At 61.1% G+C, this 54,135-nt stretch carries 59 protein-coding genes, 1 tRNA gene and 1 pseudogene (1 of these 61 only partly in view); 32 read left to right on the top strand and 29 right to left on the bottom strand.

Annotation, left to right across the window (positions count from 1 at the left end):
- Positions 1-331, bottom strand: the beginning of a protein-coding gene (locus AF71_RS19600) for a DnaJ C-terminal domain-containing protein (RefSeq protein WP_169682689.1). Its footprint begins 839 nt before the window's first position; the window shows 331 of its 1,170 coding nt (coding positions 1-331); its start codon is at positions 329-331; its stop codon lies beyond the left edge, outside the window.
- Between the two features lie 251 nt (positions 332-582).
- Complete coding sequence (locus AF71_RS19595; RefSeq protein WP_018858985.1) at positions 583-1,041, bottom strand: RT0821/Lpp0805 family surface protein; 459 nt, start codon at positions 1,039-1,041, stop codon at positions 583-585.
- 66 nt (positions 1,042-1,107) lie between these two features.
- On the opposite strand from AF71_RS19595, the gene pdxH reads away from it, so the two are divergent.
- The gene (pdxH, locus tag AF71_RS19590) at positions 1,108-1,728 is read left to right on the top strand and encodes a pyridoxamine 5'-phosphate oxidase (protein WP_113471801.1); all 621 of its coding nucleotides are present in this window, start codon (positions 1,108-1,110) and stop codon (positions 1,726-1,728) included.
- A 5-nt stretch (positions 1,729-1,733) separates the two neighbouring features.
- On the opposite strand, the gene AF71_RS19585 is transcribed toward pdxH, so the two are convergent.
- Complete coding sequence (locus tag AF71_RS19585) at positions 1,734-2,786, bottom strand: polysaccharide deacetylase family protein (protein WP_112642984.1); 1,053 nt, start codon at positions 2,784-2,786, stop codon at positions 1,734-1,736.
- A gap of 226 nt (positions 2,787-3,012) precedes the next feature.
- On the opposite strand from AF71_RS19585, the gene AF71_RS19580 reads away from it, so the two are divergent.
- Together AF71_RS19580 and AF71_RS19575 are read left to right on the top strand one after the other, a co-directional pair.
- Positions 3,013-4,290 (top strand): D-alanyl-D-alanine carboxypeptidase family protein, encoded by a 1,278-nt coding sequence (locus AF71_RS19580; RefSeq protein WP_025661095.1) that lies wholly within the window; start codon positions 3,013-3,015, stop codon positions 4,288-4,290.
- Between the two features lie 58 nt (positions 4,291-4,348).
- Complete coding sequence (locus AF71_RS19575) at positions 4,349-4,657, top strand: pyrophosphatase (protein ID WP_169682687.1); 309 nt, start codon at positions 4,349-4,351, stop codon at positions 4,655-4,657.
- On the opposite strand, the gene AF71_RS19570 is transcribed toward AF71_RS19575, so the two are convergent.
- The 3 genes from AF71_RS19570 to AF71_RS19560 form a co-directional block, all read right to left on the bottom strand.
- The gene (locus tag AF71_RS19570) at positions 4,654-5,151 is read right to left on the bottom strand and encodes a GNAT family N-acetyltransferase (protein WP_018858990.1); all 498 of its coding nucleotides are present in this window, start codon (positions 5,149-5,151) and stop codon (positions 4,654-4,656) included. The genes AF71_RS19575 and AF71_RS19570 overlap by 4 nt on opposite strands.
- Positions 5,152-5,170: 19 nt before the next feature.
- Positions 5,171-6,586, bottom strand: coding sequence for a metalloprotease TldD (gene tldD, locus AF71_RS19565; RefSeq protein WP_018858991.1), 1,416 nt, complete (start codon positions 6,584-6,586; stop codon positions 5,171-5,173).
- Positions 6,587-6,670: 84 nt separating this feature from the next.
- Positions 6,671-7,258 carry an invasion associated locus B family protein gene (locus AF71_RS19560; RefSeq protein ID WP_007793136.1) on the bottom strand — a complete coding sequence of 196 codons (588 nt, stop codon included), beginning with the start codon at positions 7,256-7,258 and terminating at the stop codon, positions 6,671-6,673.
- A 337-nt stretch (positions 7,259-7,595) separates the two neighbouring features.
- On the opposite strand from AF71_RS19560, the gene coxB reads away from it, so the two are divergent.
- The 6 genes from coxB (at position 7,596) to AF71_RS19530 (ending at position 12,912) form a co-directional block, all read left to right on the top strand.
- Positions 7,596-8,489, top strand: a complete 894-nt coding sequence (gene coxB / locus AF71_RS19555; RefSeq protein ID WP_025661096.1) for a cytochrome c oxidase subunit II — start codon at positions 7,596-7,598, stop codon at positions 8,487-8,489.
- 18 nt (positions 8,490-8,507) lie between these two features.
- On the top strand, positions 8,508-10,205 hold the full coding sequence (gene ctaD / locus AF71_RS19550) for a cytochrome c oxidase subunit I (RefSeq protein WP_018858993.1): 1,698 nt from the start codon (positions 8,508-8,510) through the stop codon (positions 10,203-10,205).
- A 69-nt stretch (positions 10,206-10,274) separates the two neighbouring features.
- Complete coding sequence (locus AF71_RS19545; protein ID WP_018858994.1) at positions 10,275-11,231, top strand: heme o synthase; 957 nt, start codon at positions 10,275-10,277, stop codon at positions 11,229-11,231.
- On the top strand, positions 11,231-11,368 hold the full coding sequence (locus AF71_RS19540) for a hypothetical protein (RefSeq protein WP_018858995.1): 138 nt from the start codon (positions 11,231-11,233) through the stop codon (positions 11,366-11,368). The genes AF71_RS19545 and AF71_RS19540 overlap by 1 nt, the downstream gene beginning before the upstream one ends.
- A gap of 1 nt (position 11,369) precedes the next feature.
- Positions 11,370-11,975, top strand: coding sequence for a cytochrome c oxidase assembly protein (locus tag AF71_RS19535; protein WP_018858996.1), 606 nt, complete (start codon positions 11,370-11,372; stop codon positions 11,973-11,975).
- 58 nt (positions 11,976-12,033) lie between these two features.
- The gene (locus AF71_RS19530) at positions 12,034-12,912 is read left to right on the top strand and encodes a cytochrome c oxidase subunit 3 (RefSeq protein ID WP_018858997.1); all 879 of its coding nucleotides are present in this window, start codon (positions 12,034-12,036) and stop codon (positions 12,910-12,912) included.
- A 62-nt stretch (positions 12,913-12,974) separates the two neighbouring features.
- Here AF71_RS19530 and AF71_RS19525 read toward each other — a convergent pair whose 3' ends face one another.
- Positions 12,975-13,616, bottom strand: a complete 642-nt coding sequence (locus AF71_RS19525; RefSeq protein WP_018858998.1) for a chloramphenicol phosphotransferase — start codon at positions 13,614-13,616, stop codon at positions 12,975-12,977.
- A 131-nt stretch (positions 13,617-13,747) separates the two neighbouring features.
- Between AF71_RS19525 and AF71_RS19520 the strand changes: the two genes are divergently transcribed.
- The 6 genes from AF71_RS19520 (at position 13,748) to AF71_RS19495 (ending at position 18,342) form a co-directional block, all read left to right on the top strand.
- Positions 13,748-14,131 carry a DUF983 domain-containing protein gene (locus AF71_RS19520; RefSeq protein ID WP_018858999.1) on the top strand — a complete coding sequence of 128 codons (384 nt, stop codon included), beginning with the start codon at positions 13,748-13,750 and terminating at the stop codon, positions 14,129-14,131.
- Positions 14,124-14,873, top strand: a complete 750-nt coding sequence (locus AF71_RS19515) for an SURF1 family protein (RefSeq protein WP_025661099.1) — start codon at positions 14,124-14,126, stop codon at positions 14,871-14,873. The genes AF71_RS19520 and AF71_RS19515 overlap by 8 nt, the downstream gene beginning before the upstream one ends.
- 62 nt (positions 14,874-14,935) lie before the next feature.
- A complete protein-coding gene (gene ispH / locus AF71_RS19510; protein WP_018859001.1) occupies positions 14,936-15,937 on the top strand; it encodes a 4-hydroxy-3-methylbut-2-enyl diphosphate reductase in 1,002 nt (333 codons plus the stop codon).
- Positions 15,938-16,044: 107 nt separating this feature from the next.
- On the top strand, positions 16,045-17,010 hold the full coding sequence (locus AF71_RS19505; protein WP_018859002.1) for a homoserine kinase: 966 nt from the start codon (positions 16,045-16,047) through the stop codon (positions 17,008-17,010).
- The gene (gene rnhA, locus AF71_RS19500; protein ID WP_018859003.1) at positions 17,007-17,447 is read left to right on the top strand and encodes a ribonuclease HI; all 441 of its coding nucleotides are present in this window, start codon (positions 17,007-17,009) and stop codon (positions 17,445-17,447) included. Before AF71_RS19505 ends, rnhA begins: the two co-directional genes overlap by 4 nt.
- 91 nt (positions 17,448-17,538) lie before the next feature.
- Entirely contained in the window at positions 17,539-18,342 is an 804-nt protein-coding gene (locus AF71_RS19495; protein ID WP_169682685.1) for an endonuclease/exonuclease/phosphatase family protein, read from the top strand.
- A 66-nt stretch (positions 18,343-18,408) separates the two neighbouring features.
- Here AF71_RS19495 and fdhA read toward each other — a convergent pair whose 3' ends face one another.
- Entirely contained in the window at positions 18,409-19,599 is a 1,191-nt protein-coding gene (fdhA, locus tag AF71_RS19490; protein WP_018859005.1) for a formaldehyde dehydrogenase, glutathione-independent, read from the bottom strand.
- A gap of 258 nt (positions 19,600-19,857) precedes the next feature.
- On the opposite strand from fdhA, the gene AF71_RS19485 reads away from it, so the two are divergent.
- Positions 19,858-20,166: a Dabb family protein gene (locus AF71_RS19485; RefSeq protein ID WP_018859006.1), complete on the top strand. Its 309-nt coding sequence runs from the start codon at positions 19,858-19,860 to the stop codon at positions 20,164-20,166.
- Between the two features lie 37 nt (positions 20,167-20,203).
- On the opposite strand, the gene AF71_RS19480 is transcribed toward AF71_RS19485, so the two are convergent.
- The 6 genes from AF71_RS19480 to AF71_RS19460 form a co-directional block, all read right to left on the bottom strand.
- The gene (locus AF71_RS19480; protein ID WP_113471795.1) at positions 20,204-21,103 is read right to left on the bottom strand and encodes a metal ABC transporter substrate-binding protein; all 900 of its coding nucleotides are present in this window, start codon (positions 21,101-21,103) and stop codon (positions 20,204-20,206) included.
- 16 nt (positions 21,104-21,119) lie between these two features.
- A complete protein-coding gene (locus tag AF71_RS19475) occupies positions 21,120-21,992 on the bottom strand; it encodes a metal ABC transporter permease (protein ID WP_018859008.1) in 873 nt (290 codons plus the stop codon).
- The gene (locus AF71_RS19470) at positions 21,989-22,729 is read right to left on the bottom strand and encodes an ABC transporter ATP-binding protein (RefSeq protein WP_018859009.1); all 741 of its coding nucleotides are present in this window, start codon (positions 22,727-22,729) and stop codon (positions 21,989-21,991) included. The genes AF71_RS19475 and AF71_RS19470 overlap by 4 nt, the downstream gene beginning before the upstream one ends.
- A complete protein-coding gene (locus AF71_RS32150; protein ID WP_272481253.1) occupies positions 22,726-22,854 on the bottom strand; it encodes a hypothetical protein in 129 nt (42 codons plus the stop codon). The genes AF71_RS19470 and AF71_RS32150 overlap by 4 nt, the downstream gene beginning before the upstream one ends.
- A 135-nt stretch (positions 22,855-22,989) precedes the next feature.
- Entirely contained in the window at positions 22,990-23,475 is a 486-nt protein-coding gene (locus AF71_RS19465; RefSeq protein ID WP_018859011.1) for a peroxiredoxin, read from the bottom strand.
- A 62-nt stretch (positions 23,476-23,537) separates the two neighbouring features.
- The gene (locus AF71_RS19460) at positions 23,538-24,374 is read right to left on the bottom strand and encodes a protein-disulfide reductase DsbD domain-containing protein (RefSeq protein ID WP_018859012.1); all 837 of its coding nucleotides are present in this window, start codon (positions 24,372-24,374) and stop codon (positions 23,538-23,540) included.
- A 140-nt stretch (positions 24,375-24,514) separates the two neighbouring features.
- On the opposite strand from AF71_RS19460, the gene AF71_RS19455 reads away from it, so the two are divergent.
- Both AF71_RS19455 and AF71_RS19450 read left to right on the top strand, forming a co-directional pair.
- Entirely contained in the window at positions 24,515-25,114 is a 600-nt protein-coding gene (locus AF71_RS19455; protein ID WP_018859013.1) for a YqgE/AlgH family protein, read from the top strand.
- Positions 25,115-25,269: 155 nt separating this feature from the next.
- Positions 25,270-26,337: a putative zinc-binding metallopeptidase gene (locus AF71_RS19450; protein ID WP_169682683.1), complete on the top strand. Its 1,068-nt coding sequence runs from the start codon at positions 25,270-25,272 to the stop codon at positions 26,335-26,337.
- Positions 26,338-26,366: 29 nt separating this feature from the next.
- Here the strand turns inward: AF71_RS19450 and AF71_RS19445 are convergent, their stop codons facing one another.
- The 4 genes from AF71_RS19445 to thrC are packed head-to-tail and all read right to left on the bottom strand — an operon-like array spanning position 26,367 to position 32,645.
- Positions 26,367-29,279 carry a sensor domain-containing phosphodiesterase gene (locus tag AF71_RS19445; protein ID WP_169682681.1) on the bottom strand — a complete coding sequence of 971 codons (2,913 nt, stop codon included), beginning with the start codon at positions 29,277-29,279 and terminating at the stop codon, positions 26,367-26,369.
- Positions 29,276-29,890 (bottom strand): GNAT family protein, encoded by a 615-nt coding sequence (locus tag AF71_RS19440; RefSeq protein ID WP_062370482.1) that lies wholly within the window; start codon positions 29,888-29,890, stop codon positions 29,276-29,278. The genes AF71_RS19445 and AF71_RS19440 overlap by 4 nt, the downstream gene beginning before the upstream one ends.
- A gap of 29 nt (positions 29,891-29,919) precedes the next feature.
- Positions 29,920-31,218 carry a pitrilysin family protein gene (locus tag AF71_RS19435; protein ID WP_025661111.1) on the bottom strand — a complete coding sequence of 433 codons (1,299 nt, stop codon included), beginning with the start codon at positions 31,216-31,218 and terminating at the stop codon, positions 29,920-29,922.
- 26 nt (positions 31,219-31,244) lie between these two features.
- Positions 31,245-32,645, bottom strand: a complete 1,401-nt coding sequence (gene thrC, locus AF71_RS19430) for a threonine synthase (RefSeq protein WP_169682680.1) — start codon at positions 32,643-32,645, stop codon at positions 31,245-31,247.
- Positions 32,646-32,873: 228 nt separating this feature from the next.
- On the opposite strand from thrC, the gene AF71_RS19425 reads away from it, so the two are divergent.
- The 3 genes and pseudogenes from AF71_RS19425 (at position 32,874) to AF71_RS19420 (ending at position 34,487) form a co-directional block, all read left to right on the top strand.
- A complete protein-coding gene (locus AF71_RS19425) occupies positions 32,874-33,518 on the top strand; it encodes a hypothetical protein (protein ID WP_025661113.1) in 645 nt (214 codons plus the stop codon).
- Between the two features lie 49 nt (positions 33,519-33,567).
- Positions 33,568-33,882 (top strand): annotated as a pseudogene (locus AF71_RS31805) (acylglycerol kinase family protein); the annotation flags it as partial.
- The gene (locus tag AF71_RS19420) at positions 33,849-34,487 is read left to right on the top strand and encodes a hypothetical protein (protein WP_246733739.1); all 639 of its coding nucleotides are present in this window, start codon (positions 33,849-33,851) and stop codon (positions 34,485-34,487) included. The pseudogene AF71_RS31805 and the gene AF71_RS19420, both read left to right, overlap by 34 nt.
- Before the next feature lie 43 nt (positions 34,488-34,530).
- Here AF71_RS19420 and AF71_RS19415 read toward each other — a convergent pair whose 3' ends face one another.
- From AF71_RS19415 to AF71_RS19405, 3 genes are all read right to left on the bottom strand, one after another.
- Positions 34,531-35,412 carry an MBL fold metallo-hydrolase gene (locus tag AF71_RS19415; protein ID WP_169682678.1) on the bottom strand — a complete coding sequence of 294 codons (882 nt, stop codon included), beginning with the start codon at positions 35,410-35,412 and terminating at the stop codon, positions 34,531-34,533.
- 190 nt (positions 35,413-35,602) lie between these two features.
- On the bottom strand, positions 35,603-36,292 hold the full coding sequence (locus tag AF71_RS19410; RefSeq protein ID WP_018859022.1) for an HAD family hydrolase: 690 nt from the start codon (positions 36,290-36,292) through the stop codon (positions 35,603-35,605).
- Positions 36,293-36,412: 120 nt separating this feature from the next.
- The gene (locus tag AF71_RS19405) at positions 36,413-37,099 is read right to left on the bottom strand and encodes a helix-turn-helix transcriptional regulator (RefSeq protein WP_062370477.1); all 687 of its coding nucleotides are present in this window, start codon (positions 37,097-37,099) and stop codon (positions 36,413-36,415) included.
- 72 nt (positions 37,100-37,171) lie between these two features.
- Here AF71_RS19405 and AF71_RS19400 point away from each other — a divergent pair, with 72 nt between their 5' ends.
- From AF71_RS19400 to AF71_RS19385, 4 genes are all read left to right on the top strand, one after another.
- Entirely contained in the window at positions 37,172-37,501 is a 330-nt protein-coding gene (locus AF71_RS19400; protein ID WP_018859024.1) for an NIPSNAP family protein, read from the top strand.
- Positions 37,498-37,851, top strand: coding sequence for an antibiotic biosynthesis monooxygenase (locus AF71_RS19395; protein WP_018116426.1), 354 nt, complete (start codon positions 37,498-37,500; stop codon positions 37,849-37,851). Before AF71_RS19400 ends, AF71_RS19395 begins: the two co-directional genes overlap by 4 nt.
- 161 nt (positions 37,852-38,012) lie before the next feature.
- Entirely contained in the window at positions 38,013-39,143 is a 1,131-nt protein-coding gene (locus AF71_RS19390; RefSeq protein WP_016553038.1) for a site-specific DNA-methyltransferase, read from the top strand.
- Between the two features lie 177 nt (positions 39,144-39,320).
- Complete coding sequence (locus tag AF71_RS19385) at positions 39,321-39,788, top strand: DUF6790 family protein (RefSeq protein WP_169682675.1); 468 nt, start codon at positions 39,321-39,323, stop codon at positions 39,786-39,788.
- On the opposite strand, the gene AF71_RS19380 is transcribed toward AF71_RS19385, so the two are convergent.
- From AF71_RS19380 to mutY, 3 genes are read right to left on the bottom strand one after another with little or no spacing between them, the layout of a single operon-like run.
- Positions 39,776-40,141: a nuclear transport factor 2 family protein gene (locus AF71_RS19380; protein ID WP_025661121.1), complete on the bottom strand. Its 366-nt coding sequence runs from the start codon at positions 40,139-40,141 to the stop codon at positions 39,776-39,778. The genes AF71_RS19385 and AF71_RS19380 overlap by 13 nt on opposite strands.
- Before the next feature lie 2 nt (positions 40,142-40,143).
- Positions 40,144-40,752 (bottom strand): HAD family phosphatase, encoded by a 609-nt coding sequence (locus AF71_RS19375; RefSeq protein WP_169682673.1) that lies wholly within the window; start codon positions 40,750-40,752, stop codon positions 40,144-40,146.
- Positions 40,753-40,755: 3 nt separating this feature from the next.
- Positions 40,756-41,847 (bottom strand): A/G-specific adenine glycosylase, encoded by a 1,092-nt coding sequence (gene mutY, locus AF71_RS19370; protein WP_026372017.1) that lies wholly within the window; start codon positions 41,845-41,847, stop codon positions 40,756-40,758.
- 97 nt (positions 41,848-41,944) lie between these two features.
- On the opposite strand from mutY, the gene AF71_RS19365 reads away from it, so the two are divergent.
- The 4 genes from AF71_RS19365 to ppdK all read left to right on the top strand — a co-directional run bounded on the left by AF71_RS19365 (position 41,945) and on the right by ppdK (position 49,941).
- The gene (locus AF71_RS19365) at positions 41,945-42,433 is read left to right on the top strand and encodes a DUF721 domain-containing protein (RefSeq protein ID WP_018859029.1); all 489 of its coding nucleotides are present in this window, start codon (positions 41,945-41,947) and stop codon (positions 42,431-42,433) included.
- Between the two features lie 160 nt (positions 42,434-42,593).
- Positions 42,594-43,286, top strand: a complete 693-nt coding sequence (locus AF71_RS19360; RefSeq protein ID WP_169682671.1) for a DsbA family protein — start codon at positions 42,594-42,596, stop codon at positions 43,284-43,286.
- Positions 43,287-43,364: 78 nt separating this feature from the next.
- Complete coding sequence (locus AF71_RS19355; RefSeq protein WP_169682669.1) at positions 43,365-46,826, top strand: chromosome segregation SMC family protein; 3,462 nt, start codon at positions 43,365-43,367, stop codon at positions 46,824-46,826.
- 397 nt (positions 46,827-47,223) lie between these two features.
- Positions 47,224-49,941 (top strand): pyruvate, phosphate dikinase, encoded by a 2,718-nt coding sequence (gene ppdK, locus AF71_RS19350; protein ID WP_018859032.1) that lies wholly within the window; start codon positions 47,224-47,226, stop codon positions 49,939-49,941.
- Here the strand turns inward: ppdK and AF71_RS19345 are convergent.
- Entirely contained in the window at positions 49,874-50,149 is a 276-nt protein-coding gene (locus AF71_RS19345; protein ID WP_083929893.1) for a hypothetical protein, read from the bottom strand. The genes ppdK and AF71_RS19345 overlap by 68 nt on opposite strands.
- A 182-nt stretch (positions 50,150-50,331) precedes the next feature.
- Between AF71_RS19345 and AF71_RS19340 the strand changes: the two genes are divergently transcribed.
- Positions 50,332-50,577, top strand: a complete 246-nt coding sequence (locus AF71_RS19340; RefSeq protein WP_018116436.1) for a hypothetical protein — start codon at positions 50,332-50,334, stop codon at positions 50,575-50,577.
- 17 nt (positions 50,578-50,594) lie between these two features.
- Here the strand turns inward: AF71_RS19340 and AF71_RS19335 are convergent, their stop codons facing one another.
- Positions 50,595-50,981 carry a hypothetical protein gene (locus AF71_RS19335; RefSeq protein ID WP_018860461.1) on the bottom strand — a complete coding sequence of 129 codons (387 nt, stop codon included), beginning with the start codon at positions 50,979-50,981 and terminating at the stop codon, positions 50,595-50,597.
- A gap of 218 nt (positions 50,982-51,199) precedes the next feature.
- Here AF71_RS19335 and AF71_RS19330 point away from each other — a divergent pair, with 218 nt between their 5' ends.
- Positions 51,200-52,108 (top strand): DUF1499 domain-containing protein, encoded by a 909-nt coding sequence (locus AF71_RS19330; RefSeq protein ID WP_169682666.1) that lies wholly within the window; start codon positions 51,200-51,202, stop codon positions 52,106-52,108.
- 74 nt (positions 52,109-52,182) lie between these two features.
- Here AF71_RS19330 and AF71_RS19325 read toward each other — a convergent pair whose 3' ends face one another.
- Together AF71_RS19325 and AF71_RS19320 are read right to left on the bottom strand one after the other, a co-directional pair.
- The gene (locus AF71_RS19325) at positions 52,183-53,100 is read right to left on the bottom strand and encodes an MBL fold metallo-hydrolase (RefSeq protein ID WP_018860463.1); all 918 of its coding nucleotides are present in this window, start codon (positions 53,098-53,100) and stop codon (positions 52,183-52,185) included.
- A complete protein-coding gene (locus AF71_RS19320) occupies positions 53,101-53,397 on the bottom strand; it encodes a cupin domain-containing protein (RefSeq protein WP_018860464.1) in 297 nt (98 codons plus the stop codon).
- Positions 53,398-53,558: 161 nt separating this feature from the next.
- Here AF71_RS19320 and AF71_RS19315 point away from each other — a divergent pair.
- Positions 53,559-53,633: transfer RNA gene (locus tag AF71_RS19315), tRNA-Gln, on the top strand.
- A 38-nt stretch (positions 53,634-53,671) separates the two neighbouring features.
- On the opposite strand, the gene AF71_RS19310 is transcribed toward AF71_RS19315, so the two are convergent.
- Positions 53,672-54,135, bottom strand: a 464-nt coding sequence (locus AF71_RS19310) for an integrase core domain-containing protein (RefSeq protein ID WP_169682664.1), incomplete at its 5' end; no start/stop codon positions are given.

The following is a 54,135-nucleotide window of genomic DNA, read 5'->3' as shown; positions in this document are numbered from 1 at the left end:
CGCGCGCGAGTTCTTCCATCACGCGCTCGGCATTGGCTTGCGCTGCCTTGGCACGCATGGCAGCTTCGCGAGCCGCCTGGCGCTGTTGCATGATCGTGTTCTCATTGGCTTTGGCTTCCGCCATGCGCGCGGCATTGTCGAAGAGGCTCCGCTTCTTCGGATCCTTCAACGTCTCATAGGCGCGGCCAATCTCGGCAAAGCGGGCGCTCGCCATCGGATCACCCTGATTGTGGTCCGGGTGAACCGCCTTGGCCATGTGGCGCCAGGCTGCCTTGATCTCGTCCTGCCCCGCGTCCCGCTTGACGCCCAAAATCTTATAAGGATCGCGCATGTCCCCAAACCGCCGGTGTTCCGATGCGGTGTGCCTGTCCCTTGCCCTAGCACCCCGAAGCCTCTGACTTGGCGCTCGGCCTCATCCCCAGGGAAGCAGCCGTGCGCACGTCAGGCGGATTGTGAGTAGAAGTTGCTAATCAGTTCTTAGCCCGCGTGGCGGACAACTCGCTTTTGCGCCGAATGGTTAGCCTTTTGCTAAACATCATGAGAGGACGGAACCGCGCGCGTTAAGCACGCAACGCGCGGCACTCAGCTTTCCGGCTGGAAACTCATCAGTTGCCAGTTGCCGCCGCCGACCAGGCAGGTCTTGCCGTAAAATTTCGCGATGCCGACATAGGAGTGCCGCGTCGTGCGGAACTGGCGGCAAACCTGGCCGGAATCCGTGTTCTCGACGATCGTGTCGATGACGCCGGCGCTGCCGGTCGAGGCATTCGCCCAGGGGAGGGGGCGTCCCTCCAACCTTTGGATATCGGCCGAGGTCACGGCGTTGCCGACGGTCATTTCGTCGGAAATCGAGTCGCTCGTCGGCGCTGGCTGTGGCACGGTGCCAGTCGCAACCGACCGATCGACCTTCGAGCTGCTGAAGAGGTCCAATCCGCTGGAGACGCAGGCGGAGAGGGAGAGCACCGCCGTACCGACAACGCAGAGGTCCGCGCTGCGACGCAGCAGACCCTTTGTATGGCGATCTGACTTTGCTATGACTTCCACCCTGCGTCCTGTCCAGTAGCTAAAAGCTGGGCAAACTTCGAATAAACCCGGGGCATTTGAGCTAATATGTCGGCAAATGAGTTAACAAGCGGTGACTTCACCGAGCGAAACGAACCCTTCGATCTTTTCTCGGAGTGGCTGAAAGAGGCAGAAGCTTCCGAGATCAATGACCCGAATGCGGTAGCGCTTGCGACGGTCGACGAGGACGGCCTTCCCAACGTCCGCATGGTACTCCTTAAGGGATTCGATCACGACGGCTTTGTCTTCTACACGAATTTCGAGAGCCAGAAAGGCCAGGAAATTCTCGGACAGAAGAAGGCGGCCATGTGTTTCCACTGGAAAACGCTGCGCCGCCAGGTTCGGTTGCGCGGGCCTGTCGAAGCTGTGACGGACGAAGAAGCAGACGCTTACTTCAAGACGCGCGCCCGCGGCAGCCGGATTGGCGCCTGGGCGTCGAAGCAGTCGCGGCCGCTGGAGAGCCGGTTCGCGCTTGAGAAAGCTGTTGCCGAATACACCGCCCGCTACGCGATCGGCGAGATCCCGCGTCCTGCGCATTGGTCGGGCTTTCGGATCCGGCCGGTGTCGATCGAGTTCTGGAAGGACCAGAAGTTCCGCCTGCATGATCGTATCGAGTTTCGCCGGGCTTCGCCGGAAGGCGATTGGACGAAGGTTCGCATGTATCCGTGAAGCGTTCAGCTCCTGTTTGGCGCAAACCGAAACGGAATACCGGAGGCAAGGCCGGACACGTACCGCACCTTTTGATAGAGACCGTTGATCGAAAGCCTCGGCAGATAGGTCATGTTGTTGAGCGAGCGCTTCGTGACGACACCCGCCTGTGTCGTCACCGCGAGGTCGAAACCGACTTCGCGCGCGATCTGTGCCTGTCTCTGGGTTACGGCCTCGCGCGTGCCATAAGGGTAGGCGAAGGAGCCCGGCCGGTGTCCGGTGATCGCTGCAACGTAGTCGCGGGACACCTCCATCTCGTCGCGAACCTCCTGATCGGAGAGGCGTGAGATCGCCCGGTGGCTGATTGTATGGGCGCCGAGTGAGGCGAGGGGGCTCGCCTCAAGCAGATTGAATTCCGCCGGTGTCATGACGAGATCGTCGACGATTTCGTCCGGATCGATCTCGTGCTTTCGCGCCATCAGGTCGATGGCCGCGACGGCGGCGCGTTCGTCATGTCGATGAAGATGGCTGGCGATGCGCGCGAAAGCGCGGCCCTTTGCTTCGGTCGTCGTGATGTCAAGCATCTCGTGGCCACTACCGAAATCGAAGCCGAGCCTCTCCTCTCTCCGCAGAAGCGCTGCCAGCGTCTCCCACCAGATCGTATGCGTGCGTTCGGCGAGGCCCTTGGCGACGAATACCGTGAAAGGCGCATCGTACTTTTCGAAGATGGGCAGGGCGTAGACGAGATTGTTGCGGTAGCCGTCATCGAGCGTGAAGGCGGCAAAGGGCTGGCTGGACCCGGTTTGCGAAAGCAGCGCTGGAATCTCGTGGAGCGCCACGAAACGATAGCCGTCACTCTTCAGGCGATCGAGAACGAGATCGAGGAATACCGGCGTGATTTCCAGGTGCGCGTTCGGCGCGAAAGCGGTTTCCTCGCGTGGACGGACATGATGGAGCGTGCAGATGGCCCCAAGTCCGCGCGCGCCGCGCATCACGCCTGCTGCGCGCAGGAGGTTGGCCGTCTCAAGACCGCCTGCAATCGCAATCTGCTTTGCAAGCCCTTTGATACTCGCCGCCATCTCAACTGCTCGCTGGTTTCTGGAGCCGCGAAACTAGCAAGCCTGCGGTTAAGTGTTGCTGAATGAAGATTTTTGAGTGTCCTCTTTACGGGATTTTCACTATGAAAGGTAAAACTTGACAAAAATGGTACCGGTTGCCGCAAAGTCGCGCCATATCGGCGACTGCTGTAGTGGAACGGGACAAATCCGAATGGCGCCGGCTATTCGTTCATTGAGGGGAAATTTCATGAAGAAGCTGTTGGCCGCGATTATGACAGCGACGCTCGTCGTTGCGGCGCCGTTGACCGCGATGGCAGGCAGCGCCTCCCTGATCCTGGATGCCCGAACCGGCAAGGTGCTCAGTGCCGAGAACGCCGATGTGCTGAATCATCCCGCGTCGCTGACGAAGATGATGACCATTTATATGGCCTTCGAGGCGATCAAGCGCGGCAAGATCAGCTGGAACACTCCGCTTGTCATGTCGAGATACGCCGCCTCGCGGCCGCCGACAAAGCTCGGCGTTCGCGCGGGCGATTCCATCACCGTTCAAGAAGCAATCCTCGGCATGATCACCAAGTCGGCCAACGATGCTGCCGCAGCCATGGCCGAGAAGCTCGGCGGTTCCGAAGCCAACTTTGCAGCCATGATGACGCAGAAGGCGCGGCAGCTCGGCATGCGCCGTACGGCCTTCTACAATGCCTCCGGCCTTCCGGATGGTCGGCAGGTCACTACGGCGCGGGACATGTCCACGCTTGCCGTGGCGCTGATGCGGAATTTCCCGAGCGAATACCGCCTGTTCTCGACGGCGAGCTTCACGTTCCGTGGGCGCACGATCCGCGGCCACAACAATCTGATGTACCGCTACCAGGGCATGGACGGCATCAAGACGGGTTATACCAACGCGTCTGGCTTCAATCTGGTCAGCGCTGTCAAGGATGGCGACCGCCGGGTCGTCGGCGTCGTGCTCGGTGGCCGCACTGCCCGCAGCCGCGACGCCAAAATGGCCGGTCTGCTCGACAAGTATCTTGGCCGCTCGGCGGGCGGCAACCTCGTCGCGAGCACCAACTCGCGCCAGACAGTCGAAGTTGCTTCGGCTGCCGCTGATGCCGATCTGCCGATCCCGGGAACTGCGCCGCGCACCAATGATCTCGCGCCGAAGGCGCTCGGCTTTCTGAGCGATACGACTGTACCGTTGGAGCGCCCGTTCGCCGCCGCCGAACCCGCCAATGCCGGCAAGATCGCCGCCAAGTCCGCAGGCGCGCCGTCGGCATCCGGCGACTGGCAGATCCAGATCTCGGCTGCATCGAGCGACGATGCCGCCCGTGCCCTTCTGGCCCAGGCCAAGGCCGAAGGTGGTGCGGCACTGAAGGCCGCATCGCCTTATACCGAGGCTGTCGGCAATGGCGCGAACAAGGTCTATCGCGCTCGCTTTATCGGCTTTCAGAGCCGCGAGGCCGCTACATCTGCCTGCGACGCGCTGAAGCAGCGTTCCTACGACTGCATGCTGTTGCCCGATCACGGCTGATCCATCTCGACTTTCCGACAGAATCAGGGTTCTCCTTTGTAAACAAAAGGAGAACATGATGCTGAGTGATCTCGCCGAAAAGTTCGAGCGTGCGTCGCGGAACTACGCCGATGCCAACGGCATCGAGCGCGACGCCGACTGGTTTCTGCTGAAGCTTCAGGAGGAAATCGGCGAGCTTACCCAGGCTTGGAACCGTGTCAGCGGGAGAGGGCGCAAAAAGGGCAGGTCGGATGAGGAGCTACGGCTGGACCTTGCCGACGAGGCGGCCGATGTCCTCGGCCACATCTTTCTTTTCGCGCACAGGAACGATCTGGATCTCTCAGCGGCAATCAAGCGCAAATGGCTCTTCCGGCCAGAGCAGCGCTAGGCTGCAGTAATCCTGCGCCGATAGAATTTGCTGTCCACGGCCATCAGTGGGAACGATGGCGGAAGCTCACTTTTCGAAACTTCGGCGAATCCATTCTTCTCGTAGAACCGGTGGGCGGCGAGGAATTTGTCCGTGGTCCCAAGGAAGATGTCTTTGATCCCCTGAGCCTCCGCATGGTCAACCAACCCGGCAAGAAGACGGGCTGCGACTCCATGTTCGCGACCGCGCACATCGGCAGCAACAAACATCTTGCGCAGCGCCGTCTGGCTGTTGCCGATGTCCTTCAGCCCGATCGTGCCGACGATCTGGCCATTGCGCACCGCCACCCAGAACTGACCTTTTCCGGATTGATAGAAATCAGGAATGGCGGCGAGATCAGGCTGGTCGTCGGCTGTGATCGCGATGCCGAATTCCTCGCGCTGGATCGGCAGGATCACCGCGAAAACATCATCGATATCGGAGGCAACGAAAGGTCTGATTTCGATTTCGCTCATCGCCGCTGCTCGTTCTAGACTAGGCTTTCGTGCCGCCGACGGTGATCTGATCCATCCTGAGGTGCGGCTGGCCGACACCAACCGGAACCCATTGCCCAGCCTTGCCGCAATTGCCGATCCCGGTGTCGAGCTTCATGTCATTGCCGACCATTGAAACACGCTTCATGGCGTCCGGCCCGTTGCCGATCAGCATCGCGCCCTTGATCGGGGCGCCAATCTTGCCGTTGTCGATCAGGTAGGCCTCCGTGCAGCCGAACACGAACTTGCCCGATGTGATATCCACCTGGCCGCCGCCGAACGAAACCGCGTAAATGCCCCTCTTGACGGAGGAAATGATTTCCTCCGGCGTCTTGTCGCCACCCAGCATGTAGGTGTTGGTCATGCGGGGCATTGGAACGTGGGCATAGCCCTGCCGACGGCCGTTGCCCGTCGGTGTCATGCCCATCAGGCGGGCGTTCTGTCGGTCCTGCATGTACCCGACCAGCTTGCCGTTTTCGATCAGCACGTTGTAGCCGGACGGCGTGCCCTCGTCATCGATGGTGATCGAGCCGCGGCGGTTGTCGATCGTACCGTCGTCAACGACTGTGACGCCGGGCGCCGCAACCATCTGGCCGAGGAGACCGGCAAAGGCCGACGTCTTTTTCCGGTTGAAATCCCCTTCGAGACCGTGGCCTACCGCTTCGTGCAACATGACACCCGGCCAGCCGGAACCAAGCACGACGTCCATGGTGCCGGCGGGCGCCTCGATCGCCTCCAGGTTCACCAGCGCTTGCCGCAAGGCTTCGTCGGCGCCGTATTGCCAGTTGTCCTCGGCGATGAAATCGCCAAAACCGATGCGGCCGCCGCTGCCGTAGGAACCGCTCTCCTGGCGGTCGCCTTCGCCTGCAATGACCGAGATGTTGATACGCGTCATCGGCCGGATATCGCGAACGCGGTGACCATCGGCGCGCAGAATATCGACAACCTGCCAGCTGGCGGCGATCGATGCGGTCACCTGGCGCACCTTGGCGTCCTTGCCGCGCAGATAGGCGTCGATGTCCTGTAACACCTTGACCTTCTCTTCGAAGGTCGGCGTGCCGATCGGGTTCTCGTCGGAATAGAGCTTCTTGTTGGTCCGCTGGGGAGCCGCCGCATAGCTGCCCGCATGACCGCGGGTGACGGCGCCAACCGCATCGGCGGCGCGCTTCAGGGCCGCGACGGAGAGGTCGCCCGCATGCGCATAGCCGACCGCTTCGCCGGCAACTGCGCGCAGGCCGAAGCCTTGCTCGGTGTTGAAGCTGCCGCCCTTGAGGCGTCCGTTATCGAACATCAGCGATTCCGCCTGGGAATGTTCGATGTAGAGCTCCCCATCATCAGCGCCGGAAAGCGCCTCGGCAACAAGCGAGCGCATCTTCGCTTCGTCGGCATCGAAAAGCGTCAGGAGATCCGTATTCATATCTTTATGCTCCGCTGAAGCAGGAATGCTATCAGCCGATGTAGGTTCGGTGGACGGTTCGAGCAAGCCCCGAAGGCGAGACGATCAGGGGAGGGCGTCGTAGCCTTCAGCGAAACCCTTGAGGTCGACAGGAATGCCGATCCCCTCTTCCGGCGTCTGGAAGACGATGAAGGTGGCGCTCGCGCCGCTGCGGAAGGTCTTCAGCAGCTCGTCCTCGAGAACGACCTCAGCGTAGCAGCCATCGGCGAAGCAACGTACGAAATAGGCGCGGCCGATATCCTTGCCGTCGACGTTAAGGCCGAGGCCGTTCGGCAGCAGGACGCCGAGCGGGGCGAGGACGCGCAGGATTTTTGACTTGCGGTCGGCGGTCTTCAGCACCACGACGGAGAGACCGACCTCAGGCCGATCCTCGGCTATGACGTTCTGCATCAAGGCGCACTGCTCGGTCGAGGCGCCGGCCGGCTTGTCGCAGACGACCGACCATGCGCCGTGGTTCGACTTTACGGTGCCGGGTGCCTGCGGCTGCGTCTGGCCGGGCGTTGCCTGTGTGGCGGGAGCTTGGGGCGCGGGCTGTGCCGGCGCGGGCTGCTGCTGGGCGAAAGCGGGAGCAGTCGCTGCGGCCGCAATGCACGCTGTCAGCACGAACGGCCGTGCGAGGGAACGGAAACCCATGAAAACCTCTGCAATTCGAATCAGTGCCGCTAAATTGGGGCGCGCCACCAAAAATGAAAAGCCCCACCCGCTGAAAAGCCGGGGACTACGGCGGAAATGGGACGTTTATCCGAGAATGTTGGCGTAGTCGGGCGCTGCACAAGCTTTATTTCGTCGGTGATAGCGAAAAGATGGAATGTTTCTTTATGCTTGGATCAAGCTGTTTGAATGCGAAAATGCCGCACGAACAAACGCTTTGGGCGGTTGCGATCAATGACAAACTGTGGTTTGAAGCGCTGAGATGGCAAGGATTCTGTGCGCGATTTTGCACGGACCAGCGCTCGAGGGAGATATTAAGGTGATTAAGAAGGCTTCTGCAGCTCTGACCGCGCTGGTCTGTCTGCTTTTTGCTTCCGGCAGTTATGCCGACCAGCCGCAGCCGTGGCAGGCAACATTGCAGCCGGCAGCCACGCCGATCATGCGAGACATTCATTGGTTTGAGCAATATACCCTGTGGTTTATCGTTCCGATCACGCTTTTCGTGTTGGTCCTTCTTATTGTCGTCTGTCTGAAGTTCCGCTCCGGTGCCAATCCGGTGCCTTCCAAAACGAGCCACAATACGCTGATCGAAGTCGCATGGACCGTGGGACCGGTTCTCGTGCTTCTTTTCCTCGCGGTGCCTTCGTTTAACCTTTTGACCGCCCAGCTGACTTTGCCGGAAAATCCGGATGTCACCATCAAGGCGACGGCCACCCAGTGGCAGTGGAACTATGAATATGAAGGCTCGGGCGAAACCCCGGTCGCTTTCGACTCCTATCTTCTGAAGGATCAGGACCGCGCCGCTGCCGGCAAGGAAGACAAGTCGCGTTATCCGCGCCTCCTGGCCGTGGACAATGAGCTGGTCCTGCCTGTCAACAAGACCGTCCGTGTTCTCGTGACGGCTGCTCCCACCGACGTCATTCACGCTTTTGCAATGCCGTCTTTCGGCGTCAAGATCGACGCCGTACCGGGTCGCCTGAACGAAACCTGGTTCCGTGCCGAGCGGGAAGGCCTGTTCTACGGCCAGTGCTCCGAACTCTGCGGCAAGGACCATGCGTTCATGCCGATCGCTATCCACGTCGTTTCCGAGGACAAGTACAAGCAGTGGCTCGCCGGTGCTGCTACTGATCTGCCTGGGGCGTACAAGACACTCATGGCCGCAACCGATGGTCCCGCAAAGACCGTCGACGTTGCCGAAAACGTCGCACAGTAAGGGAAGAGGGAACGGGACATGGCTGGACCTTCCGCACACGATCATTCGCATGATCACGGTCATGGCGCACACGCCCATGACGACCATCACGATCACTCGCACAAGCCGAGCTTCATCAATCGCTGGTTCTTTTCGACGAACCACAAGGATATCGGCACGCTTTACCTGATCTTCGCGATCATGGCCGGCATCGTCGGCGGCGCGCTCTCCGTTGCCATGCGCATGGAGCTGCAGGAGCCGGGCATCCAGATCTTCCACGGTCTGGCATCGATGGTTTACGGCTATGAAGGCGACGCCGCCATCGACGGCGCCAAGCAGATGTTCAACATGTTCACCACAGCGCACGCGCTGATCATGATCTTCTTCATGGTCATGCCGGCGATGATCGGTGGCTTCGCCAACTGGATGGTGCCGATCATGATCGGTGCGCCTGACATGGCGTTCCCGCGTTTGAACAACATCTCCTTCTGGCTGATCGTTCCGGCCTTCCTTCTGCTGGTCATGTCGATGTTCGTCGAAGGTCCGGCGGGCGCTTACGGCGCAGGCGGCGGCTGGACGATGTATCCGCCGCTGTCGAGCTCCGGCACGCCGGGTCCGGCTGTCGACCTTGCGATCTTCGCGCTCCACATTGCCGGTGCGTCCTCGATCCTCGGTGCGATTAACTTCATCACCACGATCCTGAACATGCGCGCTCCGGGCATGACGCTTCACAAGATGCCGCTCTTTGCCTGGTCGGTTCTGATCACCGCCTTCCTGCTTCTGCTGTCGCTCCCGGTTCTTGCCGGCGCCATCACCATGATGCTGACCGACCGCAATTTCGGTACGTCCTTCTTCGTGCCGGAAGGCGGTGGCGACCCTATCCTCTACCAGCACCTGTTCTGGTTCTTCGGTCACCCCGAAGTATACATCCTGATCCTGCCCGGCTTCGGCATCGTCAGCCACATCATCTCGACCTTCTCGCGCAAGCCGATCTTCGGCTACCTCGGCATGGCCTACGCCATGGTCGCGATCGGTGCCGTCGGCTTCGTCGTCTGGGCGCACCACATGTATACGGTCGGCCTGTCGCTCGACGCGCAGCGCTACTTCGTGTTCGCAACGATGGTCATCGCCGTTCCGACGGGCGTGAAGATCTTCTCCTGGATCGCGACGATGTGGGGTGGCTCGATCAGCTTCCGCACGCCGATGGTCTGGGCGATCGGCTTCATCTTCCTGTTCACCGTCGGTGGCGTGACGGGCGTCCAGCTCGCCAATGCCGGTCTCGACCGCTCCCTGCATGACACCTATTACGTCGTGGCTCACTTCCACTACGTTCTGTCGCTTGGCGCCGTCTTCGCCATCTTCGCTGCTTGGTACTACTGGTTCCCGAAGATGACCGGCTACATGTACAACGAGTTCATTGGCACGCTGCACTTCTGGGTCATGTTCATCGGCGTCAACCTGGTGTTCTTCCCGCAGCACTTCCTTGGCCTCGCGGGCATGCCGCGCCGCTACATCGACTACCCGGATGCGTTTGCCGGCTGGAACTATGTTTCCTCGATCGGTTCCTACATCTCGGCCGTCGGCGTGCTGATCTTCCTCGTCGGTGTCTTCGAAGCCTTCGCCAGGAAGCGCGTTGCCGGTGACAATCCGTGGGGTGAAGGCGCAACGACGCTCGAATGGCAGCTGTCTTCGCCGCCGCCGTATCACCAGTGGGAACAGCTCCCGCGCATCAAGTAAGATGCGAGAAATCGCGACCGCCGCGTGTTACAGTGCGGCGGTCGGCTTACAAGTTTGCAGGACAATAGAATGACAGTTATCGGCAATCGCAAAGCTCTTGCACACGACGGCGAGTTCCGCCTGTCGGAGGCGAGCGCGCGCGATTATTTTGAGCTTCTGAAGCCGCGCGTCATGTCGCTCGTGGTCTTCACGGCATTTGCCGGTCTCGTTCTGGCACCGGGGCACATCAATCCGGTTCTCGGTCTCATTGCCATCCTGTGCATCGCCATTGGCGCAGGCGCTTCAGGCGCGCTCAACATGTGGTACGACGCCGATATCGATGCGATCATGACCCGCACAGCAAAGCGTCCGATACCGGCCGGTCGTGTCGCTCCGCGCGAGGCGCTGGCATTCGGCTTGGTGCTTTCCTGTTTTTCGGTGGTTATCCTGGGGCTCGCCGTCAATTGGCTCGCAGCCTCGATCCTCGCCTTCACGATTTTCTTCTACGCCGTGATTTATACGATGTGGCTGAAGCGCTCGACGCCGCAGAACATCGTTATCGGCGGTGCCGCCGGCGCCTTTCCGCCGATGATCGGCTGGGCCTGCGTGACGGGTACCGTCACGATCGAAAGCTTCGTGCTCTTCATGATCATCTTCCTCTGGACGCCAGCCCATTTCTGGGCGCTGGCTCTGTTCAAGATGAAGGATTATGAGGCCGTCGGTGTTCCGATGCTGCCCAATGTCTCGGGTGAGCGCACCACCAAGCATCAGATTGTTGCCTATGCCGTGCTGACGGCGGTGTGCGGCGTGCTGCCGACTGTCCTAGGCTTTGCGAGCCTCGGCTACGGCCTGGTTGCCGCAGTCCTGGGCGCAATCTTCATCTACTGTTCCATCGCCGTCTGGCGGATGCCGGACGGCGATGAGAAGATGATCCCGGCCAAGAAGCTCTTCGGCTACTCAATCCTGTATCTTTTCGCAATTTTCTCCGCCCTGATGTTCGACCGGCTGGCGGCCGTGCTCGTTTCGCATGCGGGAGGCATTTTCTGATGGACGTCGTCAAGCTTACGGAAGCGCAACGCAAGTCGCGCCGCAATCGCAACGTCGCTCTTGGCCTGGTTCTGGCCGGCCTTGTCGTACTCTTCTACGCGGTCACGATCGTGAAGTTCACATCGGGGCACATGTAAGATGAGCGAGATGCAGAGCACGCCGAGGAAACAGCGCAACAATGGCGCCGTCGTTTTCATGTGCCTTGCCTTCGTCGTCGGCATGGGCGCTGCGAGCTATGCGGCTGTTCCGCTCTATCGGATGTTCTGCCAGCTTACTGGTTACAACGGCACGACACAGCGCGTCGAGCAGGCCTCCAGCGTGATTCTCGACCGCAAGATGCGCGTCACCTTCGACGCCAACATTGCGCCGGGTCTCGACTGGGAGTTCAAGCCGGTCCAGCGCGAGGTCAACCCGCGCATCGGCGAAACCGTTCAGGTGAATTTCACCGCGGTGAACAAGTCGAACGAGCCACAGCGCGGCCAGGCGGTGTTCAACGTCACCCCCGGCGAAGCTGGCGTCTATTTCAACAAGGTGCAGTGCTTCTGCTTCAACGAGACTGTGTTGAGGCCGGGCGAAAAGCTTGAAATGCCGGTCGTATTTTACATTGACCCTGACATTACCAAGGCCGTGGAATCGAAAGATATCCACACTGTTACCTTGTCCTATACGTTCTACCCTAAAGAGGGTCCGAAGCCGGTGGCTTCGAATGAGGGTGGAACGGTAAAGCTTGAAAAGAAACTTTGATTGAGGTTCGTGTCCGGCGATGCCGGAGCGGAGAGGAAGAGATCCGGGGATAGCTTACATGGCTGATGCGCATCAGAAACATCACGACTACCACATCATCGATCCGAGCCCGTGGCCGCTGCTGGCTTCGATCGGCGCGTTGATCATCACCTTCGGCGGCGTTGGCTTCATGCGCTACCTCAACGGTGGCTCGCTGCATCTCTTCGGCGTCGAATGGGCGCATCCGTGGCTGTTCTTCATCGGCCTCGCGCTCATCCTCTACGTCATGTTCGGCTGGTGGTCGGACACGGTGAAGGAAGCGAATGAGGGCGCGCATACGCGCGTCGTCTCGCTGCACCTTCGCTACGGCATGATCATGTTCATCGCTTCCGAAGTGATGTTCTTCGTCGCCTGGTTCTGGGCCTACTTCGACGCCAGCCTGTTCCCGAATGAAGCGATCCAGGCCTCGCGCGTTGCCTTCACCGGTGGCCAGTGGCCGCCGAAGGGCATCGAAGTCCTCGACCCCTGGCACCTGCCGATCTACAACACCGTCATCCTGCTGCTGTCGGGCACGACCGTCACCTGGGCGCATCACGCGCTGCTGCATAACGACCGCAGGGGCCTGATCCAGGGCCTGACGCTGACCGTTCTGCTCGGTGTCCTATTCTCGAGCGTGCAGGCCTACGAATACGCGCACGCTCCGTTCGCATTCAAGAACTCGATCTACGGCGCGACCTTCTTCATGGCGACCGGTTTCCACGGCTTCCACGTTCTGGTCGGTACGATCTTCCTGCTGGTCTGCCTGCTGCGCGCGATCCGCGGCGACTTCACGCCGAAGCAGCATTTCGGCTTCGAAGCGGCGGCCTGGTACTGGCACTTCGTTGACGTCGTCTGGCTCTTCCTGTTCTTCTGCATCTACGTCTGGGGCGGCTGGGGCGCTCCGTTGGCGGCAGGCTGAGCGGGCTGTCTGGAATTTGAATAGGGCGGGTGCCACGGCACCCGCCCTATTCGTTTTGGGGATTAGCGCATGGCGGCGATGCGCTCGAACGCGGAGGGTTCCGGAATGCCGAGGTCCAGGCGTTGCCGGATCGCCTCGGCGCATTCGAAAGGCGTCAATACAGAGGTATCGACCTCCAGGTCGTAGATGCCGGGGATATGCACCTGCTCCTGCCAGAGCTGGACCGGATGGGGGACGGCGTCGTGTTCGTCGGCGCGCACATACAGCGTATGCCGTCCGGGCGCAGGAATGTTTCGCCTTTTCATGATGACCTTGATCGGACATTTGACGCCGACGAAAAGCACCGGCAATCCCTCAAGCCGACGCGCGCAATCGGAAAGAATACCGAGCGGCCGAGAGTAGCTGTCGTGATGACCGAGGTCAGCCACCACATTGAGCCCGAGGCCGGCATGGATTGCAATCGACTCGTAAAGCGCAGCATAGAAGAACGGCACCATCTCCTCGAGGTCGGGACGTTCCCCACCCGGGCGGAGCCCGATGCCCGGCAGATAGCGTTCCGGGGTCATGTCGTTGTAGGTGTCGACGCCGAGGTTCATCCAGGGACCGTCGAAGTGCTCCTGGATCGTGTTGGCGATCGACGATTTTCCACTGCGCGGGGCGCCGTTCAGAATGACGATCTGTCCGGCCGAGCTGTCGTATGTCATCAGTTTTCTTCTTCTGTTTGGCGCGAATCGCTGAGGCGAAAGAGCGCAGGTATTTCCTTTCCCTCTGCGAATACTTTATGGGTGAGTTAAGGCAGACGCACAGGTTGGCCATAGGCAATTGGAAGGATGGCATGAACGAGGACAGCGCGCATTTTCCACCGGTCGATCCGGTGAAGACAGGCATCAGGGGATGCTGCCCGCGCTGCGGCCAGGGGAAGCTCTTTGATGGCCTGCTCGCGCTGAAGCCCCGCTGCTCGGCCTGTGGTCTGGACTACGCCTTTGCCGATGCTGGCGATGGCCCCGCCGTGTTCGTCATTTTGATCGTCGGCTTCATTATCATCGGCTCGGTGTTGTGGCTGGAAGTCAACTACGCGCCGCCGATCTGGCTGCACATTATGCTGTTCGGCCCCCTGACCGTCATTCTCTCCCTGCTTGCCCTTCGCTGGTGCAAGGGGATCCTGATCGCGATGCAGTATCGTCACAACGCCAGCGAGGGGCGCATTTCCCGTGACTGAATTTCATGTTTCGGCGTCACGCCGAAAGCGACCGGTCCTCACCGGCATCGCGGTGGTCATTGCGCTTGCCATCCTCCTCTCGCTCGGCACCTGGCAGGTCGAACGGCTGCACTGGAAGGAAAAGCTGTTGGCCAATATCACCGAGCGCCGGCAGGCGTCGCCGGCATCGCTTGCTGATATCGAAGGAATGGCCGCGACGGGCGAGGATATCGACTATCGCCACATCACGGTCAGCGGCGAATACGTCAACAGCAAGGAGCGGCACTTCTTTGCGACCTGGCATGGCCAGACGGGTTTCTATGTCTACACCCCGCTGCAGTTTGCCGATCGCCGCTATCTCTTCGTCAACAGAGGTTTCGTTCCTTACGACAACAAGGAGCCGGAAATGCGGATGCAGGGCCAGCTCACCGATCAGCAAACGGTGACCGGCCTTGCTCGTGCAAAACTTCCGGGCAAGCCGTCCTGGGTGGTGCCTGATAATGATGTCGCCAAGAATATCTTCTACTGGAAGGACCTCGACGTGATGGCGTCGAGCGTCGGGCTCGACAAGGCCGAGGTGGTTCCGTTCTTCGTGGATGCGGACGATACCCCCAATCCGAAGGGGCTGCCGATCGGCGGGGTCACCGATGTCGATCTGCCCAACAACCATCTGCAATATGCCTTCACATGGTTTGGGCTTGCGGCAACGCTTGTCATCATCGTCGTAGTCGCGCGTTTCCGTAAGCGGGGTCCCGCGCAATAGTATCGCTTCAATTCTTGCCTATATTGGGCTAGAGAGCCCTATCCCTACGAACCGGAACAGACATGAATATTGCGGCGAAACCTCCCTTGACGATCAGGCTCTGCGGACCGCGCGGCTTTTGCGCAGGCGTCGACCGTGCCATCCAGATTGTCGTGCTGGCGCTGAAATCCTACGGTGCGCCTGTTTATGTCCGCCACGAGATCGTCCACAATCGCTATGTGGTCGAAGGCCTGGAAGCCAAGGGCGCCGTCTTCGTCGAGGAGCTCGACGAGATCCCGGAAGAGCACCGCGCTCAGCCGGTCGTCTTCTCCGCGCATGGCGTGCCAAAATCCGTGCCGGAGGATGCAAGCGCCCGCAACCTCTTCTATCTCGACGCCACATGCCCGCTGGTCTCCAAGGTGCACAAGCAGGCGATGCGCCACAACAAGCTCGGTCGCCATGTCGTTCTGATCGGCCACGCGGGCCACCCGGAAGTGATCGGCACGATGGGCCAACTGCCGGAGGGCACGGTCTCTCTCATCGAGACGGTCGAGGACGCCGACGTCTATCAGCCCGCCGATCCCGACAATCTCGGCTACGTGACGCAGACGACCCTGTCTGTGGACGATACGGCCGGCGTGATCGCGCGCCTGCAGGAACGTTTCCCCAATCTGACCGCACCGGCGGCCGACTCGATCTGTTACGCCACGACCAACCGGCAGGAAGTGGTGAAGCAGGCAGCCCCCGGCTGCGATCTCTTCATCATCGTTGGAGCGCCGAATTCTTCGAACTCCAAGCGGCTCGTCGAGGTGGCTTTGCGGGCAGGGGCCAAGAAATCGCTCCTTGTGCAACGCGCCTCGGAACTGGATTGGGACGAGATCGGCCCGATCTCCACGCTTGGTCTGTCAGCCGGTGCATCGGCGCCCGAGGTGATCGTCAACGAGATCATCGAGGCCTTCCGCGCGCGCTTCGACGCCAAGGTCGAGCTTGCCGAGACGGTTCAGGAAAACGAGCATTTCCTCGTCAACCGCGAACTGCGCAGCATAGAGCTGACGCATGAGGATATGGCGTGGGTGAACGGGTGAGCCGCAATCCCGGTTAGGGGAGCAGTCGTCGAGGGGACGATTGCGGTGGCTGCCAACGCTCTGCGGGGCGCTGGCGTTCGATTGATCAAGCTTTCGTGGGACGTAAATTGGCAGTCTATACCGATATTTCCGAAGACGATTTGAAGTGGTTCCTGACGGAGTACGACACCGGAACGCTGCTCTCCTACAAGGGGATCGCGGAAGGCGTCGAGAACTCGAACTTCCTGCTGCACACCACCAAGGATCCGTTGATCCTCACCCTTTACGAGAAGCGCGTCGAGAAGAACGATCTGCCGTTCTTTCTGGGGCTGATGCAGCATCTGGCCGCTCGCGGTCTGTCCTGCCCGCTGCCGTTGCCGCGAAAGGACGGGGCCTTGCTTGGTACGCTGTCCGATCGCCCGGCGGCGCTGATCTCGTTCCTGGAAGGCATGTGGCTGCGCAAGCCGGAAGCCAAGCATTGCCGCGAGGTCGGCAAGGCGCTGGCAATGATGCACGTCGCTGGCGACGGCTTCGAGTTGAAGCGGCCCAATGCGCTGTCGGTCGATGGCTGGAAGGTACTCTGGGAGAAGTCCGAGGCTCGCGCCGACGAGGTGGAGAAGGGGCTGCAGAACGAGATCCGCACGGAGCTCGATTTTCTCGCGGCCCACTGGCCGAAGGACCTGCCTGACGGTGTCATCCATGCGGATCTTTTCCCCGACAACGTCTTCTTCCTCGGCGACGAGCTATCGGGCCTGATCGATTTCTATTTCGCCTGCAACGACCTCTTGGCCTACGACGTCTCGATTATCCTGAACGCCTGGTGCTTCGAGAAGGATGGCGCCTACAACATCACCAAGGGCATGGCGATGCTGGAAGGCTACCAGAGCGTCCGACCGCTCAGCGATGCCGAACTGGCAGCACTACCGATCCTTTCGCGCGGTTCGGCATTGCGCTTCTTCCTGACGCGCCTCTACGACTGGCTGACGACGCCGGAGGGGGCGCTGGTCACCAAGAAGGACCCGCTCGAATATCTGCGCAAGTTGCGCTTCCACCGGCAGATCGCCAACGCCGCGGAATACGGACTCTCGGCATGAAGCACGTCGATATCTACACCGACGGCGCCTGCTCCGGAAATCCCGGCCCCGGCGGCTGGGGCGCGGTGCTGCGCTACGGCGAAGTCGAAAAGGAACTGTCGGGCGGTGAGGCGGAGACGACCAACAACCGCATGGAGCTGCTGGCCGCCATCTCGGCGCTGACGGCGCTGAAGAGCGCGTGTGAGGTCGACCTCCACACCGACAGCAAATACGTAATGGACGGCATCTCCAAGTGGATCTTCGGCTGGAAGAAAAACGGCTGGAAGACCGCCGACAAGAAGCCGGTAAAGAACGGCGAACTTTGGCAGGCGCTAGACGCCGCCAACCAGCGCCACAAGGTCAAGTGGCACTGGGTCAAGGGCCACGCCGGCCATCCGGAAAACGAGCGCGCCGACGAGCTCGCCCGCAAGGGCATGGAGCCGTTCAAGAAGCGCTAGACTTGGTGCTCGGAATGGTGCGGAAACAAGGACATCGCGCGTTTCCCTGAATCTGCAAGGAAACGTTCGGCGTAGATCGGGGAGGGATGTGATGCGGATTGTCTCGCTGAATGCATGGGGCGGAAAGCTGCATCCGCCGCTCATTCCCTACCTCGCCGAGATCGACGCCGATGTTCTCTGCCTGCAGGAAATCACGCGCTCGGTAACCGTTTCCAGTGACTGGCTGGTCTACCGCGACCGCAGTCATATCCTGCCGCAACGCGCCAATCTGTTTGCCGAGATCAAGGCGATCCTTCCCGCCCATGATGCCCTCTACGCGCCGACCGCAAGGGGCGAACTTTTCGAAGGCGAGACCTCTGTCGTGTCGGAATTCGGGCTTGCAACCTTCGTGCGCCAATCGCATCCGGTCATTGGCCAGGCGATGGACTTCGTACACGGCGACTTCTCGAGCGATGGCTATGGCGCACACCCCCGCGCGCGCAACGCGCAGTGCCTTCGCCTGTTCGATTATCGCGCCAATCGTCCGATTACCATCGCCCAACTGCATGGCCTACGCGACCTTGCCGGCAAGGGCGACACGCCAGCGCGTCGCGGCCAGGCGGATGTCTTGGTCGCTCTCATCCGCCGCATATGGCGCGAGGGCGAGCCGCTCGTCGTCTGCGGCGACTTCAATGTGCTTCCTGACAGCCTCATGTTCGACGCGCTTGCCGAACTCGGTCTCACCGACCTCGTGACCTCGCGCGGCCATAAGGATACTCGAACCTCGCACTACACCAAGGAAGGCCGCTACGCCGACTACATGTTGGTCACGGCAAATGTTGACGTCGTGGGGTTCGACGTCGTTGAACAGCCCGAGGTGTCCGACCATCGGGCTCTCTTGCTGGATATCGCGTAGGAATTTTGGGGTGGCGCAACGGATGCGGAATGCACCCGCTGCGCCGAGCCTCGGGAGGCTTGTTGATTACGCCGCCTTGGCGACTTCGCCGTGCGGGTCGAGCACGAACTTCATCGCAGCACCATGGTCGAAGCTTTCGTAGCCCTGTACCGCATCTTCAAGCGGGATGACCTTGGCGTTGACGATATCGGCGATCGGCAACCGGTCATGCAGGATCGCCTGCATGAGCTGGCGGTTATACTTCAGCACCGGCGTCTGGCCCGTATGGAAGGACTGCGCCTTTGCCCAGCCGAGGCCGAAGCGGAGCGACAGGTTGCCGTGCTTGGCGGCGTTGTCGACGGCGCCCGGATCTTCGGTCACGTAGAGGCCGGGAATGCCGATCGAGCCGGCCGCGCGGGTGATTTCCATCATCTGGTTCAGAACGATCGCCGGTTGCTCGCCGCCCGAATGCCCGCGTGCCTCGAAGCCGACGGCGTCGATGGCGCTGTCCACTTCGTTAGTGCCGGTCACCTGCGCGATCATGTCGCCGAGCCGGTCGCTCTTCGACAGGTCGATCGGCTCGAAGCCGACCTTGGCGGCATGGGCAAGGCGATCCTTGTTGAAGTCGCCGATCATCACGACGGCAGCCCCGAGGATGCGGGCGGATGCAGCCGCCGCAAGCCCGACCGGACCGGCGCCGGCGACATAGACGGTGGATCCGACGCCGACACCGGCGCGCACCGCACCGTGGAAACCGGTCGGCAGGATGTCGGAGAGCATGGTCAGATCGCGGATCTTTTCCATCGCGCGGTCGCGGTTCGGGAATTTCAAGAGATTGAAATCGGCATACGGAATGGTCACGTAGCGGGCCTGCCCGCCGATCCAGCCGCCCATGTCGACGTAGCCGTAGGCGCCGCCGGCGCGCGACGGGTTGACCGTCAGGCAGACGCCCGTGTCCTGCGATTTGCAGCAGCGGCAGCGGCCGCAGGCGACGTTGAACGGAACGGAGACGAGATCACCGATCTGCAGCATCTCGACATCGACACCCTTCTCGATCACCTCGCCCGTGATTTCGTGGCCAAGAACAAGGCCTGGCATCGCGGTAGTGCGGCCGCGAACCATATGCTGGTCCGATCCGCAGATGTTGGTGGAGATCACTTTCAGGATGACACCGTGCTCGATCTTGCGGCCATCGGGTGCCTCAAGTTTCGGATCGTCGATGTCGTGGATTTCGACCTTGCCGGGCCGCATGTAGACGACGCCTCGGTTCTTGCTCATTTCCATCTCCTCCGTTGAAAATGCTGCCTCGTGCGGGGCTCCTCTTCCCCGCGCACTGGATACCGACAGATTAGACGAGAATGTAGGACGCGCCGTTCCGTTTACGACGGTTTAGGGCGTCGAATTGGTCACGTCTCGCACGCCGGTCTTGCCGTGGCCATTCAGATGGGGATCTCTGCAAAACGGCACATCCTTGTCACTTGCCCCCGCGACGTTTCTCCTTATGCTCGCCTGAAAACGGATCCGGGAGGTCACCACATGATCCTGCACTGCGTGCTGATGCGGCTTAAGGCTGCCATGACAGGGGAAGAGAAGCAGTCCTTGTTTGACGCGATCGTCGCATTGAAGCAGGTGATCCCCGGCATCATCGACATCAAGTATGGCCCGAATGTCTCGCCCGAGGGGCTACATGCGGGCTACGTCGATGGTTTTGCCGTCACCTTTGAAAGCGCGGAAGCGCGCGACGTCTACCTCGTGCATCCCGAGCACGTCGGCGTCGGCGAGCGCATCGTGTCCTCGACCGACGGCGGCTTGGGCGGCCTGATCGTCTTCGATCTCAACTATTGAGGCCGGGCCGCGCCTTGGCGCGACCCAGCCGTCGCCGTCAGCTAGCTTTCGCCATCGCCGCCACGAGCTGGTCGACGTTGTAACGCAACATCTTCTCGTAGGTCGGAGCCGGCCCCTTGGTGTCGGAAAGAGACTCGACGTAAAGCTCGCCGCCGGGCTCTGCCCCCGTCGCCTTCGCGATCTGCCTGACGAGGCGCGGATCGTTGGAATTCTCGATGAAGTACGTCTTCACGTGCTCGGCCTTGATCTGCTCGATCAGCTTGGCGACATCGGCGGCGGAGGCTTCGCTCTCTGTCGAGACGCCGACCGGAGCGAGGAACTGCACGCCATATTCACGGCCGAAATAACCGAAGGCGTCGTGGCTGGTCAGGACCTTGCGATGGTCCTCAGGGATTTTGGCAAGCTCCGAGTGCGCGTAGGCATCGAGCGCATCAAGCTTCTTCAAATAGACTTCGGCGTTGGTCTTGAACGCCGCAGCATCGGCCGGCGCGGCCTTCGCAAGCGCCCCTTCGATGTTGGCGACCCAGACCTTGACGTTGACCGGGCTGTTCCAGACATGCGGGTCGGTGACCGTCTGCCCATCCTCTTCCATGGTGCGGAACTTGATCCCTTCCGAGACGACGACCGGTTTGCCCTTGTAGCCCGAGGCGCTGATCAGGCGGTCCATCCAACCCTCCAGACCCTCACCGCTGACGAAGGCAACCTGTGCAGCGTTGAGGTTCTTCGCGTCGCTTGGTGATGGTTCAAACTCATGGGGGTCGCCGTTCGGGCCGACGAGGCTTGTGACCGTGACGCGGTCGCCGCCGATCTGGCGGACGACGTCGGCAAGCACGGTGAACGATGCGACCACCTTGAGGGTTGCGGCAGAAGCCGACGTCGTCGAAAGCGCGACGAGTGCGGGAAGCATCATTGAGAAAAGCAGTCTGCGGGAAATCATTGGGGGTCTCCGGTTGTCAGCCCTTCAGATGCGGGCGAGGAAGATACCGCCGGGCAAGGCCCGACGGGGCAAGGAAGATCGAAATGGCGTAAAGCAGCGCCGCCGTCATGATGATCGTCGGTCCGGAGGCGAGTTCGAGATGGTAGGAGGCGATGAGCCCGAGATAGCCGGAGGCTGTGGCACTCGCCGCCGCGATTGCCATCATCGACGGGAGGCTAGGCGACCAGAGCTGCGCGATAGCGGCCGGCAGCATCATAAGGCCGACCGCCATCAACGTTCCCAGGGCCAGGAAGCTCGCGACCAGATTGAGTACGACCAGCAGCAGGAAGATAAAGTGATAGATCGGTCCGCGTCCGCCGATGGCTCGGAGAAAGCCGGGATCGAAGCATTCCGCGACCAGCGGCCGGTAGATGATCGCAAGCGTTGCCAGCGTCGCCGTGCTGATCGCGCCGATCTCGTAAAGGGCGGATGCATCGATCGCGAGGATGGTGCCGAAGAGAACGTGCAACAGGTCGATATTCGAACCGCGCAGCGAAACGATGAGCACGCCGAGCGCCAGCGAGGAGAGGTAGAAGCTGGCGAAGCTCGCATCCTCCTGTAAGGAGGTCGCGCGGCTGACCATGCCCGACAAAAGTGCAACTGAAAGCCCGGCAACGAGCCCGCCCAATCCCATTGCCGTAAGCGAGAGCGAACCGGCAATAAGATAGCCGATGGCGGCGCCGGGGAGAACGGCATGGCTCATGGCATCGCCGACGAGGCTCATTCGCCGCAGCATCAGGAACACACCGATCGGCCCGGAGCCAAGCCCCAGGCACAGGCAGGCGACGAGCGCGCGGCGCATGAAGCCATAATCCGCGAAGGGCGCGAGGAGGAGATCGTAGGCGGTCATCTGGCGGGCTCGCAAATGCCGGCGCTCTCGTCCCATCGCTCGGCCATCGCCCGCGCTTTGCGAAGGTTCGCCTCGGACATGACATCCGCCGTTGCGCCCCAGCCGATGACGTCGCGCGCAAGCAGGAGTGTCTGCGGAAAGTGGGCGCGGACCTGCGCGAAATCGTGAAGGACAGCAAGCACCGTTCGGCCTTCGCCATGCCAGTTGGCAACGATATCCAGAAGATCCCGCGTGGTGCGGCCATCGATAGCCGTGAACGGCTCGTCGAGAAGGATGACATTCGCATCCTGCAGCAGCAGCCTTGCAAAGAGCACGCGCTGAAACTGGCCAGCCGACAGCGATCCGATGCCGCGCCGTTCGAAGCCTCCCAGCCCAACTGCCTCCAGTGCGTCGTGCGCTTTCTGCCACTCCGCTGATGCAATGTGCCCTAAGGCCCCAGACTGTCGCCAGGCTCCCAGCAGAACCGTGTCGAGTACCGAGATAGGAAAGCGGCGGTTGATGTTGGCTGCCTGTGGCAGATAGCCGAAATCCGTGCTCTTCAGCCGGTGCCTTATCATGCCGGAGGAGGGACGGAGTTCTCCGATAATCGCCTTCAGCAGGCTCGATTTGCCGGCTCCGTTTGGGCCGGCGATCGCCGTCAGGCTTCCGGCCGCGATGGTTCCGGTCACATGATGCACGGCTGGATGCCGCTGATAGGCGACCGTCAGATCTTCAAGCTCGATCGCAATGGCGCTCATGGCAGCAGCGTCGCCCAATGGATTGCCGCCCAGAGCGGGATGCCGATCAAGGCAACATAGAAGACGCGACGGCCGGCAGAGAGCGCCATCAGGCCTGAAGAATGTCGAAGCTCCCAAAAAGTCATAGCAACACCAAAATGTAATAACATTACAGTTATGTTATAACAAATGAGGCAAAAAAGTGGCGTGCTGTGAACTTTGACGACGAAACACAAAAGCGGCCGCATGGGCCGCTTTCAGTTTGGGTGAGGCTCGAAGCCTTACAGCTGTTCCAGCATCCTGGCGGCGCCGGAAACCGTAGCCTGACCTGGGCTTTCTTCGACGTTCAGTGATTTCACGACGCCGTCTTCGACGAGCATCGAGTAACGCTTCGAGCGAACGCCGAGACCGCCTGCCGAGAGATCGGTGTCGAGGCCAAGCGCCTTGGTAAAGCCCGCGTCCCAGTCGGCGAGGAAGTGGATCTTGCCCATGCCGCCGGAAGACTGGGCCCAGGCACCCATCACGTGCCAATCGTTGACGGCGACGACGGCGATGTCATCGACGCCTTTGGAAAGGATGGTGTCGCGGTTCTCGAGATAACCCGGCAGGTGGTTCAGCGAGCAGGTGGGCGTGAACGCACCGGGGACCGCAAAGAGAACAACGCGCTTGCCGTTGAAAAGCTGCTCCGTCGAAATTTCGACCGGGCCATCCGACGTCTTTTCCTTGAAAGTGGCCGCAGGAAGCTTGTCGCCGATTGCGATGGTCATGGACGTCTCCTTGTCATATGGCGGCACTAATGCCGCGATTTTGGCGCGACTATAGAACGCGATCACTCAAAGGCAAGCGGTGTCTCGATGGCGCGCGAGCCGTCGATGACAAGAGCACTCCATGTCTTTCCGCTGAGGTCATATGCCTTGGGAAGCTTGTCCACGGACAGCGTCGTCGTGAAGTTGCGACCGTCGCGATGGGTTGCCGTCTGTTTGGTAAAGACGCGCCCGCTCGGGCCTGTGACGATCACCTCAGGCGCGCTCTCGCCACTCTCCGGCAGGGTAATGCTGAGGGAAAGTTGCTTCATGTCGGCCGACAGCGCGTGGTCGTCGACTTTGAATGCGGAGGAGGCGGCTTGTGGCAAGGCTGCCTCGGCATCCCTGAGAATAGCCTCTTCGGCCGGCCGCGACTGGGCCAATGGTTTAAAGGTCAGCGATAGCTCTGCCTGGAAGGGGATGCAGATTTCCTCGCAGATGCCGATAAAGGCGTTTGCCTTGAGCTCATGAAGAGCAGGGTCTTTCGCCGTCAGTTGCAGCGGGAAGGTGACAGGCGCGTCGTAGGCAACCTCATCGATCTTGTCGGCGACAATGTGCTTTGGGACGGGGTAGCTCATCTTGTCGAGCGACACGCCTTCGGAGGAGAGAGTGACTTGAGGCGGGATGCCGCTGTTGCCCGGTTCGCGCCAATAGGTGATCCAGCCTGGCTTCGGCTCGATCTGAAGTCCGGCGCGAATATTTCCGTTTGCATCGGGCGGAAGCGCGATCAGGCGCATCCGACCGCCCTCGTTGTCGGCCCAGGCGCTCATCTCCGCCCTGGCGGGCTGAGAAAACTGCAGCACGGCGACGAACAGGCACAGGGCGGAACCGCATTGGCGGATGGTGAGTGAAATAGTCTGCATGGATCAATGATGTATTGAAAATCCCTATGCTCGGCTAGAACTCGCGTACATTTAAGTTTTCATTTTCAGTTGATTGATCCGTGACATTGGCTCATGCTCATGGTGTCGGGGCCTAGCGCGGTCTGGCAGAAGGAGGAGTGATGTCCTTGGCGACCGTGAAAAACAAAAGAGAACGCGGCTTCTTCGATGGCCAGTTTCTCATTGCCATGCCGGGCATGGAGGATCGCAATTTCGCCCGCACGGTGATCTACATCTGCGCCCATTCGGATGCCGGCGCGATGGGGTTCGTGATCAACCGCCCGCAAGAACTGACCTTTACTGACGTTCTCCTGCATCTCGAAATGATCAAGGACGAAGAAGCTATCCTCCTTCCTCAGCATGATTGCCCGATCCAGACGGGTGGGCCCGTGGAAAGCGGCCGCGGCTTCGTGCTGCACTCCGATGACTATCTCTGCGAATCCAGCATTCCCGTCAGTGACGATATCTGCATGACGGCAACGCTCGACATCATCCGCGCCATTTCCAATGGCAAGGGACCGAAGCGGGCGACCATGCTGCTCGGCTATGCCGGCTGGGGTGCGGGACAGCTGGAAGCCGAAGTCGGCAACAATGGCTGGCTCACATGCGCGGCGAATGAGGAGCTGATCTTCGATCGCAGCCTCGACGACAAGTACGAGCGAGCACTGGCCGCAATGGGTATCAATGCCGCCATGCTTTCAGCCGAAGCCGGCCACGCCTGATCGGCGGAACGATCTGCAAAAAAAGCGCGTTCTCTGCTGGCGCGGGCAATAAGGCCCAGTCAGGAGAAGCAGGTTGATGGAAACCACGACCGGAAATTGCCCGCCGTCCATGTTGCACGATGGGTTTTTGATCCCTATCCCGAGGGAGGCGCGCGTTGAGGCTCTTTGTATGTGACAACTGCGACCAGGTTGTTCATTTCGACAATCGCCAGTGTGTTCGGTGCGGTCATCGCCTTGGCTTCGTGTCGAATAGTCTGCGCATGCATGCAGTTCAGCAGCAGGACGGCGATGTCTGGCAATACGTGGCTCAGCCGGATCTGATGCGCTTCTGTGCCAATGCCGGCCTCGACGTCTGCAACTGGCTGGTGGAGGACGGAGACGCGGGGGATTACTGCGTCGCCTGCCGGCATAACAGGCTTGTGCCGAATTCAGCGACGCAGGATGGCGTCGATCGGTGGCGCCGCATCAGCCAGGCACAGCGGCACCTCTTCTACTCCCTCTTGCGTTGGCGGCTGCCGCACCCGGACCGCACGCAGGATCCCGTAGGCGGCCTGGTTTTCGACTTCCTCGAAGACACCGTCAAGGAAGACGGCAGCGTCGTGCCAGCGATGACGGGACACGAGGAGGGCCTTATCGCAATTCGGGCCGCCGAGGCCGACGACGTCACGCGCGAACAGGCTCGCACCTCGATGAACGAACCTTACCGGACGCTGCTCGGTCATTTCCGCCACGAGACGGGTCATTTCATCTGGAACCGCCTCGTGCGCGATAGGAACGCCTTCGATGGATTCCGAGCGGTGTTCGGCGATGAGCGCAAAGACTACAGCGATGCCCTTGCACGGCACTACGCGAATGGCGCTCCGCCCGGCTGGCAAGAGAGTTTCGTCAGTGCTTATGCCAGCGTTCATCCCTGGGAGGACTTCGCTGAGTGTTTTGCTCATTACCTTCACATTGTCGATACCTTGGAGACCGCTCGCGCCTTCGGCGTTGCAATTGATCCCCGCGGTCACGAAGAGATGGCGGCCGAGGTGGATTTCGACCCCTACAGGGCAGCAAGTGCCGATCAGCTTGTCGACGAGTGGGTGCCGCTCAGCGTTGCGATCAACTCGATACAGCGCAGCATGGGACAGCCCGATTCCTATCCGTTCGTGCTCTCAGCGCCGGTGGTCACCAAGCTTGAATACATGCATCAGCTGATAGCGGGAGCCGCTGCGCCGCAATAGGGAGCGGCATAGCTTGGGTCGCGGGTCGGCTAGGCGCGCTTCGTCAGCGGGAACCGCTCCTTCAGCAGCCGCAAGACGGACTCCGATGCCATCGGCGGTCCGAACAGATAGCTTTGCCCGAAGGTGCAGCCCATCTTGGCGAGTTCCATCGCATCCTCGTTGGACTCGATCCCCTCGGCAACGACCTTCATATCCAGTTCGCGCGCCATGGCGATCACGGAGCGAATCACGGTCGCCTTCTTGTCGCTAGTGTCGCACACCATCGTCTTGTCGAGCTTGATCGTGTCGAACGGGAAGCGCGTCAGATAGGCAAGCGACGAATAGCCGGATCCGAAATCATCCAGAGCAAGGCCAAGGCCCATTTCGCGCAGCTTCTCGAGAACGAGGCGCGCCTGTTCCGGGTTCTCCATGACCATGGATTCCGTCAGCTCGAGTTTCAGGCGTGACGGATCGCAATGGGTCTTCGCCAGCACCGAGCGCACATCGTCGAAAAGCTCGTTGTTAAGCAGCTGCGCACTGGAGAGGTTGATCGAGACGAAGATCGGCAGTTCGCCCGTCTGGTTCTCCCAGCCCATCAGGTCGTTCGTCGCCTGCTCCAGCGCAAAGCGGCCGAGCATGTCGATAATGTCGGATGCCTCCGCGATCGGTATGAACTCCGAAGGCGGAATGCCGCCGCGTTTCGGATGCTCCCATCGCATCAAAGCTTCGAAGCCGGCGATCTCCACGTCTTCAAGCCCTGCGATCGGCTGGTAGACCATCGACAGTTCCTTGCGCTCGATGGCGCGGCGCAGGTCGGATTCGAGCTGCAGCCGGTCGGCGCCGAAATCGCGGAAGGCGGGCTGGAACGGCTCGACGCGATTGCCGCCGGCGCGCTTTGCCCGGTACATCGCGAGCTCCGCGTCGCTGAGCATGCCCGCAGCACTTTCCTGCTGATCGACGAAGGAGGCCAGCCCGATCGACGCCGTCAGGATGATCTCGCGATTGGAGAAGTTGATCGGCACCATGATCGCCTTGCTGATCGCATCGGCAAAATCGGCCACCTTCGTCGGATCGCGTTCGGACGTCAGGATGAGACCGAACTGATCGCCGGAGAGGCGCGCGAGCGTATCCTGCGACTTGAGGAGGCGGCGCAGGCGGCGCGTGAGCGCGATCAGGATATTGTCGCCGGCGGCGATCCCGAGCGTATCGTTCACCAGCTTATAGCGGTCGATATCGATCACCATCACCGTCGGGCGCAGCGTCTCGCCACCGGGCGCCAATGCCAGCACGGCCTGCAGGCGATCGAGGAACAGCTGGCGGTTCGGCAAGCCGGTCAGGTTGTCGTGCAGTGCGTCGTGGAGCAGCCGCTCGACGGAGTTCTTCTGTTCGGTGACGTCGATGATGGTGCCGACGCAGCGGATGATCTCACCGTTCGACCCAAGCACAGGCCGCGCGCGGATGAGAAGCCAGTGGAAATGACCGTCTTCCGCGCGGATGCGGAACTCGTGGTTTAGTCGCCCGCGGCGATGTTCAAGGAGCACATCAAGCGTCGCGCGGAAGCGGTCGCGATCGTCGGGATGCAGCCGCGGCAGCCAATTGCGCGCGGCGCCATGCATAGCGCCGAGCGGGAGGCCGAGCTTGACGGAGACATCGGGTATCGTGACGATACGATCGCGCGCCACATCCCAGTCCCAAACCGTATCACCCGAGCCCGTTAGAGCCAGCGATTGACGCTCGAGATCGGAAAACAGCCCTTGCTGGAACGCGCCGCCAGCAAAGGCGTGCTGCATCACGGTAAAGCCGATCAGCAGGACGATGAGAACAAGGCCGCCGCCGAGTGCGGGCTGGATGATGTCGTTATCGAGCCGGCCGGTAATCGTCAGCCATGCACCGAAGATCCAGACAAGGATCAAGGCCCAGGCCGGGACCAGCAGGATCGCGCGGTCATAGCGGTTGAGCCCGAGGTAGACGATCAGCAGAAGGCCCATCGTCGCGGTCAGCGCGAAGGAGAGGCGCGCGATGCCTGCGGCAATTGCCGGGTCGTAGATCGCGACGCCGAAAAGCAACGCCAGGCCGAGCACCCAGGCGAGCGTCACGTAGCCGAGGTGCGTGTGCCACCGGTTGAGGTTGAGATAGGTGAACAGAAAGATGACGAAGCTGGAGGCAAGGGCGACTTCCGCACAGGCGCGCCATATTCGCTGGTCGGTCGACGCAATGCTGATCAGTTTACCGAGAAAGCCGAAGTCGACGCAAATGTAGCCGAGGACGGCCCAGGCGAGTGCCGCCGTTGCCGGCAGCATCGACGTGCCCTTGACGACGAAAAGGATAGTCAGGAACACCGCCAGCAGGCCCGCAATGCCGAGCACGATGCCGCGATAGAGCGTGAACGCGTTGATCGTGTCCTTGTAGGCGTCGGGTTCCCAGAGGTAGATCTGCGGCAGCTCCGGCGTCGTCAGCTCAGCAACGAAGGTGATGACGGCGCCGGGGTTGAGCGTGATGCGAAACACGTCCGCCTCGTCGCTCGGCTGCCGGTCGAGCGCAAAGCCTTCGCTCGGCGTAATGGCGATAACGCGCTGCGAACCGAGGTCCGGCCAGAAAAGCTTGGAATTCACGAGGCGGAAGTGGGGGGCCACGATCACGCGCTCAAGCTGCTCGTCGGAGACGTTGGCAAGCGCGAAGACGGCCCAGTCGCCCTGGTGATTGTCGGAGCTGGCACGTACCTCAATACGGCGACGGATACCGTCGGCACCGGCAGCGGTCGAGACCTGAAAGGCTTCGCCCTGGTTGGCGTAGATCTCCGTCGTGGCAGTCAGGTCGAGTGCCGTGTCGTCGCGGGAAATCTTGACCGGTTCGGCGGCCTGAACGTGGCCAGCCACTAGCAGGATGGCTGACAGCAAGAGAGCTGCGATCACCGCGATCGATCGCCTGGCCGGTGATGAGAGCAGCATGCGGTTGTTGGTCATCGGCTGTCGGTTATCCTGCCTTTATCCGTGTCGGTGGCGAGCAATGAGAACATTACATGGTCGTGCCAATGACCGTTGATTTTCAAGTATCCGCGCAGATAGCCTTCCCGCTGAAACCCGGCTTTTTCAAGCAGGCGGATGCTCCGAGCATTGTCTGGAATACAGGCTGCTTCGATACGGTGCAACTCAAGCCCTGCGAAGATGTAGGGTATAACCAATTGAAGTGCGGCGAACATATGACCCTGACCGGCATAAGCCTCGCCCATCCAGTAGCCGATCATGCAGCTTTGTGCCGCCCCGCGCCTGATGTAGCCGATCGTGATGCCGCCGAGCAGCGTCATGCCCTGTTTGTGAAACAGAAGGAGCGGAATGGCCTGGCCGGAAGCGTACTCCTGCTTGCCGCGGATGACACGGGCGCGATAGGAGCCCTCCGTCAGCTCGTCGCGGCGCCATGTCGGCTCCCACGGTTCCAAGAACTGCCGGCTCGCCGCCCGCAGCTTGTGCCACTGGTTGAAATCCTGGTAGCGCGGCAGGCGCAGCACATAGTGCTCGTTCTCGAGCTCGACCGAATCCGGCTGTCGCGACAGAAACCGAAAAACCGATTTTGGCATCGATCACTCCCGGCAGGATGGATCTGGGATCAGACGAGGGCTTGCTTGCCCTGGTGATCGGGCGAGGAAAGAGACGCGGTAATATCCTCCATCGGGGCCAGATGTTCGAGCGGTCCAATGGCCGAGAGCGTCGGCACGGTATCGAAGAACAGGCGTCCCGCAAGATCCGTAAGGCGCTCGACCGTGATCCCCTCGAGGCGTTCCATCATCTCCTGGTTGGAGATGGGGCGGCCGTAGAGCATCATCTGCCTTGCGATCTGGCCGGCGCGGGCGGCGGGGCTTTCCTGGCCCATCAGCAGCTGGGCGCGGATCTGGGCGCGGGCGCGTTCGATTTCCTTCTGTTCGATCGTCGCCGCCGACTTGTGTAGTTCGTTAATGATAACAGGCACCAGCTCCGGCAGGTTCTCGCCACCGGTGGCGGCATGGATGCCGAAGATCCCGGTATCGGAGAAACCCCAGTGGAAGGCGTAGATGGAATAGCAGAGGCCGCGGATCTCGCGCACCTCCTGGAACAGCCGGGATGACATGCCGCCGCCGAGGATGTTGGCGAGGATCTGCGAACAGTAGAAGTCGCGGGCGTGATAGGCCTTGCCTTCGAAGCCGAGCAGGATCTGCGCATCCATCAGGTCGCGCGTCTCGCGGATATTGCCGCCGATGTATTTTGCAGGCTCCATGACGGGCGTCGCCGATGGCGAGGTGGGAAGGCTCGCGAAGCGCTCCTCGACCATGCGAGCGAACTCGTCGTGCCGGACGGCGCCGGTCGCAACGACGAACATCCGGTCGGTCGTGTAATTGCGGCTGAGATAGCCGCGGATCTGCTGCGGCGTGAACGACACCACGGTCTGCGGCGTGCCGAGGATCGCCCGGCCGAGGGTCTGGTCGCGATAGGCGGTCTCGGAAAACTTGTCGAAAACGACGTCGTCAGGCGTGTCGTTTGCCGCGTTGATTTCCTGCAGGATGACCTGTTTCTCACGCTCGAGTTCTTCCTCCTCGAAGGCGGACTCCGTCAGGATATCGGCCAGAATGTCGACAGCGAGCGGGACATGATCCTTAAGCACGCGGGCATAGTAGGAGGTCGTTTCGGTGGATGTTGCGGCATTGACCTCGCCGCCGACATCCTCGATTTCTTCAGCGATTTCGCGCGCGCTGCGGCGTGCCGTGCCCTTGAAGGCCATGTGCTCGAGCAGGTGAGCGATGCCATGCTCGTCTGTCGTCTCGTTGCGCGATCCTGATTTGATCCAAACTCCCAGCGCAACGCTTTCCAGATGCGGCATGGTCTGTGTGACTACTGTCAGCCCGGATTTGAGCCGGGTGCACTCAACTGTCATTGGCTATCTTTCTGCGCCTGCGTTACTTAGGCCCGAGTATGCTCGCCGATGAAGGTCTCAATGGCTTTGAGCTCAGGCTTCACAATCTGAAAGCGCTCCTCCTTGTGCATCAGATCAGCAAGCCACGTCGGAAGCGCGGGGTCAATACCGGAGGCCGATTTTACGGCGGCGGGGAATTTTGCCGGGTGTGCGGTGGCAAGCGTCACCATCGGCGCGTTCGGCTTCTCGTGTTTACCTGCAACGAAGACGCCGATTGCCGAATGCGGATCGAGAAGATAGCCGGTGTCGGCATGGGTTTTCTTGATCGTCAGGGCGACCTGCTTTTCGCTGGCGCGCCCGGCGCGGAAGTCCTTTTTGATGAAGGCGAGGGCGTCCTTTGCAATCTCGAAGCCGTTGGACTGCTTGAGGCTGTTCATCGCCGCGCGAACCTTCGATGCGTCGCGATCATAGGCCTCGAACAGCAGCCGCTCGAAGTTCGAGGAGATCTGGATGTCCATCGACGGCGAAGTCGTCGCTTTCACGGTTTTCATCTCGTAGCGGCCGGTCTTGAGCGTGCGGTCGAGGATATCATTCTCGTTGGTGGCGACCACCAGCTTGCCGATCGGCAGGCCCATGCGCTTGGCGCAGTAACCGGCAAAGATGTCGCCGAAATTGCCCGTCGGCACGGTAAACGAAATCTTACGGTCCGGTCCGCCAAGCGCGATCGACGTCGTGAAGTAGTAGACGATCTGGGCCATGATGCGGGCCCAGTTGATCGAGTTGACGCCGGAGAGTTTAACGCGGTCGCGGAAAGGTGCATCGTTGAACATTGCTTTGACGAGGTTCTGGCAGTCGTCGAAATTGCCTTCGACGGCAAGCGCGTGAACGTTGGAGGCCGTGGAGGTCGTCATCTGGCGCTGCTGCACCGGCGAGACCTTGCCGTTCGGGAAGAGGATGAATATGTCGGTGCGTTCGCGACCGGCAAATGCGTCGATCGCCGCGCCGCCAGTGTCGCCGGAGGTGGCGCCGACAATGGTCGCGCGCTCGCCACGCTTCTCCAGGGCATGGTCCATCAGCCGGGCAAGCAGCTGCATCGCGACATCCTTGAACGCCAGCGTCGTGCCGTGGAACAGCTCCATGACGAAGCTGTTCGGGCCGGTCTGGACGAGCGGGGCGATCGCAGGGTGACGGAAGGTACCATAAGCCTCGTCGATCATGGAGCGGAACGTCTCGTCGGGAATCTCGCCGTTGGTGAAAGGCGAAAGGATCGTAAAGGCGACCTCCTGGTAGCTCTTGCCCCGAAGCGCGCGGATTTCCTTTTTCGTGAAATGCGGCCACTTACGCGGCACGTAGAGACCGCCGTCGCGCGCCAGGCCGGCCAGCAAAGCATCACAAAAACCGAGGGGAGGGGCTTCGCCGCGGGTCGAGATATAATCCACTGTCGTCATCCTTGATGTGCCGGCCGGAGGAAATCCGGGTTGGAGGGGAAGTCTGCCTGTCGCCGCATCTCGCTTGCCCTGCCGGCGGTGGCCCGCGATCCCGAAATGTGCATCAAAACGGTTCTTACCCAATCGATTTTTGTTTGCGCCGCTGATATAGACCATCGCAAACTGTCACGAAAGGCCTGCCATCAAGTGATTGGGCCTGCCAAAAAACTTTGTGAAGAGGGTGGAATAATCGTGCTTGGCAAGGTCTCGCGTCTCATCGTTTCGGCTTCTTTTGCGGCAATTCTTGCCGGCTGCAACTCGCTCGGTGTGGGCGGGGGAGACAGCGCAACAGCACCGGCCCAGCCGAATGGCAATGCGCAGATCATGCCGATGGCGCCGGCCAATCCCTCGTCCAATAACGCATCGATCGGCACCGCCAAGACCGCGTCGGGCAACACTGCCCCTGTCGTCCAGGGAGCATGCCCGCAGATCTTCATGAAGGACAAGGACGCGATCTTCCGCACCTATGCCGGCGGCGCCAAGACCGGCGATGCGGACAAACTCGCCTTCCAGGCATCGATCGGTGACTATACGCGCCAGTGCAGCCTGAACGATGCAAACCTGACGATGACTGTTGTCGCCCAGCTTCGGGTTCTCGCCGGCCCGAACGGTTCGCCCGGTAAGGTCACGCTCCCGGTTCGCATCACGGTCTTTGACGGCGAGGATGCGCTTTATTCCGAAGTAACGAATTTCCCGGTCGAGGTCGGCTCCGGAGCCACCCAGGCGCTGTTCCGCAAGGACGGTATCAAGCTTCCGGTCGGTTCCGGCTCAATGGTGCGCGTGAACATCGGTTTCGACCAGGGGCCGGTTTCGACGAAAAAGAAGAAGGCCTGAGGAACGTTTCCGTATCGCTAAGCTGATCGGCGCGGGGAGAGCAGATCGCTTGAAAATCGGCATCGTATTGAATCCGGCGTCGGGTCGACGCGGAAAGAAGCTGTTCTGGTCGGCGCTGCGGCGCGCCATAGAGGCGAGATTTACCAATCTCAGCCTGCGTGAAACCAAGGGGCACGGCGATGCCGAACGATTCGGGCGCGAACTGGCGGATGACGGCGCCGATCTGGTGATCGCCGTCGGTGGCGACGGGACGATCGGCGAAGTGGCCGGCGGCATTTTGAAGTCGCATCGGCCGGGCACGGCCTTCTCCTTTATTGCAACCGGCACCGGATGCGACTTCGCCCGCAATTTTCCGGTGTCACGCGATCCTGCTACGATCGCCAACCGCCTGACCTCTCCAACGGTACGGCAGATCGATGCCGGATTGCTCACCTGCGACGACGAGGATGGGACACCGTCAGCCGCCACTTCGCCAACATCGCGAGCTTCGGCGTTTCCGGTCACATCGTGCAGGCCGTCAACGAGGCGCCCAAGGGCAGGCGTCTGCCGGGACCGATGGTCTTCTTCTTCCACAGCCTGCTTCAAATCCTGCGTTACACGCCACGCGACATCCGTCTCAGGCTGGACGGCGAGGATATCTATGAAGGGCCGATCACCGCGGTTGCCGTTGCCAACGGCGCATGGTTCGGCGGCGGCATGAAGGTCGCTCCGGAGGCCGATGTTGCCGATGGCCTGTTCGACGTAATCATCATCCGCGGCGCCGGCAGGCTGAAGGTCCTGACGCTGATGAACAGCATCTACAGCGGCGGTCATCTGAAAAGCCCGCTCGTCAGCATCCATCGCGCAAGGCTCGTCGAGGCTTGGCCGATCGGCAGGGAGCCGGTGCCGATCGACAGCGACGGCGAAGCCCCTGGGCAGCTTCCGGCGCGCTTCGAGATTATGGTCGGTGCGCTAAGCCTGAAAATCTAGCAATTGCAGGATAACAAAGGGACGATCGGCAAGGCCGTGGCTCTCATGCGACGTTCAACCCTTCCAGGCGTGCTTGAATCATCGCCCCGAGATTGGTTTCGTGAAACGTCTCGTAGAATGCCACCGCTTCCGGCGACATGTCGGCCGGGATGGCCACGAAATCCTGAAGTCGAAGGCTCACCAATTTTCCCAATTCCGGGTCTGCGAGTTCAGTCGCGCTTAGGTTTTCGACCCGGGCCGCCAGTGCTCGGAAATAAGACAGGTTGTCGTCAACAGTGGACGGCGAGATCGTCCGTCCATGTGCGGGGATGACGAACTTGGGGTGCAAGTCGCGGATCCGTTCGAGCGATGAACAGATCAGCCGAAGGTCGTCGGAGCTTTTACTCCAGACCTCCGGAATGGGCGTCTCGACGGCGTCGACAGCCAGGCAGACACGGATCTCCGGAATCCAGATGGCAACATGGTCAGGCGTGTGCCCCGGTGTGTGGATGAGCTCCAGAGTGAGGTCGCCGCCATGAAGGGCCATCGAATCTGAAAAGGTGATATCGGGCGCGATGAGTTCGACGTTTCGGAACCGCGGCTCCTCACGCATCTTCTCGTCCAGAACTTGACAGCAGGAAGTGTCGCTCAGACGTGCACGCGCAGCCGTGTGGGCAATGATCGGGGCCTTGCCGGCAATCGCGGCGTTGCCCCAGAAGTGATCCCAGTCCATGTGGGAATTGACAACGATGAGAGGACGAGCGCGCATGTCGTCGTCAAGCAACTCCAATGCCATCCGGCATAACTCAGGCGTTCCGAGAGTGTCGACGAGGACGTTGAATCTCTCTGTGCGGACGAAGACGGCGTCAACCTCTTCGCCCGCCCTGAGGATGGAAATCCGATCGTCGAGTTCGGGATGGGTGCACAATTCCACGGAAATAGTCATGCGAGACAACCAGCATTCAGACACAGACAAGTACTTTGATAGCTGAATGAGTTCGTTTTGTCGCGATGCTATGCGGGGCCCCCGGTCCCCATAGCAAGATCGGTCGCAGAGTTTCGACTCTGCGACCGATCTTGGAGCTGAACTTCAAATGAGGACTGTTCCGGCGGCTGCTGCTCGAGAGTAACCGGAGTTACACTGCGCCTTCCCACTCGGCGAGCGCGGCGACGACGCCGGGCAGATCGTTCATGCGGGAGATGACGGTTTCAGCGCCGGCATCGGTCAGCTTGTCGGCATGTGACGGATAGGTGTGCGAGGCACCGGTAAAGCCGATGACTCGCATGCCTGCTGCGCGTGCGGCGTGGATGCCGTGAACGGAGTCTTCAACCACAACAACACGCTCGGTCGAAACGCCCATCTGCTTGGCGCCGTGCAGGAAGATATCCGGCTTCGGCTTCACGCGATCGGCCCCGAGATCCTTTGCCGAGAAGATGTGGGGCGCGAAGAGGCGCTTCAGGCCAACTTTGCCAAGCATCATGTCGAGGCGCGCGGTGCTGGAGTTGGAGCAGATGCAGCGCTTCAGATTCAGACGCGAAAGAGCGGCTTCGACGCCCGCTATCGCCTGCACGTCTTGCTCCAGGCGCATATCGAGGAGCTTCTCGGACTTGTCGAGCAGCGAGGCTGATATCGGGATGCTGGCCTCGCGCTCGACCTGGAAGAGAATATTCTGCCACGTCATGCCGGCGAAGCGTTCGCCCATTTCCTCGATGCTGATCGGATAGCCTGCTTCGGTGAGAAGCTTGGATTCGACATCCGCAGCGATGATTTCCGAATCGACCAGAACGCCGTCGCAGTCGAAGATAATGAGGTCGAAGCCTTCCATTTACTCACGCCTTGTTTGGGATGATGCCCCTTTACACGATGCCTCGCAGAAGCTCAACCGACAGCGGGGCATGGCTGGATTGCGTGTCGCGGGCGGCTTCGATTTTACGGGTGTTCGCGGCTATTTGGTGGCTGGAAACAGTGCAAGAAACTGCCGTTCGCCTTCCGGGGAAAAGACCACGGAGCGGCTTTCCGCCGTGCGGCGGGCCCAGCCCTTCTCGAGGAAATTCGAAAGCAGGGCCTTGCCGAGGCTGCCGGCGAGGTGCGCCCGCCGTTCACTCCAATCCAGACAGGAGCGGCAGAGCGGCCGACGCGACGATTTCAGGGCGTGGACGTCGATTCCGATAGTTTTGAGCTCGGTTTCGCCGCTCTCCGTCAGGGCAAGACCGTCGCCCATGGCATCGATCGCTCCCTTGGCAATCAGGCTGTCGAGCATGCGAACGCCGTAGTCGCCGGCGAGGTGATCGTAGCAGATGCGGGCCTTGCGCAATGCCGGTTCCTTTGGCCCTGGCTTATGGCGCAGATGGCCGCGCCCTGCCGCAAAGCCCATGATGCTCTCCAGGAACTTGCCGACGCTGTCATCCGCCAGCGTGAAATAGCGATGGCGGCCCTGTTTGCGCTGCACGAGCAGATTGCCCGCTTCCAGCTTGGCAAGGTGCGTGCTCGCCGTCTGCACGGTAACACCGCCCGCCGCTGCAAGCTCGGTCGCCGTCAGCGCCTTGCCGCCCATCAATGCAGTCAGCATGTTGGCGCGGGCGGGGTCGCCGATCAGTGCGCCGATCTGAGCTATATCAGGTCCTTCCTTCATACTTCGATCATAACCGAAGCATCGTCGTCGGACAATGTGCGAAAACTATCTCCAGACAACAAGGAGACCACGATGATTACTTGCTTCATCCGCTACGAGATCGATCCGTTCAAGAAGGAAGCCTTTGCCGAGTATGCCCGCAACTGGGGCCAGGCGATCCCGCGCAACGGTGCAGACCTGATCGGCTATTTCGCACCGCATGAGGGTTCGGCCACGACGGCTTACGGCGTGTACAATATCGAAAGCCTCGTCGCCTACGAGGCCTATCGCGCCCGTCTTGCCGCCGATACGCTCGGCAAGGAAAACTACGAGTTCGCCAAACGCGAACGTTTCATTCTCAAGGAAGATCGTATCTTCCTCAAAAACACTTCCCTTCCTCATGCAAAGCTGGTGATGCCATGATCGCTGTTATCTTCGAAGTCCTGCCCTTCATGGGCGAACGCCACACCTATCTCGATCTCGCCGGCGAGCTTCGCGGTGAACTGGAAAAGATCGACGGCTTCATCTCGATCGAGCGCTTCGAAAGCCTCACCAATCGTGGCAAGCTGCTTTCGCTTTCCTTCTGGCGTGACGAGGAGGCTGTGAAGACGTGGAGAAACCTGGAGGCGCACCGCGCCGCCCAGCACGCCGGCCGCAACGGCGTCTTCGCGGACTATCGGCTGCGCATCGGCCACATCGTCCGCGACTACGGCATGAATGACCGCGGCGAAGCGCCGGCGGATAGCCGCAAGGTGCACGACGTGGCGGCCTAACGAGAGCAGCCGGAAGGGCAGGGGCCGCTGCCCAACTCCTTCGGCGCCAAAGCGCCTGCGACTTATTTTGCCGAAATCGTTCATGCCTTCAGGCTTTGGTAACCAAACTGAGTAACCATAACAGACAGTAAAAAGCGTAATGTGTATGAGCGAGTTTCCAGATGGCGTCAGTATTTCCGCTTGCCGATCTCAAGGCCTCCGCAAAGCCGGACTCCTGGATCGACACGATCATCAAGGGCGATTGCGTTGCTGCCCTTGAAGCCCTGCCGAACCACTCCGTAGACGTAATTTTCGCCGATCCGCCGTACAATCTGCAGCTTGGCGGCACGCTGCATCGTCCCGATCAATCGCTGGTCGATGCCGTCGATGACGAGTGGGATCAGTTCGCCTCGTTCGAAGCCTATGACGCCTTCACCCGCGCCTGGCTGCTCGCGTGCCGCCGTGTCCTGAAGCCGACGGGCACGATCTGGGTGATCGGCTCCTATCACAATATCTTCCGCGTCGGCGCCACGCTGCAGGATCTGAACTTCTGGATCCTGAACGACATCGTCTGGCGCAAGACCAACCCGATGCCGAACTTCAAGGGCCGTCGTTTCCAGAACGCGCACGAGACGATGATCTGGGCGAGCCCGAACGCCAAGGCCAAGGGTTACACCTTCAACTACGACGCCATGAAGGCTGCCAACGACGACGTGCAGATGCGTTCCGACTGGCTGTTTCCGATCTGCAGCGGCAACGAGCGTCTGAAGGGCGACGACGGCAAGAAGGTGCACCCGACGCAGAAGCCGGAAGCGCTGCTTGCCCGCGTCATCATGGCTTCCTCGAAGCCCGGCGACATCATCCTTGACCCGTTCTTCGGCTCCGGCACGACGGGCGCCGTCGCCAAGCGCCTCGGCCGCCACTTCGTCGGCATCGAGCGCGAGCAGGACTACATCGACGCGGCCTCCGCCCGCATCGAAGCGGTGGAGCCGCTGGGCAAGGCTGAACTCACCGTCATGACCGGCAAAAAGCAGGAAGTCCGCGTGGCGTTCAACGTGCTGGTCGAAAGCGGCCTGATCAAGCCCGGCCAGGTGCTGACTGATGCGCGCCGTCGCTACAGTGCGATCGTTCGTGCTGACGGCACGGTCGCCTCCGGTGGCGAGGCCGGCTCCATTCATCGCCTTGGGGCAAAGGTTCAGGGCCTTGATGCATGCAACGGATGGACATTCTGGCACTTCGACGACGGGCAGTCCCTGCGCCCGATCGACGAATTGCGGTCCGTGATCCGCAGTGATCTGGCAAAGGCGGAATGACGCGCGCCTCGACCTGATCGAGACTCCCTTCTTCCGGTGTTTTGTACCTCCAGTTACGGAAGAAGGCCTGGCGCCCGGGATCAACACCCCGGGCGCTCTTCATTTTGGCTCGCGCGGCAGCGCAATTCCGTGTCATGTATCGGCGGCTGATGATCCGAAAGAGGCAAGGACCCCGCCATGTATCTTGCGATCATACTGTTGCTGATGCTTGTCCTGCCGCTGGGTTCGGTTGCCGCCGAAGCCCATTGGAGCGCGGACGCCAACGTCGTCTTCCTCGTCGGGAAATGGTTCGTCTTTTGGGGCGTCGGCCTGCGACTGCTCGTGGCAAGCCTGAAGCAGATCATCAACCCGGCCTTCACTGCGGAGACGATCTTCGGTGTCACCGATCACAAGGCGCAGGCATTGGTGCAGGAGATCGGCTTCGGCAATCTCTCGATCGGCATGCTTGGCATATTCAGCCTCTTCGAGCCGCGGTGGATTGTCCCGGCAGCGATCACCGCCTGCCTTTTCTACGGGCTCGCCGGTCTGAAGCATCTTCTCGAGCGGCCGAGAAACAGGTCGAGGAAGATCGCGATGTTCTCCGACCTGTGGCTCTTCTTCGTGCTCGCTTTTTATCTTTCCGCAGCGTTCTTTCAAAACGCCTGATAGTCCGTTACCTCGACGTGAGTGACACGACCGTCGTCGTTGAAGGTGATCGTCTCTTCGCCTTCCCGGACGAGTGGCTTGCCCGTCTTGCTGTGCGTTGCGCGAACGGACCACACGGCGCGGCCGGCATTCGGGCTGACCTTCTCGACCAGCGTGTTGATTGCCGTCTGGTCCGGGTAGTCCTCGAAATACTTGCGGAAGGCGACCATGATCTCAGCCCGCCCCGACAGGCTTCCGACCCCGTTCGAGACATAGGTCGCGTCGTCCGCGAAATAGTCCTCGATCATATCGAAGTCGAGCGCGTTGATCGCGCCGTGAAAACGTTTGATTTCCTCAACCGGATCGAATGCCATCGTCAGAGCCTCACGCCGCGCGCTGCAAGATCGGCGCGCAGCTTGTCGGCGCCGGTGAAGAGAACCGCATCCCAGCCGGCCGCCTTGGCGCCATCGACGTTGGGGGCGGAGTCATCGATGAAGATTGTCGCCGCCGGATTGAGGCCGAAGCTCTTGGCGTGTGCTTCGTAGATCGCAATGTTGGGCTTGATGAGACCGACGTCGCCGGAAACGGTAACGCCGCGCGGCTTCGTCAGGAACGGAAAGCGGACCTGCGCTTCGCGGAAGGTGTCGGAAGCGAAGTTCGTCAGCATCGTCACGTCCTGGCCATCGGCAATCAGGCCTTCCATGATGGTGACGCTGTCGTCGTAGGAGTGGGGGACCATCTCGTGCCAGTATTTGCGGAAGGCCCGGATATGCTCCTCGCGATCCGGATGAACCTCGATCAGCAGGGCTTCAGCTTCCTCCCAGGTGCGGCCGCGATCCTGCTCGACGTTCCAGTCATGAGTGCAGACATTCTCGAAAAACCACTTGCGTTCGGCCTCATCGGGAATGAGGCGGCTGAACGGAATATTCGGATCGTAATGGATGAGAACTTTTCCGATGTCGAAAACAATATGGTCGATGGGCATCGATTAATCCTTGGCATGTTTGAACGCGAGCGGGATAGCCGCGGTGATTGCTTTTTTCATGACGGTCGGCAGTGCCTGCGAGTCTAGATTTGTAACCGGCTCCCACCAACCGTTATCCACTTGAATTCGCGAGGGGATCGCGACGCGGTAGATCGAGAGCCTGAGCTCGAAATGGGTGAAGACGTGGGTGACGGTCCCGCAAGGCTCCCAGGCAGCCGGGAAAGGCGCAGCATCGGCCGAGCTTTCCCCGTCCTGCCGCGCCGTCCAATTGGTCGTCGGCACTTCCGTCATGCCTCCGAGCAGGCCGCTCTCGATGCGCCGCCGCAACATGAGGTCGCCATCCGCCGTGACCGCGATAAAGGCTGCGCCCTGACGGATCGGCTTTTCCTTCGTGGCTGCCTTGACCGGAAAGCGCTCGGGATCGTGCAGGCGCAGCGCCTCGCAGGATCCCCTGAAGGGACAGAGCGAACAGGCGGGCCGCTTCGGCGTACAGATCGTGGCGCCGAGATCCATCATTGCCTGCGCAAAGTCGCCGGGCCGATCCTGCGGCGTCAGCAGAGCCACCTTCTGTTTCATCAATGGTTTGGCAGCGGGTAGGGGCGTAGCGATCGCGTAAAGGCGCGAGATCACCCGCTCGACGTTGCCATCCATCACGGCTGCCTGCCGGTTGAAGGCTATCGCCGCCACCGCGGCCGCCGTATAGTCCCCGATGCCGGGAAGCGACTTCAGCCCCTCCTCGGTATCTGGAAAGATGCCGTTATGATCGGACGCGACGGCCTCCGCGCATTTCTTGAGGTTGCGGGCGCGGGCGTAGTATCCAAGCCCGGCCCAGGCCGCCATAACGTCTTCGCTGGCGGCATCGGCGAGGTCACGCACGCTCGGCCAGCGTGCCAGGAAATTGGCGAAGTAGGGTTTCACCGCCGGCACCGTCGTCTGCTGCAGCATCACCTCGGAAAGCCAGACGTGATAGGGATCGGCCTTGATGCCGCGCGCCGCCATCGGCGGCGAGACGCGCCATGGCAGATCGCGATGGTGGCGGTCGTACCAGTCGAGAAGGGGCTTGGCGGCAGGCGCGTCCAGTGTCGTCGATGTCATCATTTGCCGTCGTGAGGGGAAGTGCCCTATACTTGGCGAAGCAATGCCGCGCGATCAAGGCAGTGGTGCCTGAACGCAGGGCGATCTGAAGGATTCGATGAGTTATCCACGCAAAGGTGAAAAGCAGATCTCCGAATTGGCCAACGGGCTGATCGATCCCGTGCTGGCGCGCCGTGCCGGAATCAACACTGCGCTGCTTGGCTCGTGGGATGAAATCGCCGGTGCGGAGTTCGCCGATTGCACGCGTCCGGAAAAGATCGCCTGGGCGCGCGGCAACGACGAGGGCAGCTTTCGGCCCGGTGTGCTCACGATTGCCTGCGAGGGCGCCCGCGCGCTGTTCCTGACCCATGCGCAAGGCGAGTTGATCCAGCGCGTCAACAGCTTCTTCGGATTTGCCGCCGTCCACCAGATCCGTATCGTCCAGAAACCCGTCTATCCGGCGGTGAAGCGCTCCCGCACGCCTCCTCCCTTGAAGGGGGCGGCTGCGGCAAAGCTGGAGGATATGATGGAGGGGATCGAGGGCGATAAGCTGCGCGAAGCCGTGAAGCGGCTCGGCACGGCCGTGCTGGGCAAGCGCGGTCGCTAACGCCTTGCAAGTGTTGGCGCGGCAATTCTGTCCGCAATTTAATCGGGCTGTCCAACCAAGGTCACAATTCTTTGAAGAAAGTTCGCGAGCCGTGTCTTGTTCAGGACTTCGAGGCGCTATATCGGACTCACAGCCATTACTCTCATTTATGGGGACCTTCATGCCGATTTCTGAAATGCAACTGACGAAACGCCAGCTTCTGGGCGGCGTGGCTGCCGCGACCGCGACCCTGGCGGTTTTCAGTAGCGCGCATGCCGCTGTCGAAGTGCCTCAGCCCGATGGCGAGGTCGACATGGCCGCCGTGCTGAAGCCGGGCCCGCTGCCGGAAATGGTGCTTGGCAAGGAAGACGCCCCGGTAACGATCGTCGAATACATGTCGATGACCTGCCCGCACTGCGCTCACTTCCACACGACGACCTTCGACGCGATCAGGAAGAAGTATGTCGACACCGGTAAGGTCCGCTTCATCATCCGCGAATTCCCCTTTGATCCGCGCGCCGCTGCCGCCTTCATGCTGGCCCGCTGCAATCCGCAGAAGCCGGAAGAAATGAGCACGCCGGAACAGTATTTCGCGATGGTATCCATGCTCTTCAAGCAGCAGCAGACCTGGGCCGCTGCCGATGATGGCCGCGCTGCACTGCTGCAGATGGCCAAACTTGCTGGATTTACTGAGGATAGTTTCACGAAGTGCTTGACGAACCAGAAGCTGCTGGATGAAGTGAATGCAACGCGGGAACGAGGTTCCAAGGAGTTTGGCGTCAATGCCACGCCGACGTTCCTCATCAACGGCAAGCGCTTTTCTGGAGACATGACGGTTGACACCATGTCGGCCCTTATCGACAGCCTGCTCTAATCTGAACCGTATCCGATCGACGGGCGACGGCGGAAGCCGTACGCCCGTCTTTTGCTTTATCAGGCGCGGGGACGCGGCATGAAGTTCAACAAGCTTCGCGTCGTCGGCTTCAAGTCCTTCGTTGAACCCACCGAATTCATCATCGAGCGCGGACTGACCGGTATCGTCGGCCCGAACGGCTGCGGCAAGTCGAACCTCGTCGAAGCGCTGCGCTGGGTGATGGGCGAGAATTCCTACAAGAACATGCGCGCGTCCGGCATGGACGATGTCATCTTCTCCGGCTCCGGCAATCGTCCCGCCCGCAACACGGCTGAAGTAGCACTCTATCTCGACAATGCCGAGCGTACGGCGCCCGCTGCCTTCAACGACAGCGACGAGATCCAGGTCACGCGCCGCATCGAGCGGGAGCAGGGATCGATCTACCGCATCAACGGCAAGGAAAGCCGCGCCAAGGACGTGCAGCTTCTCTTTGCCGACGCCTCCACCGGCGCCCGTTCGCCGTCCATGGTCGGGCAAGGACGGATCGGCGAGTTGATCTCGGCAAAGCCGCAGGCCCGCCGCCAGTTGCTTGAAGAGGCAGCCGGCATATCTGGCCTGCATTCGCGCCGTCACGAAGCCGAGCTTCGCCTGCGTGCCGCCGAAAGCAATCTCGAACGTCTCGACGACGTGACTTCTCAACTGGAGAGCCAGATCGAGAGCCTGAAGCGTCAGGCCCGCCAGGCAAGCCGTTTCAAGTCGCTGTCCGCGGATATACGCGCCCGCGAGGCGCTGCTTCTGCACATCCGCTGGGTTCAGGCCAAGGAGGCCGAAGTCGAGGCCGATAGCGCGCTCAATCAGGCCACCGTCGTCGTCGCCGAAAAGGCGCAGATGCAGATGGAGGCCGCCAAGGTTCAGGGCATTACAAGCCTGAAGCTGCCGGAATTGCGGGACGCCGAAGCACGCGCCGCTGCCGCGTTGCAGCGCCTGCAGATCGCCAAGACCCAGCTCGAGGAGGATGCCAACCGCATCCTGCGCCGTCGTGACGAACTGACCCGCCGTCTTGCGCAGCTCGGCGAGGATATCCGCCGCGAGGAGCGGCTGGTTGCCGATAACGCCGAAATCCTGGCGCGGCTGGATGCCGAAGAGAGCGAGATCACTGAGATCCTTGCCGATTCCGGCCGTTTTGCCGAGGAGACACGCGAGGCCTTCGAGGAGGCTGCCGCAAAGCTCGCCGACAGTGAGCGCACTTTTACCGCGTTGACAGCCGAACGCGCCGAGGCTGCAGCCGGGCGCAACCAGCTCGAGCGCGCCATTCGCGACCTTGCCGATCGCAAGATGCGCCTTGAACGGCAGATGGATGAGGCCAACCGCGAGCTGTCGGCCATCGGGGAGAAGATTTCCAGCCTGCCCGATCCGGACGAGAAGCGGGACGTGGTCGAGGCGGGCGAGCAGGCTCTTGCCGAGGCGGAAGCCGCAATCCAGGGCGTCGAGCAGGCCTTGGCCGCTGCCCGCCAGACCGAGGCTCTTTCCCGATCGCCTGTCGATCAGGCGCGTGCGAAGCTGAACGCCATCGAAACGGAAGCCCGGACCATTTCGCGCATGCTGGCTGCCGGTGCCGCGGCAGGCGAATTTGCACCCGTTGCCGATGAACTTCGCGTCGATCGCGGCTTTGAGACGGCGCTCGGTGCGGCCCTTGGCGACGACATCGAATCCCCGCTCGATCCGAAGGCGCCGGTGCATTGGTCCGGCCATGGTGACGGTGCCGCCGACCCGGCATTGCCGGCTGGCGCGACGCCGCTGATCGACCATGTGCGCGCTCCTGCGGCACTGATGCGCCGCCTGAAGCAGATCGGCCTCGTCTCCGGTTCGGATGCGGAAACCCTGATGAGGGACCTCAAGCCAGGCCAACGCCTGGTGACCAAGGAGGGCGCCGTCTATCGATGGGACGGCCATGTCACCGGCGCGGATGCGCCGAGTGCGGCGGCACTCCGGCTGGCACAGAAGAACCGGCTCGCCGAACTGGAAAGCGAAGCCGCGCTTGCCCGCGACATACTTGATGAAGCGGAGGAACGCCTGGCGAGTGCGGCCTATGCCATCCGACTTCAGGAACAGCGCCTCGCCGAGGCGCGCGAGAAGAGCCGTATATCCGCGCGGCAACTCGCCGAGGCGCGCGAAGCGCTGGCAGCGGCCGAGCGGGCCTCTGGCGATCTCATCCGCCGCCGTGATGTCATTACAGAATCTGTCAGCCAGCTTCAGATCCAGCTTGAAGATCTCTCGATCCAGGAAGAGAACGCCCGGATCGAGTTGGAAGACGCCCCTGATTTGACGGCGATCGACGTACGGCTTCGAGCGCAGCAGGCGGAAGTCGCGACCGATCGTGGCGCACTTGCAGAAGCGCGGGCACGCCATGAAAGCCTGAACCGCGAGAACGAAGCCCGTCAGCGCCGCATCATTGCCATCGGGCAGGAGCGCGAGACCTGGCGCCAGCGCGCTGCCAGTGCCGAGGACCACATCGCGACACTTCGCGACCGCGAGGAGGAGGCGCGGGAGGAAGCGTCTGAGCTCGAAATGGCGCCCGATGAGTTCGACGACAAGCGCCGCGCGCTCTTGACCGAACTCCAGAAGGCCGAGGAAGCACGTCGCCACGCGGCCGATGTGCTTGCTGAAGCCGAGCTCGTCCAGCGTGACGCCGACCGCAAGGCGGCGACAGCGCTTTCCGAACTCGCCGAAAGCCGCGAGCGCCGCGGTCGCGCCGAAGAGCGGCTGGTCTCGGCGCGCGAAAAGCGACAGGAAACCGAGGCCCGAATTCGTGAGGCGCTAAACGTTGCGCCGCACGAGGCGCTTCGGCTTGCCGGACTTGAGTCGCTGCAGGCAGCACCCGATCTTCGCGAGGTCGAGCGCGAACTCGAACGCCTCAAGATGGAGCGCGAGCGCCTTGGCGCCGTGAACCTGCGCGCCGAGGAAGAACAGAAGGAACTGAGCGGGAAGCTCGAGGCGCTGATCAAGGAACGCGACGACGTGATCGATGCGATCCGCAAGTTGCGTGGCGCGATCCAGAGCCTCAATCGCGAGGGTCGCGAGCGCCTGCTCGCCGCGTTCGACGTGGTCAACGGCCAGTTCCAGCGCCTTTTCACCCATCTTTTCGGCGGAGGAACGGCCGAACTGCAACTGATCGAATCCGATGATCCGCTCGAGGCAGGCCTGGAAATTCTCGCCCGTCCGCCGGGCAAGAAGCCGCAGACGATGACGCTCCTTTCGGGCGGCGAGCAGGCGCTGACGGCAATGGCACTGATCTTTGCCGTCTTCCTGACCAATCCGGCCCCGATCTGCGTGCTGGACGAAGTGGACGCCCCGCTCGATGACCACAATGTCGAGCGCTATTGCAACCTGATGGACGAAATGGCCGCCTCCACCGAGACGCGTTTCGTCATCATCACACATAATCCGATCACCATGGCGCGCATGAACAGGCTGTTCGGCGTGACGATGGCGGAGCAGGGGGTATCGCAGCTCGTGTCGGTCGATCTTCAGACCGCCGAACAACTGCGCGAGATTGCCTGAGCCAAAGGCTGGGAAAAGCCCAAAAAAAGTCTGCCAGAATGGGCTGACTCCACCATTCAGGTAATGTTTTCCTACCGATCTTGTATTAGAGATTCCTTCATGGTGTCGCCGAATTACCGCGAAAAGGTATCGGCTGCATGGTTTCCTGCGCGACGCGCTCGGAGCAATATGGTTTTGGCTCTGACAGTCCGTATGGACGGAACCCCCCGTCCGGTTTTCCTGGCTGGACGGACATAAGGCTTTGCGGGACTTTGTTGCAGTCCCGCAAAGCTTTTTCTCCCCTCAATCGCTTCAGTCTGTCGCAGTTATTGTGCGCCGCAACATTTCGGCCGCATTTGTCGATTTTCATTTCAACACCAAGGGATTAAGTTGATCCGGATTTGGTGTTGGGGGAAATATGACCAAGTGGGTCTATACATTTGGCAATGGTCAGGCAGAGGGTAGTGCCCTTGAGGGCGAGCGTTTGGGCGGCAAAGGCGCAAACCTCGCGGAAATGTGCAACCTGGGTCTGCCTGTCCCTCCTGGTCTGACGATCATCGCCGGCGCCTGCTCTGCCTACTACAAGAACGGACGGCAGATTGCAGAAGAGCTGAAGGCACAGGTCCGCGCGGGCATTCAAGGGATCGAAGAAATTACCGGCCGGCGGTTCGGCGCGGGCGATCGGCCGCTGCTCTTGTCCGTGCGCTCGGGAGCGCGCGTTTCGATGCCGGGGATGATGGACACCGTCCTCAATCTCGGCCTCAACGATGAAACCGTACAAGCGCTCGGCCACGATGCCGGCGACGCACGGTTCGCCTGGGATAGCTACCGCCGTTTCATCCAGATGTATGCCGACGTCGTCATGCGTCTCGATCACGAGGTGTTCGAGGAGATCCTCGAGGACGAGAAGGCGCGGCTCGGCTATGAGTTTGATACCGAACTGACCGCCAACGAATGGCAGCACGTGGTCTCGCTCTACAAGAGCCTGATTGAGGAGGAGCTGGGCGAGGAGTTTCCTCAAGATCCCGAGGTGCAGCTATGGGGCGCTGTAGGCGCCGTCTTCGCCAGCTGGATGAGCGTCCGCGCAGTCACCTATCGCCAGCTTCACAATATTCCCGAAGGCTGGGGCACGGCGGTCAACATCCAGGCGATGGTCTTCGGAAACCACGGTAATTCGTCCGCGACCGGTGTTGCCTTCACGCGCAATCCGTCGACGGGCAATAAATCGCTCTATGGCGAATTCCTCGTCAATGCGCAGGGCGAGGATGTGGTTGCCGGCATCCGCACGCCGCAGAGCATTACCGAGGAGGGGCGCATCAGCTCCGGTTCGGAACGACCGTCGATGGAAAAGCTGATGCCGGATGCCTTCAAGGAGCTGTCAGGCATCTGTTCCGAGCTTGAAACGCATTATCGCGAGATGCAGGACATCGAGTTCACCATCGAGCGCGGAAAGCTCTGGATGCTGCAGACCCGCGCGGGCAAGCGCTCGACGCGCGCTGCGATGAAGATCGCCGTCGACATGGTAGATGAGAAACTCATCACCGAAGAAGAAGCGGTGCTTCGCATCGAACCTTCGTCACTGGACCAGCTCCTGCACCCGACGATTGACCCGCGTGTTACCCGCGAGATCATCGGCACCGGCCTGCCGGCCTCGCCCGGCGCGGCGACCGGCGAGATCGTCTTCACCGCCGAGGAGGCCGTGACAGCGTCCGAGGAGGGGCGCAAGGTTATCCTGCTGCGTGTCGAGACCAGTCCAGAAGACATCCACGGCATGCACGCGGCCGAGGGCATTCTGACGACACGTGGCGGCATGACCAGCCATGCCGCCGTTGTCGCACGCGGCATGGGCATCCCCTGCGTGGTCGGCGCTGGTGGCATGCGCATCGACGCCCGCAACGAGCGGCTGATCGGCGTCGGCGTCACGCTGAAGAAGGGCGACGTCATCACCATCGACGGTTCGGCCGGGCAGGTGTTGAAGGGTGACGTGCAGATGATCCAGCCGGAGCTCTCCGGCGATTTCGGGCGCATCATGCAATGGGCCGATCGGGCGCGGCGCATGACCGTGCGCACCAATGCCGATACGCCGGCTGATGCGCGCGCGGCTCGCTCCTTCGGTGCCGAGGGCATCGGCCTTTGCCGCACCGAGCACATGTTCTTCGAGGGCGACCGCATTCATCTGATGCGCGAGATGATCCTGGCGGAGGATGAAACCGGCCGCCGCGCCGCTCTCGATAGCCTGCTGCCGGTCCAGCGCCACGATTTCACCAGCCTGTTCAACGTCATGCACGGCCTGCCGGTGACGATCCGTCTGCTCGATCCGCCGCTGCACGAATTCCTGCCTAAGACGGACGAGGAGATCGCCGACGTTTCCGCCGCAATGGGCATGGACGCTGCAGCACTGCGCCAGCGCGTCGATGCGCTGCATGAGTTCAATCCGATGCTCGGCCATCGCGGCTGCCGACTGGCGATTTCCTACCCTGAAATTGTCGAGATGCAGGCGCGCGCCATTTTCGAGGCGGCGGTCGCGGCAGCCCATGAAACGGGTGCTGCCGTCGTGCCCGAGATCATGGTGCCCCTGGTTGGGTTGCGCTCCGAGCTGGACTACGTCAAGGAGCGCATCGACGCCATCGCCGGGGACGTCATGGCGGAGGCCGGCATGCGGATCGACTACCTGGTCGGCACGATGATCGAACTGCCGCGTGCAGCCCTCAGGGCCCATATCATCGCCGAAGCGGCGGAGTTCTTCTCCTTCGGCACCAACGACCTGACGCAGACAACCTTCGGCATCTCGCGCGACGATGCATCCGCCTTTATTCCGACCTATCAGCGCAAGGGGATCATCGAGCACGATCCCTTCATTTCGCTGGATTTCGACGGTGTCGGGGAGTTGATCCGCATTGCCGCCGAACGCGGTCGGCGCACGCGCAATGACATGAAGCTCGGGATTTGCGGCGAACATGGCGGCGATCCGGTATCCATCCATTTCTGCGAGGAAATCGGATTGGACTACGTGTCCTGTTCACCCTTCCGCGTGCCGATTGCCCGGCTTGCCGCCGCGCAGGCGGTGATTACCAATGGCGCCCGTATCCGCGACCGTAGTAAGGACGGTCGAGATCATAGGACATCTGCAACATGAGCATATCGCTGTCGTAACGCGCCTGGGCACGGCGATAGAGATCGATGCGCTGCATGCAGGTCGCGAAGCCCTCCGTGCCGCGCCGGAAGCCATAGCGTAAGCATTGAGCCTCGTCGGCGGCGCGCCGCTCTTCCGGCGTCATTGTTTGGCAGGCCGAGAGGCCGATTGATAGCGCGGCAAGCGCGAGAGCTAAAACGAGCGTACGCATCGACATGTCTCTGCAATCAAAACTCTGCGCCATCAGATGACGCCAATCGGCGGTTACAGTCAACCAAAAGAATAACTTAGGCCGAAGCGGTGCGCTTGCATCGCTGCTTTCAACGCCTGTGGCCTTCCGTCTGTGGAGGATCGTCTGTAAGAAGACGGCTCGGACGACATTGGAAGATAAACATGGCACTACGCGATCGATTCTCGAAGAAACTGACCTGCCCGCAATGCGGCAACGCCGGCTTTGCGGAAGCGTCCGAGACGGATGATCCGAAGCGCAAGCATCCGGGCTTTAGCGTCGATCATCTACCGCGCGGCTTCTTCATCCAGCGCGCGTCCAACCATCAGGAAACTTCCATGATCAAGTGTGAGTGCGGGCGCAAATTCCCGTTCCGCAGCCTGGCTGAAGCAGCGGCGCAACGCGATTAGAGCCGAAAGGCTCTAGGTCAGAACCGTTCAAGAACCTTGATGAAGGCGTCGGCGAAGCGGATGAGGTGGGCCGTCGCAGGATCCGGCGCTTCCATGCGGATTTCCGTGCCGCTGTGATCCAGCACGGCAAGAACGACACGCATCTGTTCGCTCATGGACGGGATGCGCAGCACTGCAATGCGCTTGCAATCGTCCATCAATCCCTCGGCGGGAAGATCAAACAGGAATTCTCCGCCAGCCTTGGCGGATGCTACGCGGACGGTTTCGCAGAAGTCGGATTTGCCATCGTATCCGTCGAGCGACAATTCCAGTTCCAGAAGCTCTATCGGCAGAAGCGGATCTGCATGATCGGCTGCGCCCAGCGTCGGCGACTGGGTTCCCGATGCGGGCTCCGGTGCAATCATTGCCCTTCTCCTGTTGGTCGGTTGCGACCCAAACCATACAACTGCAAATCAAGGAATATCAGAAAATGCTTACGCACGCCATTGTCGTCTTCCCCGTGGATTGCGCCCATCGGAATGACACAACAGTTTCAATTTAGGCGAATCTTGCACTAAACAAGTGGAGGGCGATTTTGCGCGTTCATGCGGGACGCGCCGCTTGCGAGTAACCGGTAAGTTTGATGGCAATCCGTTTCGACCGCCCTGTTTCAAATGCTGCCCGCTTCTCGCGGCGCTTCGCAGCGTTTGCCCTGGTTCTCTGCCTTGCGGCTCTGGTTGGTCATCGCTTCGCCGGCCTTTCTACGCCATACCTTGTGCTGGTTCTGCTCGTCTCCGCGGGCTTCGCGCTGCTTGGGACCTTGCTTGCCGTTGCCGGGCTGCGCAGCCTCTGGCTGACGGGTGCCGAAGGCGGGCTCGATGCCTTGAAAGCCTTGATTTATGTGGCCCTTCCGCTCGCCATCGGCGGGATTGCCGCCGAACGCTATTTCGCGCTGCCGGCGATCTATGACGTGTCAACCGATATCGTCTCGGCGCCGGACTGGCTGAAGACGCCGAACGCAGATCAGATCTGGCTGAAGCGAGAGCCGGCGGTCACGCCTGAGGACCGCGAAAAGCAGCTCGAAGCCTACCCGGAACTCACAGGCCGTCGCTACGACGGCGCTATCGACCGCGTGCTCGAAGCCGTCAAGAAGGTCGCCAAGGAGAATGGCATCCGCATTACCCGCGCCGACGGTGACAGCGAGCCAAGCCCCGATCTCGAGAAGCGACCGGCGAAGCCGCAGCCAGATGACGCCGCGGTTGCTGAGGCGCCAGAAGCCGTGCCGGTCCCGACGCCACGGCCCTACGACGACGACGTTGCGCAGCTGATTCGCCGGGCCAATGGCGTAACGCTGCAGGGCGAAACCCGCACCTTGGTTCTCGGCCTGCGTTTCGACATCGTCATCCGCTTGCGGGAGGAAGCGGAAACCACGTTCGTCGACGTCAGGGTCGCCTCGCGCTACGGCCTGCATGATCTCGGCCTCAGCGCCGATATCGCGGAGAACTACCTCAAGGCGCTCGATTCCGAATTGCTCGGCATCGCTGGCAGCTAGCCTCGTTCGCCTCAATATCTGCCATCGAAGACGATGACAGGCTTGTCGTCGGCAAATACAGGCGCCGACGTAAGCTATTTCCGTGTTGCAGGTCGGTAGGAGCCGAAAAGGGCAGGCGGTCCATCCGTTTCGATCTCACCCCGCTCCACCAGATCCTCGATATGGGCAAGAACCGAAAGCGCGGCAGCGCCATGCAGGCGCGGATCCGTCTCGCGATAGATCACCTTCACCATGTCGGGGATGTTCGTATCGCCAGCGCGGATGCGGCCGAGCACGGCGCGTTCGCGCATCCGCCGATGCGTCTTCAGGGCTCGCATGAAAGAGATCGGCTTGCGGACGGGGCCGCCATGTCCGGGAAGCAGCAGGCGGTCGTGCCTCTCGATCAGCTTGTCGAGGGAGGCCATGTAGTCGGCCATCGAGCCATCGGGCGGCGCGACGATGGAGGTAGCCCACCCCATGACATGATCGGCGGAAAACAGGATCCCGGTTCCCTCGAGCGCGAAGGCCGCGTGATTGGCGGTATGCCCGGGCGTCAACACGCCCGTCAGCCCCCAGCCGTCGCCCTCGATCGTCTCGCCGTCGCCGATTGTGACGTCGGGCCGGAATTCCAGGTCCGAGCTTTCGGCGAAGGGATTGATCTCGCCCTGATGCAGTGGCCGGGCAGCGCGGTGTGGTCCCTCGGCGACGATCCGCGCCCCGGTCGCCGCCTGCAGGCGCCGAGACAGCGGGGAGTGGTCGCGATGGGTATGACTGATGAAGATATGGGTGACCTCGCGTCCATCGAGCGCTGCCATCAATGCCTGCAAGTGTGCCTCGTCCTCCGGCCCAGGATCGATGACCGCCACGGAGCGATCCCCGACGATGTAGCTGTTCGTGCCGTGAAACGTGAAGGCGCTCGGATTGTTGACCGTAATGCGCTGCACGTCTGAGGCAACAGGCACGGCCTGGCCATAGGCGGGCTCGAAGGCCAAATTGAACTCGGGACTTGCCATTTACTTGTATTCGATCTCGATGAAGGACATCGGCTGATCGCCGGCATTGACGACATTGTGCTCGATCCCGGCGTCGCGGCGGTAGGCAGCGCCCTTGGCAATATCGACCCTGCGGCTGCCGTCCTTTTCCTCCAGCAGGAACTGGCAATCGGTCATCGGCACGACGACATAGCCCATCCCATGTGTATGGATGCCCGTATCGGCTCCCGGCTCGAAGTCCCAGCGCGTGATCCGAACCACGGCATCGTCGAGCAGCAGCGTTGCGAGGGCAGGCGGGCGGGCGCGGTACTGGCTCATCGTTACTCCATCGTCCTGGACGGCTGACGCGAGACCTAGCATGGTGACGCAAAATGCGCACAGAAATATGCAATGGCCCGAAACTTAATGATTGTGACGTCAGGCGAGCTTTGCTAAGCAGGCGTCGATTTGGCAAGCGGGTCTCCGCTTTCAAACTCTGGTGGGGCGTCGCCAAGCGGTAAGGCACCGGTTTTTGGTACCGGCATTCCCAGGTTCGAATCCTGGCGCCCCAGCCATTGAATTCCAGGTCCGTTCTGGACACATAGGTTACGTTTTATTCCTGAGACATAGGTAACACTTTTGGACCGAAAGGGTTCGGCAAAGGTTCAAGCCTGCATGTCTCATCATCGAAGTATCCCAGATCGTAGTCCATAAAGCTTGTCAGCCAGATATGGTCTTCGACCTGTTTGATGCCGACGGGCTGACCGGCGAAGACCAGACTGAGATTGATCTTCTTCCGCTTGTAGCAGATGCGTCCGCATGTTGTGACGGTGACTGTCTGGTCGTGGAACGGGTAGTCGAGATCGGGTAGGCCGCGGTAGGCGCGCGGTGACGCGTCGTAGCGCTCTGCCGGGTAGGCCATGTTGAGCGCCTGGTGGGGCCGCTCGCTGTTGAACTCCTCGACGAAGTCGTCGAAGCGGGCTTGCTGCTGCAGGAAATTGTCTCCGGCCGGCTTGGTTGTCTCAAGTTTCAGTGTCAGATGCATGCGTTCATGGCGGCCGTTCTGCTGCGGGTTGC

Source organism: Rhizobium sp. 57MFTsu3.2, from assembly GCF_012932765.1.
Taxonomy (GTDB): Bacteria; Pseudomonadota; Alphaproteobacteria; order Rhizobiales; family Rhizobiaceae; genus Rhizobium; species Rhizobium altiplani.
Note: the sequence above shows the minus strand (reverse complement) of the source record. Positions and strands in the feature narration are given on the sequence as shown.

What these genes read in the sequence shown, in the direction of transcription:
- AF71_RS19360 (WP_169682671.1), top strand. Translation starts at nt 42,594, where the DNA reads ATGCCGATTTCTGAAATGCAACTGACGAAACGCCAGCTTCTGGGCGGC.
- ppdK (WP_018859032.1), top strand. Translation starts at nt 47,224, where the DNA reads ATGACCAAGTGGGTCTATACATTTGGCAATGGTCAGGCAGAGGGTAGT.
- AF71_RS19355 (WP_169682669.1), top strand. Translation starts at nt 43,365, where the DNA reads ATGAAGTTCAACAAGCTTCGCGTCGTCGGCTTCAAGTCCTTCGTTGAA.
- AF71_RS19535 (WP_018858996.1), top strand. Translation starts at nt 11,370, where the DNA reads ATGAGCGAGATGCAGAGCACGCCGAGGAAACAGCGCAACAATGGCGCC.
- AF71_RS19495 (WP_169682685.1), top strand. Translation starts at nt 17,539, where the DNA reads ATGCGGATTGTCTCGCTGAATGCATGGGGCGGAAAGCTGCATCCGCCG.
- AF71_RS19335 (WP_018860461.1), bottom strand. Translation starts at nt 50,981, where the DNA reads ATGATTGCACCGGAGCCCGCATCGGGAACCCAGTCGCCGACGCTGGGC.
- AF71_RS19325 (WP_018860463.1), bottom strand. Translation starts at nt 53,100, where the DNA reads ATGGCAAGTCCCGAGTTCAATTTGGCCTTCGAGCCCGCCTATGGCCAG.
- ispH (WP_018859001.1), top strand. Translation starts at nt 14,936, where the DNA reads ATGAATATTGCGGCGAAACCTCCCTTGACGATCAGGCTCTGCGGACCG.
- AF71_RS19345 (WP_083929893.1), bottom strand. Translation starts at nt 50,149, where the DNA reads ATGCGTACGCTCGTTTTAGCTCTCGCGCTTGCCGCGCTATCAATCGGC.
- AF71_RS19340 (WP_018116436.1), top strand. Translation starts at nt 50,332, where the DNA reads ATGGCACTACGCGATCGATTCTCGAAGAAACTGACCTGCCCGCAATGC.
- AF71_RS19395 (WP_018116426.1), top strand. Translation starts at nt 37,498, where the DNA reads ATGATCGCTGTTATCTTCGAAGTCCTGCCCTTCATGGGCGAACGCCAC.
- AF71_RS19485 (WP_018859006.1), top strand. Translation starts at nt 19,858, where the DNA reads ATGATCCTGCACTGCGTGCTGATGCGGCTTAAGGCTGCCATGACAGGG.
- AF71_RS19585 (WP_112642984.1), bottom strand. Translation starts at nt 2,786, where the DNA reads ATGGCGGCGAGTATCAAAGGGCTTGCAAAGCAGATTGCGATTGCAGGC.
- AF71_RS19375 (WP_169682673.1), bottom strand. Translation starts at nt 40,752, where the DNA reads ATGCCCATCGACCATATTGTTTTCGACATCGGAAAAGTTCTCATCCAT.
- AF71_RS19420 (WP_246733739.1), top strand. Translation starts at nt 33,849, where the DNA reads ATGCGACTTCGCCCGCAATTTTCCGGTGTCACGCGATCCTGCTACGAT.
- AF71_RS19440 (WP_062370482.1), bottom strand. Translation starts at nt 29,890, where the DNA reads ATGCCAAAATCGGTTTTTCGGTTTCTGTCGCGACAGCCGGATTCGGTC.
- AF71_RS19525 (WP_018858998.1), bottom strand. Translation starts at nt 13,616, where the DNA reads ATGACATACGACAGCTCGGCCGGACAGATCGTCATTCTGAACGGCGCC.
- AF71_RS19410 (WP_018859022.1), bottom strand. Translation starts at nt 36,292, where the DNA reads ATGGAAGGCTTCGACCTCATTATCTTCGACTGCGACGGCGTTCTGGTC.
- rnhA (WP_018859003.1), top strand. Translation starts at nt 17,007, where the DNA reads ATGAAGCACGTCGATATCTACACCGACGGCGCCTGCTCCGGAAATCCC.
- AF71_RS19380 (WP_025661121.1), bottom strand. Translation starts at nt 40,141, where the DNA reads ATGGCATTCGATCCGGTTGAGGAAATCAAACGTTTTCACGGCGCGATC.
- AF71_RS19560 (WP_007793136.1), bottom strand. Translation starts at nt 7,258, where the DNA reads ATGGGTTTCCGTTCCCTCGCACGGCCGTTCGTGCTGACAGCGTGCATT.
- AF71_RS19435 (WP_025661111.1), bottom strand. Translation starts at nt 31,218, where the DNA reads ATGACAGTTGAGTGCACCCGGCTCAAATCCGGGCTGACAGTAGTCACA.
- mutY (WP_026372017.1), bottom strand. Translation starts at nt 41,847, where the DNA reads ATGACATCGACGACACTGGACGCGCCTGCCGCCAAGCCCCTTCTCGAC.
- AF71_RS19415 (WP_169682678.1), bottom strand. Translation starts at nt 35,412, where the DNA reads ATGACTATTTCCGTGGAATTGTGCACCCATCCCGAACTCGACGATCGG.
- AF71_RS19470 (WP_018859009.1), bottom strand. Translation starts at nt 22,729, where the DNA reads ATGAGCGCCATTGCGATCGAGCTTGAAGATCTGACGGTCGCCTATCAG.
- thrC (WP_169682680.1), bottom strand. Translation starts at nt 32,645, where the DNA reads ATGACGACAGTGGATTATATCTCGACCCGCGGCGAAGCCCCTCCCCTC.
- AF71_RS19540 (WP_018858995.1), top strand. Translation starts at nt 11,231, where the DNA reads ATGGACGTCGTCAAGCTTACGGAAGCGCAACGCAAGTCGCGCCGCAAT.
- AF71_RS19475 (WP_018859008.1), bottom strand. Translation starts at nt 21,992, where the DNA reads ATGACCGCCTACGATCTCCTCCTCGCGCCCTTCGCGGATTATGGCTTC.
- AF71_RS19530 (WP_018858997.1), top strand. Translation starts at nt 12,034, where the DNA reads ATGGCTGATGCGCATCAGAAACATCACGACTACCACATCATCGATCCG.
- fdhA (WP_018859005.1), bottom strand. Translation starts at nt 19,599, where the DNA reads ATGAGCAAGAACCGAGGCGTCGTCTACATGCGGCCCGGCAAGGTCGAA.
- AF71_RS19385 (WP_169682675.1), top strand. Translation starts at nt 39,321, where the DNA reads ATGTATCTTGCGATCATACTGTTGCTGATGCTTGTCCTGCCGCTGGGT.
- AF71_RS32150 (WP_272481253.1), bottom strand. Translation starts at nt 22,854, where the DNA reads ATGACTTTTTGGGAGCTTCGACATTCTTCAGGCCTGATGGCGCTCTCT.
- AF71_RS19520 (WP_018858999.1), top strand. Translation starts at nt 13,748, where the DNA reads ATGAACGAGGACAGCGCGCATTTTCCACCGGTCGATCCGGTGAAGACA.
- AF71_RS19570 (WP_018858990.1), bottom strand. Translation starts at nt 5,151, where the DNA reads ATGAGCGAAATCGAAATCAGACCTTTCGTTGCCTCCGATATCGATGAT.
- AF71_RS19330 (WP_169682666.1), top strand. Translation starts at nt 51,200, where the DNA reads ATGGCAATCCGTTTCGACCGCCCTGTTTCAAATGCTGCCCGCTTCTCG.
- AF71_RS19320 (WP_018860464.1), bottom strand. Translation starts at nt 53,397, where the DNA reads ATGAGCCAGTACCGCGCCCGCCCGCCTGCCCTCGCAACGCTGCTGCTC.
- tldD (WP_018858991.1), bottom strand. Translation starts at nt 6,586, where the DNA reads ATGAATACGGATCTCCTGACGCTTTTCGATGCCGACGAAGCGAAGATG.
- AF71_RS19480 (WP_113471795.1), bottom strand. Translation starts at nt 21,103, where the DNA reads ATGATTTCCCGCAGACTGCTTTTCTCAATGATGCTTCCCGCACTCGTC.
- AF71_RS19465 (WP_018859011.1), bottom strand. Translation starts at nt 23,475, where the DNA reads ATGACCATCGCAATCGGCGACAAGCTTCCTGCGGCCACTTTCAAGGAA.
- AF71_RS19460 (WP_018859012.1), bottom strand. Translation starts at nt 24,374, where the DNA reads ATGCAGACTATTTCACTCACCATCCGCCAATGCGGTTCCGCCCTGTGC.
- AF71_RS19455 (WP_018859013.1), top strand. Translation starts at nt 24,515, where the DNA reads ATGTCCTTGGCGACCGTGAAAAACAAAAGAGAACGCGGCTTCTTCGAT.
- pdxH (WP_113471801.1), top strand. Translation starts at nt 1,108, where the DNA reads ATGTCGGCAAATGAGTTAACAAGCGGTGACTTCACCGAGCGAAACGAA.
- AF71_RS19390 (WP_016553038.1), top strand. Translation starts at nt 38,013, where the DNA reads ATGGCGTCAGTATTTCCGCTTGCCGATCTCAAGGCCTCCGCAAAGCCG.
- AF71_RS19365 (WP_018859029.1), top strand. Translation starts at nt 41,945, where the DNA reads ATGAGTTATCCACGCAAAGGTGAAAAGCAGATCTCCGAATTGGCCAAC.
- AF71_RS19580 (WP_025661095.1), top strand. Translation starts at nt 3,013, where the DNA reads ATGAAGAAGCTGTTGGCCGCGATTATGACAGCGACGCTCGTCGTTGCG.
- AF71_RS19405 (WP_062370477.1), bottom strand. Translation starts at nt 37,099, where the DNA reads ATGAAGGAAGGACCTGATATAGCTCAGATCGGCGCACTGATCGGCGAC.
- AF71_RS19545 (WP_018858994.1), top strand. Translation starts at nt 10,275, where the DNA reads ATGACAGTTATCGGCAATCGCAAAGCTCTTGCACACGACGGCGAGTTC.
- AF71_RS19400 (WP_018859024.1), top strand. Translation starts at nt 37,172, where the DNA reads ATGATTACTTGCTTCATCCGCTACGAGATCGATCCGTTCAAGAAGGAA.
- ctaD (WP_018858993.1), top strand. Translation starts at nt 8,508, where the DNA reads ATGGCTGGACCTTCCGCACACGATCATTCGCATGATCACGGTCATGGC.
- AF71_RS19575 (WP_169682687.1), top strand. Translation starts at nt 4,349, where the DNA reads ATGCTGAGTGATCTCGCCGAAAAGTTCGAGCGTGCGTCGCGGAACTAC.
- AF71_RS19445 (WP_169682681.1), bottom strand. Translation starts at nt 29,279, where the DNA reads ATGACCAACAACCGCATGCTGCTCTCATCACCGGCCAGGCGATCGATC.